Source organism: Enterobacter mori (genome assembly GCF_025244905.1).
GTDB lineage: Bacteria > Pseudomonadota > Gammaproteobacteria > Enterobacterales > Enterobacteriaceae > Enterobacter > Enterobacter mori_A.
On record NZ_CP104285.1, the window covers coordinates 3737755 to 3794149 of the forward strand.

Annotated in this window: 58 protein-coding genes and 1 tRNA gene (2 of these 59 running past the window's edge); 29 read left to right on the forward strand and 30 right to left on the reverse strand. The window is 53.3% G+C overall.

Going from position 1 to position 56395, the window contains the following annotated elements; translation table 11 throughout:
* Positions 1-573, reverse strand: partial view of a bifunctional acyl-ACP--phospholipid O-acyltransferase/long-chain-fatty-acid--ACP ligase gene (aas, locus tag N2K86_RS17575; protein ID WP_260659453.1) — the 5' portion only. It extends 1587 nt beyond the left edge of the window; 573 of the gene's 2160 nt are visible here — the first part of the coding sequence; it begins with the start codon at positions 571-573; its stop codon lies off the left edge, out of view.
* A gap of 624 nt (positions 574-1197) precedes the next feature.
* On the opposite strand from aas, the gene galR reads away from it, so the two are divergent.
* Positions 1198-2214, forward strand: coding sequence for an HTH-type transcriptional regulator GalR (galR, locus tag N2K86_RS17580; protein WP_260659454.1), 1017 nt, complete (start codon positions 1198-1200; stop codon positions 2212-2214).
* Here galR and N2K86_RS17585 read toward each other — a convergent pair.
* From N2K86_RS17585 to N2K86_RS17600, 4 genes are all read right to left on the reverse strand, one after another.
* The gene (locus N2K86_RS17585; protein ID WP_260659455.1) at positions 2175-2651 is read right to left on the reverse strand and encodes a GNAT family N-acetyltransferase; all 477 of its coding nucleotides are present in this window, start codon (positions 2649-2651) and stop codon (positions 2175-2177) included. The two genes, galR and N2K86_RS17585, sit on opposite strands and share 40 nt — an antisense overlap.
* Complete coding sequence (locus N2K86_RS17590) at positions 2648-3421, reverse strand: GntR family transcriptional regulator (protein ID WP_010435154.1); 774 nt, start codon at positions 3419-3421, stop codon at positions 2648-2650. Before N2K86_RS17590 ends, N2K86_RS17585 begins: the two co-directional genes overlap by 4 nt.
* Before the next feature lie 77 nt (positions 3422-3498).
* The gene (locus N2K86_RS17595) at positions 3499-4926 is read right to left on the reverse strand and encodes a glycoside hydrolase family 1 protein (protein ID WP_260659456.1); all 1428 of its coding nucleotides are present in this window, start codon (positions 4924-4926) and stop codon (positions 3499-3501) included.
* A gap of 7 nt (positions 4927-4933) precedes the next feature.
* Complete coding sequence (locus tag N2K86_RS17600; protein ID WP_260659457.1) at positions 4934-6259, reverse strand: PTS sugar transporter subunit IIC; 1326 nt, start codon at positions 6257-6259, stop codon at positions 4934-4936.
* Between the two features lie 300 nt (positions 6260-6559).
* On the opposite strand from N2K86_RS17600, the gene N2K86_RS17605 reads away from it, so the two are divergent.
* Positions 6560-7597: a LacI family DNA-binding transcriptional regulator gene (locus N2K86_RS17605; protein ID WP_260659458.1), complete on the forward strand. Its 1038-nt coding sequence runs from the start codon at positions 6560-6562 to the stop codon at positions 7595-7597.
* On the opposite strand, the gene lysA is transcribed toward N2K86_RS17605, so the two are convergent.
* Complete coding sequence (gene lysA, locus N2K86_RS17610; RefSeq protein ID WP_260659459.1) at positions 7567-8829, reverse strand: diaminopimelate decarboxylase; 1263 nt, start codon at positions 8827-8829, stop codon at positions 7567-7569. The genes N2K86_RS17605 and lysA overlap by 31 nt on opposite strands.
* A gap of 128 nt (positions 8830-8957) precedes the next feature.
* Here lysA and N2K86_RS17615 point away from each other — a divergent pair, with 128 nt between their 5' ends.
* Complete coding sequence (locus N2K86_RS17615) at positions 8958-9884, forward strand: LysR family transcriptional regulator (protein WP_260659460.1); 927 nt, start codon at positions 8958-8960, stop codon at positions 9882-9884.
* Here the strand turns inward: N2K86_RS17615 and N2K86_RS17620 are convergent.
* Positions 9879-10571 carry an aspartate/glutamate racemase gene (locus N2K86_RS17620; RefSeq protein ID WP_260659461.1) on the reverse strand — a complete coding sequence of 231 codons (693 nt, stop codon included), beginning with the start codon at positions 10569-10571 and terminating at the stop codon, positions 9879-9881. The two genes, N2K86_RS17615 and N2K86_RS17620, sit on opposite strands and share 6 nt — an antisense overlap.
* 137 nt (positions 10572-10708) lie before the next feature.
* On the opposite strand from N2K86_RS17620, the gene N2K86_RS17625 reads away from it, so the two are divergent.
* Positions 10709-11032, forward strand: coding sequence for a cupin domain-containing protein (locus tag N2K86_RS17625; RefSeq protein WP_260659462.1), 324 nt, complete (start codon positions 10709-10711; stop codon positions 11030-11032).
* Positions 11033-11069: 37 nt separating this feature from the next.
* Here N2K86_RS17625 and wzz(fepE) read toward each other — a convergent pair whose 3' ends face one another.
* Complete coding sequence (wzz(fepE), locus tag N2K86_RS17630; protein WP_260659463.1) at positions 11070-12212, reverse strand: LPS O-antigen length regulator Wzz(fepE); 1143 nt, start codon at positions 12210-12212, stop codon at positions 11070-11072.
* A 530-nt stretch (positions 12213-12742) separates the two neighbouring features.
* On the opposite strand from wzz(fepE), the gene N2K86_RS17635 reads away from it, so the two are divergent.
* The 4 genes from N2K86_RS17635 to N2K86_RS17650 are packed head-to-tail and all read left to right on the forward strand — an operon-like array spanning position 12743 to position 16968.
* Positions 12743-13633, forward strand: coding sequence for a carbohydrate ABC transporter permease (locus N2K86_RS17635; RefSeq protein ID WP_260659464.1), 891 nt, complete (start codon positions 12743-12745; stop codon positions 13631-13633).
* Entirely contained in the window at positions 13626-14528 is a 903-nt protein-coding gene (locus tag N2K86_RS17640; protein WP_148385079.1) for a carbohydrate ABC transporter permease, read from the forward strand. The genes N2K86_RS17635 and N2K86_RS17640 overlap by 8 nt, the downstream gene beginning before the upstream one ends.
* 12 nt (positions 14529-14540) lie before the next feature.
* Positions 14541-15668, forward strand: a complete 1128-nt coding sequence (locus N2K86_RS17645) for an ABC transporter ATP-binding protein (protein ID WP_260659465.1) — start codon at positions 14541-14543, stop codon at positions 15666-15668.
* 13 nt (positions 15669-15681) lie between these two features.
* Complete coding sequence (locus N2K86_RS17650) at positions 15682-16968, forward strand: ABC transporter substrate-binding protein (protein WP_260659466.1); 1287 nt, start codon at positions 15682-15684, stop codon at positions 16966-16968.
* A gap of 84 nt (positions 16969-17052) precedes the next feature.
* Here the strand turns inward: N2K86_RS17650 and araE are convergent, their stop codons facing one another.
* From araE to kduI, 3 genes are all read right to left on the reverse strand, one after another.
* Positions 17053-18468 (reverse strand): arabinose-proton symporter AraE, encoded by a 1416-nt coding sequence (gene araE, locus N2K86_RS17655; RefSeq protein ID WP_237844772.1) that lies wholly within the window; start codon positions 18466-18468, stop codon positions 17053-17055.
* A 315-nt stretch (positions 18469-18783) separates the two neighbouring features.
* The gene (kduD, locus tag N2K86_RS17660) at positions 18784-19545 is read right to left on the reverse strand and encodes a 2-dehydro-3-deoxy-D-gluconate 5-dehydrogenase KduD (protein ID WP_042717044.1); all 762 of its coding nucleotides are present in this window, start codon (positions 19543-19545) and stop codon (positions 18784-18786) included.
* A gap of 63 nt (positions 19546-19608) precedes the next feature.
* Positions 19609-20445: a 5-dehydro-4-deoxy-D-glucuronate isomerase gene (gene kduI, locus N2K86_RS17665; protein ID WP_260659467.1), complete on the reverse strand. Its 837-nt coding sequence runs from the start codon at positions 20443-20445 to the stop codon at positions 19609-19611.
* A 297-nt stretch (positions 20446-20742) separates the two neighbouring features.
* On the opposite strand from kduI, the gene N2K86_RS17670 reads away from it, so the two are divergent.
* Positions 20743-21918, forward strand: a complete 1176-nt coding sequence (locus N2K86_RS17670; RefSeq protein WP_260659468.1) for an oligogalacturonate lyase family protein — start codon at positions 20743-20745, stop codon at positions 21916-21918.
* A gap of 143 nt (positions 21919-22061) precedes the next feature.
* Here N2K86_RS17670 and N2K86_RS17675 read toward each other — a convergent pair whose 3' ends face one another.
* The 3 genes from N2K86_RS17675 to N2K86_RS17685 form a co-directional block, all read right to left on the reverse strand.
* Positions 22062-22745, reverse strand: coding sequence for an oligogalacturonate-specific porin KdgM family protein (locus N2K86_RS17675; RefSeq protein ID WP_260659469.1), 684 nt, complete (start codon positions 22743-22745; stop codon positions 22062-22064).
* Between the two features lie 317 nt (positions 22746-23062).
* The gene (locus tag N2K86_RS17680; protein WP_260659470.1) at positions 23063-24241 is read right to left on the reverse strand and encodes an acetyl-CoA C-acetyltransferase; all 1179 of its coding nucleotides are present in this window, start codon (positions 24239-24241) and stop codon (positions 23063-23065) included.
* 93 nt (positions 24242-24334) lie between these two features.
* Positions 24335-25201, reverse strand: a complete 867-nt coding sequence (locus N2K86_RS17685; protein ID WP_260659471.1) for a LysR family transcriptional regulator — start codon at positions 25199-25201, stop codon at positions 24335-24337.
* A gap of 101 nt (positions 25202-25302) precedes the next feature.
* Between N2K86_RS17685 and N2K86_RS17690 the strand changes: the two genes are divergently transcribed.
* The 3 genes from N2K86_RS17690 (at position 25303) to N2K86_RS17700 (ending at position 27881) form a co-directional block, all read left to right on the forward strand.
* On the forward strand, positions 25303-25764 hold the full coding sequence (locus tag N2K86_RS17690; protein ID WP_260659472.1) for a multidrug/biocide efflux PACE transporter: 462 nt from the start codon (positions 25303-25305) through the stop codon (positions 25762-25764).
* Between the two features lie 119 nt (positions 25765-25883).
* On the forward strand, positions 25884-27113 hold the full coding sequence (locus tag N2K86_RS17695) for an amino acid permease (RefSeq protein ID WP_260659473.1): 1230 nt from the start codon (positions 25884-25886) through the stop codon (positions 27111-27113).
* Between the two features lie 264 nt (positions 27114-27377).
* Positions 27378-27881 carry a DUF4760 domain-containing protein gene (locus tag N2K86_RS17700; RefSeq protein WP_260659474.1) on the forward strand — a complete coding sequence of 168 codons (504 nt, stop codon included), beginning with the start codon at positions 27378-27380 and terminating at the stop codon, positions 27879-27881.
* 65 nt (positions 27882-27946) lie between these two features.
* Here the strand turns inward: N2K86_RS17700 and N2K86_RS17705 are convergent, their stop codons facing one another.
* From N2K86_RS17705 to N2K86_RS17730, 6 genes are all read right to left on the reverse strand, one after another.
* Positions 27947-28219 carry a GNAT family N-acetyltransferase gene (locus N2K86_RS17705; protein ID WP_010435212.1) on the reverse strand — a complete coding sequence of 91 codons (273 nt, stop codon included), beginning with the start codon at positions 28217-28219 and terminating at the stop codon, positions 27947-27949.
* A 10-nt stretch (positions 28220-28229) separates the two neighbouring features.
* Positions 28230-28460: a 4Fe-4S mono-cluster protein YjdI gene (gene yjdI / locus N2K86_RS17710; protein ID WP_010435213.1), complete on the reverse strand. Its 231-nt coding sequence runs from the start codon at positions 28458-28460 to the stop codon at positions 28230-28232.
* A 62-nt stretch (positions 28461-28522) separates the two neighbouring features.
* Complete coding sequence (locus tag N2K86_RS17715; RefSeq protein ID WP_260659475.1) at positions 28523-29191, reverse strand: methionine ABC transporter permease; 669 nt, start codon at positions 29189-29191, stop codon at positions 28523-28525.
* A complete protein-coding gene (locus tag N2K86_RS17720) occupies positions 29179-29967 on the reverse strand; it encodes a methionine ABC transporter ATP-binding protein (protein ID WP_126544945.1) in 789 nt (262 codons plus the stop codon). The genes N2K86_RS17715 and N2K86_RS17720 overlap by 13 nt, the downstream gene beginning before the upstream one ends.
* Positions 29960-30763 (reverse strand): MetQ/NlpA family ABC transporter substrate-binding protein, encoded by an 804-nt coding sequence (locus N2K86_RS17725; RefSeq protein ID WP_371317575.1) that lies wholly within the window; start codon positions 30761-30763, stop codon positions 29960-29962. The genes N2K86_RS17720 and N2K86_RS17725 overlap by 8 nt, the downstream gene beginning before the upstream one ends.
* Before the next feature lie 24 nt (positions 30764-30787).
* A complete protein-coding gene (locus N2K86_RS17730; RefSeq protein ID WP_260659477.1) occupies positions 30788-31816 on the reverse strand; it encodes an isopenicillin N synthase family dioxygenase in 1029 nt (342 codons plus the stop codon).
* A gap of 560 nt (positions 31817-32376) precedes the next feature.
* On the opposite strand from N2K86_RS17730, the gene N2K86_RS17735 reads away from it, so the two are divergent.
* From N2K86_RS17735 to N2K86_RS17760, 6 genes are all read left to right on the forward strand, one after another.
* Complete coding sequence (locus N2K86_RS17735) at positions 32377-32562, forward strand: general stress protein (protein ID WP_004136767.1); 186 nt, start codon at positions 32377-32379, stop codon at positions 32560-32562.
* A gap of 91 nt (positions 32563-32653) precedes the next feature.
* Complete coding sequence (locus N2K86_RS17740; RefSeq protein ID WP_260659479.1) at positions 32654-33151, forward strand: YciE/YciF ferroxidase family protein; 498 nt, start codon at positions 32654-32656, stop codon at positions 33149-33151.
* A gap of 59 nt (positions 33152-33210) precedes the next feature.
* Positions 33211-33717, forward strand: a complete 507-nt coding sequence (locus N2K86_RS17745) for a ferritin-like domain-containing protein (RefSeq protein WP_010435238.1) — start codon at positions 33211-33213, stop codon at positions 33715-33717.
* Between the two features lie 156 nt (positions 33718-33873).
* Positions 33874-35277, forward strand: coding sequence for a cytochrome ubiquinol oxidase subunit I (locus N2K86_RS17750; RefSeq protein WP_260659480.1), 1404 nt, complete (start codon positions 33874-33876; stop codon positions 35275-35277).
* Positions 35277-36287: a cytochrome d ubiquinol oxidase subunit II gene (cydB, locus tag N2K86_RS17755; RefSeq protein WP_260659481.1), complete on the forward strand. Its 1011-nt coding sequence runs from the start codon at positions 35277-35279 to the stop codon at positions 36285-36287. Before N2K86_RS17750 ends, cydB begins: the two co-directional genes overlap by 1 nt.
* Before the next feature lie 8 nt (positions 36288-36295).
* A complete protein-coding gene (locus tag N2K86_RS17760; protein WP_260659482.1) occupies positions 36296-37921 on the forward strand; it encodes an alpha-amylase family protein in 1626 nt (541 codons plus the stop codon).
* On the opposite strand, the gene N2K86_RS17765 is transcribed toward N2K86_RS17760, so the two are convergent.
* The 4 genes from N2K86_RS17765 to N2K86_RS17780 are packed head-to-tail and all read right to left on the reverse strand — an operon-like array spanning position 37922 to position 40405.
* Positions 37922-38908 carry an SDR family oxidoreductase gene (locus N2K86_RS17765; protein WP_260659483.1) on the reverse strand — a complete coding sequence of 329 codons (987 nt, stop codon included), beginning with the start codon at positions 38906-38908 and terminating at the stop codon, positions 37922-37924.
* Between the two features lie 13 nt (positions 38909-38921).
* Positions 38922-39434 (reverse strand): 2-oxo-tetronate isomerase, encoded by a 513-nt coding sequence (locus N2K86_RS17770; RefSeq protein WP_126544952.1) that lies wholly within the window; start codon positions 39432-39434, stop codon positions 38922-38924.
* Between the two features lie 11 nt (positions 39435-39445).
* Positions 39446-39892 carry a DUF421 domain-containing protein gene (locus tag N2K86_RS17775; protein WP_010435249.1) on the reverse strand — a complete coding sequence of 149 codons (447 nt, stop codon included), beginning with the start codon at positions 39890-39892 and terminating at the stop codon, positions 39446-39448.
* Between the two features lie 9 nt (positions 39893-39901).
* Complete coding sequence (locus N2K86_RS17780; protein ID WP_260661715.1) at positions 39902-40405, reverse strand: hypothetical protein; 504 nt, start codon at positions 40403-40405, stop codon at positions 39902-39904.
* Positions 40406-40544: 139 nt separating this feature from the next.
* On the opposite strand from N2K86_RS17780, the gene N2K86_RS17785 reads away from it, so the two are divergent.
* Both N2K86_RS17785 and N2K86_RS17790 read left to right on the forward strand, forming a co-directional pair.
* Complete coding sequence (locus tag N2K86_RS17785; RefSeq protein WP_172701766.1) at positions 40545-40934, forward strand: YdeI family stress tolerance OB fold protein; 390 nt, start codon at positions 40545-40547, stop codon at positions 40932-40934.
* Positions 40935-41001: 67 nt separating this feature from the next.
* Complete coding sequence (locus N2K86_RS17790) at positions 41002-41886, forward strand: SDR family oxidoreductase (RefSeq protein WP_260659484.1); 885 nt, start codon at positions 41002-41004, stop codon at positions 41884-41886.
* Positions 41887-41920: 34 nt separating this feature from the next.
* On the opposite strand, the gene N2K86_RS17795 is transcribed toward N2K86_RS17790, so the two are convergent.
* Positions 41921-43903 carry an alkyl/aryl-sulfatase gene (locus N2K86_RS17795; RefSeq protein WP_260659485.1) on the reverse strand — a complete coding sequence of 661 codons (1983 nt, stop codon included), beginning with the start codon at positions 43901-43903 and terminating at the stop codon, positions 41921-41923.
* 171 nt (positions 43904-44074) lie between these two features.
* Here N2K86_RS17795 and N2K86_RS17800 point away from each other — a divergent pair, with 171 nt between their 5' ends.
* The gene (locus tag N2K86_RS17800) at positions 44075-44473 is read left to right on the forward strand and encodes a hypothetical protein (protein ID WP_260659486.1); all 399 of its coding nucleotides are present in this window, start codon (positions 44075-44077) and stop codon (positions 44471-44473) included.
* A 60-nt stretch (positions 44474-44533) separates the two neighbouring features.
* On the opposite strand, the gene N2K86_RS17805 is transcribed toward N2K86_RS17800, so the two are convergent.
* From N2K86_RS17805 to N2K86_RS17815, 3 genes are all read right to left on the reverse strand, one after another.
* Complete coding sequence (locus N2K86_RS17805) at positions 44534-45148, reverse strand: outer membrane beta-barrel protein (RefSeq protein WP_260659487.1); 615 nt, start codon at positions 45146-45148, stop codon at positions 44534-44536.
* A 100-nt stretch (positions 45149-45248) separates the two neighbouring features.
* Positions 45249-45878: a helix-turn-helix domain-containing protein gene (locus N2K86_RS17810; RefSeq protein WP_260659488.1), complete on the reverse strand. Its 630-nt coding sequence runs from the start codon at positions 45876-45878 to the stop codon at positions 45249-45251.
* Between the two features lie 63 nt (positions 45879-45941).
* Positions 45942-47117 carry an OmpP1/FadL family transporter gene (locus N2K86_RS17815; protein WP_260659489.1) on the reverse strand — a complete coding sequence of 392 codons (1176 nt, stop codon included), beginning with the start codon at positions 47115-47117 and terminating at the stop codon, positions 45942-45944.
* A 549-nt stretch (positions 47118-47666) separates the two neighbouring features.
* Between N2K86_RS17815 and N2K86_RS17820 the strand changes: the two genes are divergently transcribed.
* The 8 genes from N2K86_RS17820 to N2K86_RS17855 are packed head-to-tail and all read left to right on the forward strand — an operon-like array spanning position 47667 to position 55910.
* Positions 47667-48227, forward strand: a complete 561-nt coding sequence (locus N2K86_RS17820; protein ID WP_438837752.1) for a fimbrial protein — start codon at positions 47667-47669, stop codon at positions 48225-48227.
* Positions 48228-48265: 38 nt separating this feature from the next.
* Complete coding sequence (locus N2K86_RS17825; RefSeq protein ID WP_260659490.1) at positions 48266-48973, forward strand: fimbrial biogenesis chaperone; 708 nt, start codon at positions 48266-48268, stop codon at positions 48971-48973.
* 33 nt (positions 48974-49006) lie between these two features.
* On the forward strand, positions 49007-51511 hold the full coding sequence (locus tag N2K86_RS17830) for a fimbria/pilus outer membrane usher protein (RefSeq protein WP_260659491.1): 2505 nt from the start codon (positions 49007-49009) through the stop codon (positions 51509-51511).
* Positions 51512-51535: 24 nt separating this feature from the next.
* Complete coding sequence (locus N2K86_RS17835) at positions 51536-52708, forward strand: fimbrial protein (protein ID WP_260659492.1); 1173 nt, start codon at positions 51536-51538, stop codon at positions 52706-52708.
* 55 nt (positions 52709-52763) lie between these two features.
* Complete coding sequence (locus tag N2K86_RS17840) at positions 52764-53951, forward strand: HD-GYP domain-containing protein (RefSeq protein WP_260659493.1); 1188 nt, start codon at positions 52764-52766, stop codon at positions 53949-53951.
* 17 nt (positions 53952-53968) lie between these two features.
* Positions 53969-54745, forward strand: a complete 777-nt coding sequence (locus N2K86_RS17845; RefSeq protein ID WP_260659494.1) for a winged helix-turn-helix domain-containing protein — start codon at positions 53969-53971, stop codon at positions 54743-54745.
* Positions 54742-55221, forward strand: a complete 480-nt coding sequence (locus tag N2K86_RS17850) for a hypothetical protein (protein ID WP_260659495.1) — start codon at positions 54742-54744, stop codon at positions 55219-55221. The genes N2K86_RS17845 and N2K86_RS17850 overlap by 4 nt, the downstream gene beginning before the upstream one ends.
* A 23-nt stretch (positions 55222-55244) precedes the next feature.
* Positions 55245-55910, forward strand: a complete 666-nt coding sequence (locus tag N2K86_RS17855) for a Crp/Fnr family transcriptional regulator (RefSeq protein ID WP_260659496.1) — start codon at positions 55245-55247, stop codon at positions 55908-55910.
* 14 nt (positions 55911-55924) lie between these two features.
* Here N2K86_RS17855 and N2K86_RS17860 read toward each other — a convergent pair.
* Together N2K86_RS17860 and actS are read right to left on the reverse strand one after the other, a co-directional pair.
* Positions 55925-55998, reverse strand: a tRNA-Gly gene (locus N2K86_RS17860).
* Positions 55999-56078: 80 nt separating this feature from the next.
* Positions 56079-56395, reverse strand: partial view of an amidase activator ActS gene (actS, locus tag N2K86_RS17865; RefSeq protein WP_260659497.1) — the end only. It continues 427 nt past the right edge of the window; 317 of the gene's 744 nt are visible here — the last part of the coding sequence; its start codon lies off the right edge, out of view — the gene reads right to left on this strand; the stop codon is at positions 56079-56081.

The following is a 56395-nucleotide window of genomic DNA, read 5'->3' on the forward strand; positions in this document are numbered from 1 at the left end:
CTGATGCAGCATTTCACCGGCGATTTTACGACGATCGCGCGCGCGCGGCGCTTCCGGCATAGGGAGCGTTGTGGGTGGCAGAATATGCAGGGTAATTTTGGGGAACAGGCGCTGCTTCACCAACCCCTTCAGGCGGCTGAAATGGGTCAGTTCTGCGCCATCAATGCGCAGCGGCACCACGGTGGCCTGTGACTTCGCCGCGACAAAACCGGCTCCGTCATAAATTTTCATCAGCGAGCCGGTCACGGAAATTCGCCCTTCGGGGAAAATGACCACCGGACGCCCCTGCTCAACCAGACGTACCAGATGTTTGATCATCATCGGTTTTGTTGGGTCGAGCGGAACAAAATCAATCAGCGGCGCCAGCCAGCGCATGTACCATTTTTGGCTGATGGAGCTGTAGACCGCGAAGACTGGCCGCACGGGTAAAAACAGCGCCAGCAATATGCCATCAAGAAAAGAAACGTGGTTCGGCGTGATAAGAACGCGTTCGCCATAAAGTGCCTGAGCTTCGCCCGTGACGCGGAGACGGAAGAGAATACGGAACAGTGTGCGGAAGAACCCAAAAAGCATTTCAACTCCCTTTGCCAGCCAGTATTAAGGGTTGATAGTAAATGGTGGCAGATTACACGAGAAGTGGGGAGGGAGCGACAGCAAAAACGGAGGCGAAAAAAAACCTGCGCATCCGCGCAGGTTGGTGCAAGAGATGAGTACGAAACCGTACTAAGAATTCTCACCAATCAATACCTCTGGGATCTTGATTGTGGCCGTTCACCCGGCGCTTCGCCAGTGAGAAAACGCAAGGGAATGAGCCTAAGTGCAACCAGGTGTGTATATTCTCTTTTGCTGTTACAGGTTGAACTTACAGGCAAAAAAAAACCTGCGTATAAACGCAGGTTGGTGTAAATCGTGTTAATCAACCGGAGTTGATTCCACCTATCAATACCTCTGGGATCTCGACTCTATCAACCCCGACATTGCCCTCGCTACCGGACAATCGCAACAGCCTGAGGCAAAGTGTAACTAAAGGTTCTAATTGACATTATTTTGACATGTCTGCCCGTGTAACGATTACACTATCAGGGGTGTGCTACGTCACGTTTGGCGAGGGTGCTGCCCCGCTCCCCTTGAATGCGTGCCGCTTTTCCGTAACACTAGTTAGTGTGTAAACGCTTACCCCTAATAAGAAGGTAATAAATGGCGACAATTAAGGATGTGGCTCGTCTGGCTGGTGTTTCCGTCGCGACCGTCTCCCGCGTGATCAATAACTCACCTAAAGCCAGTGACGCATCACGCCAGGCCGTGCAGGACGCCATGGAAAACCTGAATTATCACCCCAACGCCAATGCGCGCGCCCTTGCGCAGCAATCTACCGAAACCATCGGGCTGGTTGTGGGAGATGTTTCCGATCCATTTTTTGGGGCGATGGTAAAAGCGGTTGAGCAGGTTTCTTACCAGACGGGTAATTTTCTGCTGATCGGCAACGGCTATCATAATGAACTTAAAGAGCGCCAGGCTATTGAACAGCTGATCCGTCACCGCTGTGCCGCCCTGGTGGTTCACGCGAAAATGATCCCCGATGCCGAACTTATTCATCTGATGAAGCAGATGCCCGGCATGGTGATCATCAACCGCATCATTCCCGGCTTCGAAAAGCGCTGCGTGGCGCTGGACGACCGCTACGGCGCCTGGCTTGCCACGCGACACCTGATTCAACAAGGTCATACCCGCATTGGCTACCTGTGCTCAAATCACCCTATTTCCGACGCGGAAGATCGTTTGCAGGGATATTACGACGCGCTGCGTGAAAACGGTTTGCCGTGTAACGACCGGCTGGTGGCGTATGGTGAACCCGATGAAAGCGGTGGCGAGCAGGCCATGACGGAACTGTTAGGTCGCGGACGGAATTTCACGGCGGTGGCCAGCTATAACGACTCGATGGCCGCAGGAGCAATGGGCGTGTTAAATGACAACGGCATTGAGGTTCCGGCAGAAATTTCGCTGATTGGCTTCGATGATGTGCTGGTCTCACGCTACGTGCGCCCGCGTCTGACGACAGTGCGTTACCCTATTATCACCATGGCGACGCAGGCCGCCGAGCTGGCGCTAGCGCTGGCTGAACAGCGCCAGCCGCCGGATATTACGCATTTGTTCAGCCCGACGCTGGTGCGCCGTCATTCCGTGGTGTCGCTTGCAGAAGCACAGAGCGAATAACGATAGAGGTGAACCTGCGTATTTGGGTATTCCAGCCCATCGCCAATGTACTGCCAGCCGTAGCGTTCGTAGAAGTCGCGGCAGGCAGACCACAGATGCAGTTCGGTGTATCCGGCCTGCGCGGCATACGCAATAACATGCTGCTGAAGCTTCCCCGCGAGTCCTTTTCCTCGCGCCGCCTCATCCACGTACAGCGCCGCCAGCCAGGGATAAAGATCCTGACGCGTGATGAGATCGCAACGCCATAATCCGACAGTGCCCAGAAGCTGTTCATCCTCAACGGCAATAAACGTTAGCGGCAGCGCGCCGGGCGTCTGGCTGTGATCGATAACGCTCTGGAAAAACGCACGCGGCAGCCCGTCGCCGAAGGCCCGCCAAATCCAGTCGATTACCGGGTCCGCAAACTGCGGCGCGGCGTACAGCGGCAGGATCGTCATACCAGTTTCCCCTGAAACAGGGGAACAGATTCAAACAGATAACCGTCGAAATCCGGCGCATCTTCATCCGACAGCTCCAGCAGACTTTTTTTCACGTTTTCAAGATGCTGGAACATGGCCTGCCACGCGCCCATGACGTCGCGACGGCGCAGGGCTGCAAGGATGGTCTGCCGGTCGCCCAGCCATTTAAGGCGATACGCGCGGCTGGCGATATGGACGTTAAACTGCTGCCACAGCGGGCTGCTGTCCATGTGATGCCAGATACTCTCGACGGTCGCCAGCAGCATCTGGTTTTGCGTCGCCCCCGCCAGAACCAGGTGAAACATCTTATTGTTGTCCTGGCTGCGATCGTCCGCGGCAATGGCCCGCTGCTCCTGCTCGATGATGCGGCGCAGGTTATCGATATCGGCTCGCGTCGCCATTTTGGCGGCAAAGGCGGCAATGTTGCTTTCGAGAAGCTGGCGCGCCTGCAGGATCTCAAACGGGCCAACGTCGCTATTGAGGAAGCGTTCTTCCTCGTTTTCATGTTCTTCAGGAATACGCATCACGTAGACGCCAGACCCCTGGCGAATATCCACCGTACCCTGTAGCTCAAGCATCAGCAGCGCCTCGCGCACAATAGTGCGGCTTACGCCGTAGGTCTCGGCAATGTTGCGCTCCGGCGGCAGGCGCGACCCCACGGGATAATGCCCCTGGATAATTTGCGCCCGTAAATCCTCGCCAATTTCCTGGTACTGTTTTTTTTCCGGCAGGATGACAGCCTTATCCACGTTTTCACCTGTGTTTTTCAGTTAAGCGCAGGCCGGGCGTCCTCCCGACCAGTTTGTGCGCTATTTTATCAGAATGCCTACTTCCATTCATCGTCAACGCTGAGCGTCAGCACGCGCTCATCGCGCAGCTGACGAAACCAGGCGGCCGATTTTTTCGCGCGGCGGGCGCGGTTGTTGTCCAGGTCAATTTCAATTAACCCATAGCGGTTTTTGAAGGCGTTCATCGGCGAGACGTTGTCGGTAAAGGCCCAGAGCATATAGCCATGGCAGTTCGCCCCCTCCTCGCGCGCCAGCAGCGCGTGGTAGAGGTGTTCACTGATAAAGTCGATGCGATAGGCGTCATTAATCATGCCGTCGCGGTTGCGGAACTGCGCTTCGTTTTCAACCCCCATACCGCTCTCCGCCACGAACCAGTCGATATTGCGGTACTCCTTTTTAATCCGCATCGCCATGTCATAGATAATGCGCGGATAAATCTCCCAGCCGCGGGATTTGTTCATCCGCCGCCCCGGCAGCTCGAACGGCTCGTAGTAATACGCCGGGTGGAACGGCGTCTCCGGATGCCAGGCGCGGGAAGGTGCTTTCACCCGGTGCGGGTAATAGAGGTTGATGCCCAGCTCGTCTACGGTGTTGTCGGCAATCAGCGCCAGCTCTTCCGCCGTGTAGTCCCATTCAACCTGATGCTGCTCGAGCAAGGTAAAGAGTTCCTGCGGGTAGCGGCCGTGAACCAGCGGATCGAGGAACACGCGGTTATAAAACAGATCGTAGATCTCCGCCGCCCGCACGTCATGCGGCGCGCGTGAGCGTGGATAGGTCACTTCCGGGTTGAGAATACAGCCTACGGAACCGGCATACCCCTTTTCCCGGAATAGCTTCACGATCTTCGCCGTCGCCAGCACCTTGTGGTGATTCCACTGCATCCACGTACCGGTGTTCTGCTCGTACGGCCAGCGCAGCGCGTCCAGGTAAACGCGGGTCTGCACCACAATAGGCTCGTTGAAGCTAAACCAGCGGGTAACGTTGCCGTGGTAGCGGTCAAACACCTTTTCCGCGTAGCGGACAAACAGTTCAACCACATGCTTCGACGCCCAGCCGCCGTATTTTTCAAGCAGCGCGCCCGGTAATTCGTAATGTTCCAGGCAGATCATCGGTTCGATGCCCTGACGATGCATCTCATCGAACAGCGCGTCGTAGTACGCGGCGTACTCTTCATCCACCGTTGCGTTTTCATAGTCGGTCAAAAAACGCGACCAGTTGATGGAGGTGCGATAGTGCGTCAGCCCCGCCTGCTTCATCAGGGCCACGTCCTCGCGAAAGCGATTAATAAAATCCGTCGCCACCGCGGGACCGTAGCCGTTATGCCAGACGTGACGATCGTTCTTGTACCAGAGATCGATCCACGAATCCTGACCCGGTTTTTTACCGCTCCAGCCCTCGGTTTGCCAGGCCGATGCCGCTGCGCCCAGAATGAAATCCTGCGGTATCGTAATCTGTTTTGTGCTCATCACGTCCTCATACGTTTTCGGTGGCTTGCTTCAACGCGGCCTGCTCCGCACGGCGTGAGGCAATTTTCACAAACGGCAGATAAATCAGTACCGCCGTCACAATGCAGATAAGCTGGGTGATCACCGCTCCCATCGAGCCAGCGGTAGAGAGCCAGGCGTTAATCAGCGGCGGCGTGGTCCACGGCACCATCACCACGGCTTTGCCGGCAAAACCGGTCACCGTCGCAAAGTAACCGATGGAGCCCGTCACCAGCGGGGTAATGATGAACGGAATGGCAAGGATTGGGTTGAGCATGATTGGCATACCGAAAATCACCGGCTCGTTGATGTTAAACAGGCCAGGTCCGATGGAAAGCTTGGCGATCTCCTTCATCTCTTTGCGTTTGGTGGCAATCATTACCGCGATCAGCAGACCGATAGTCAGCCCTGAGCCGCCAATGCTCATATACACATCCCAGAACGGCATGGTAATGATATTCGGCACCTCTTTGCCCTGCTCAAAGGCGCTCATGTTGACGGTGATCGCTCCCAGCAGCAGCGGCTCGCGGATCGGCTTGATCATCTGGTTGCCGTGGATACCGATCACCCAGAAAAGCTGGGCGACAAACATCAGCAGCAGAATACCCGGCAGGCTTTGCACCACGCGCTCCAGCGGCTGTTGCACCACCTGATAAACCGCGTCGTAGAGATACATGCCGGTCAGTTGATGGAACACGAAGCCAAAGGTGGCAATGGCAGTGGTGGTAATAATCGCCGGAATAAGGGCGGAAAACGACGCGGCCACGTTAGGCGGCACGGTGTCCGGCATTCTGATTTTCAGCCCCTTGCGGTTCTCCAGCCAGCAGTAAATCTCAACCGACAGAATGGCGATGAACATGCCGAGGAACAGGCTGCGGGTATCGGAGAACTGGCGCAGCAGCACGTCTTTCACCACGTGCATTTCGCCGTCCACCAGCATCTCTACGGTGGTCGGCGTGACGCAGATAAAGCAGATCACCGCCAGCAGGCCGGGGAACAGCGATTTAATGCCGTTAATGCGCCCCAGCTCAATACCAATCAGGAACACCGCGCCGATATTGAGAAAGTTCAGCGTGGCGTAATTGAGCGCGCTGGTAATCGGTTTTAGCGCAGCGAGAAATGACAAGGACTCAAAGCTCGCCAGTCCATTTTTCGGATCCAGCACCATGTTGGAAATAAGCACAGAAAATGCCCCAACGATGATGACCGGCATTAAGGTAATAAAGGCAGACTTGATCGCCATGATATAGCGATAGCTGTTGAATTTGGTGGCAAAACTGCCCAGAGCGTCGATCAGTTTTTCCTGTAATGCCATAGGGTAATACCTCAGTAAAAGGGCTTTTATTGAATAAGGTGTACAGCCGGATACTATTGGCATACCAAAAATAGCTTCCCCCCCCGATTTGTTCTGTGACTAAGCTCTCAACGCGACATCCGGTATTCCAGATTATGATTTATGACTGATTTGGCATACCACTTACAGCCGTTTGTCCTGACCTGAAGGATCGTTACCGAAAAGCGTGATCCTGGTGGGCGTTTTGCCCTTCCCGCGTCGCTTATGCGCCGGATGGTCTGTGTTAAACTGCATGCCATTACGTGGAAGCAGGAATTTCGAATGGCAACAATGCTGGATGTCTCACTGCGTGCGGGCGTGTCAAAGGCCACCGTCTCGCGCGTGCTGAACGGCACGGGTCAGGTTAAAGAGAGTACGCGTCAGCAGGTGTTCGCGGCGATGGAAGAACTGGGTTATCGCCCAAACTTTCTCGCGCGCTCGCTCGCCAACCAGACCAGCAACAGCATTGGTCTGGTGGTCTCCACCTTCGACGGATTTTACTTCGGCCGCCTGCTGCAGCAGGCCTCCCGACAGACCGAAACGCACGGTAAACAGCTGATCGTGACCGACGGTCACGATGCGCCGGAGCAGGAAGAACAGGCGGTACAGATGCTGGCAGATCGCCAGTGCGATGCCATCGTGCTGTACACCCGCTACATGAGCGAAAAGGCGATCATCAAGCTGATAAACAAAGTGCAAACCCCACTGGTGGTGATCAACCGGGAGGTCAGCCAGGCGGCGGATCGCTGCGTTTTCTTTGAACAGCAGGATGCAGCCTTCAAAGCCGTGGATTACCTCATAAGCCAGGGCCATCGGGAGATCGCCTGTATCACCGTCCCGATCCATACCCCAACCGGAAAAGCGCGTCTGATGGGCTACCGCAAGGCGCTCGAAAAGCACGGCATTCGGCTGGACGAGCGGCGGATTAAATATGGCGATGCGGGAATGACGCGCGGATATGAGCTGTGCAAAGAGTTGATTGGGGAAAAGGTACCGTTCAGCGCTCTGTTTGCCTGTAACGATGATATGGCGCTGGGCGCGTCCAAAGCATTACACCAGGCCGGGCTGAAGATCCCGCAGGATATTTCGCTGTTTGGGTTTGACGATGCGCCGAGTGCAAAATGGCTGGAGCCTGCGCTCTCATCGGTGTATTTGCCGATAGACAACATGATCGTCACGGCGATCGATCAGGCGATCCGGCTGGCAAAAAACCAGCCGGTCGAAGCGATCCCGCCGTTTACCGGCACGCTGGTGTTGCGCGACTCGGTTACAACGGGGCCGTATTTTACTCAGATGAGTTCTAACGCCAGCAGTTCCTGAATGGTCTGGCGGCGGCGAATCAGTCGCGCCACGCCATTATCAAACAGCACTTCCGGCAGCAGCGGGCGGCTGTTGTAGTTTGAGGACATCGACGCACCGTACGCCCCGGTGTCGTGCAGCACCAGATAATCACCCGGCTTCACTTCTGGCAGCGCGCGCGTTTCCACTTTGCCGCCCTCCTGCTGGGTAAACACGTCGCCGGATTCACACAGCGGGCCCGCCACGACGGTTTCAACACGCGGCGCGTTAATCAGATCTCGACCATCCGCAGCGAGCGCCGTGATGTGGTGATAGCTGCCGTACATGGAGGGACGCATCAAATCGTTAAAGCCTGCATCAATCAGCACAAAGTGACGGCTTCCCATCTCTTTCACGCTACGCACCTGCGCCACCAGCACGCCAGCCTCCGCCACCAGGAAACGCCCCGGTTCGATCTCCAGTTTTACCGGATGGCCCAGATGGGCAGCAATTTTGTCGCGCGCCGCACTCCACAGTCCGTAATAGTGATCGGTATCGATCGCCTCTTCCCCTTCACGGTAAGGGATGGACAACCCGCCGCCTGCGGAGATCGCCTCCAGATCCTGCCCAAAGTCGAGCACCTGGCGCACCATCGCACCGCACACCTGCTCAAGATGACCATAATCCACACCTGACCCGATGTGCATATGAATCCCCACCAGCTTCAGGTTATAACGCTGCAATACGTCCAGCGCGGCGGGCATATCGGCATACCAGATGCCATGCTTGCTGTTTTCGCCACCGGTATTGGTTTTTTGGCTATGACCGTGGCCAAAGCCCGGGTTCACGCGCAGCCAGACGCGGTGGCCGGGAGAGACCTGACCCAGCTGTTCCAGCATATCCACAGAGCCCGCGTTGACCGGGATCTGCAGTTCATGCACGCGCGCAAGCGTCGCCTCGTCGATCACGTCGGCGGTAAAGACGATCGCGTCGCCGTCGGCTTTCGGATCAAACCCGGCCGCCAGCGCGCGCTCTATTTCGCCCAGAGAAACGGAGTCAACTTTTACCCCCTGCTCGCGCATCAGGCGCAAAATATGAATATTCGAGCAGGCTTTCTGGGCAAAACGCACCACGTCGAACTGATGCAGCGCGGCGATCTTCTCGCGAACGATCTGCGCGTCGTAAACCCACACCGGGCAGCCGAATTCGGCAGGCAGGCGCAGCAGGTTATCGGCGTTTAAATCAGTATCAGTCTGGTTCAGCGGGCGTGGCATGGTTTCTCTCCGGGTCATTTCACCTGTTTTTTGTGATTACGCCACAAAATGAAGGGAATAAAAAATATCGTTTTATCCCGACTCTATGCAAAAATGATATGGAACCCTCACCCGCTTTCAGGTGCCCTATGCCCGCCGTTAACCTACGCCACATCGAGATTTTTCACGCCGTGATGACCGCAGGCAATCTCACGGAAGCCGCACAGATGCTGCACACCTCGCAGCCAACGGTCAGCCGCGAACTGGCGCGCTTTGAAAAGGTGCTGGGGCTGAAGCTGTTTGAACGCGCGCGCGGCAGGCTCCACCCGACGGTGCAGGGACTACGTCTGTTCGAAGAAGTCCAGCGCTCGTGGTACGGGCTGGACAGGATCGTCAGCGCGGCGGAGAGTTTGCGGGAGTTTCGCCAGGGCGAGCTGTCCATCGTCTGTCTGCCCGTCTTTTCCCAGTCGTTTCTGCCGACGCTGCTGCAGCCGTTTCTGGCCCGCTATCCTGAGGTCAATCTCACCATTGTTCCGCAGGAGTCACCGCTGCTTGAAGAGTGGCTTTCCGCCCAGCGTCACGATCTGGGCCTGACGGAAACGCTCGCCACACCCGCAGGCACCGAGCGCACAGAGTTGCTCTCGCTGGATGAAGTTTGCGTCTTGCCCGCCGGGCATCGCCTCGCCGGTAAAGCCGTGCTGACGCCTGCAGATTTTCACGGGGAAAACTACATCAGCCTGTCCCAGACCGACAGCTACCGTCAGCTGCTGGATTCACTGTTTGCCGAACATCAGGTGAAACGGCGGATGGTAGTGGAAACACACAGCGCGGCGTCAATATGCGCCATGGTGCGCGCGGGCGTGGGCGTAGCGGTCGTCAATCCCCTCACGGCGCTGGACTATGCCGGAAGCGGGATTGTCATTCGCCGGTTTAGCGTGTCCGTTCCCTTCACCGTGAGCCTGATTCGCCCACTGCATCGTCCGGCTTCGGCGCTGGTGGACGCTTTCAGCGGGCATTTGACTGAGCACGCGCGTCAGGTGGCGCTTCGCTTACCTGACCTACAAAACGCTCTATGACAGCATAAACTCGACGGCATCGGCGGCGTGAATGGCCGCGGTGTCGAACACCGGAATGGCGCTTCGCTCGGCCGGCACCAGCAAACCGATCTCCGTACAGCCGAAGATCACTCCTTCCGCTCCCCGCTGCGCGAGTCTCTCGATAACGCTGACGTAGTACGCGCGGGACGTTTCGCTGAAAGTGCCGAGACAAAGCTCGTCGAAGATAATCTGATTGATGCGCGCCCGGTCCGCGTCATCCGGGATCAGACTCTCAATGCCAAACTCGCTGTGCAATCGCCCGCGATAGAAATCCTGCTCCATCGTATAGCGCGTGCCCAGCAGCGCCACGCGCGACATCCCGGATGCACGAATCGCGCGTCCGGTCGCATCCGCGATATGCAGGAACGGCAGCGAACAGCGGTCTTCGATATGAGACGCCACTTTATGCATGGTGTTGGTACAGAGCAAAATGCCTTCCGCACCCGCACTCTCCAGCCCCAGCGCCGCCTGCGCCAGGATCTCCCCGGCTTTATCCCACTCGCCGCTCGACTGGCAGGCTTCGATTTCATGGAAATCAACGCTGTGCAGCAGCAGGCTGGCGGAATGTAGCCCGCCCAGACGCTGCTTCACGCCTTCATTAATCAGGCGGTAATAGGGGATGGTCGATTCCCAGCTCATCCCACCTAACAGGCCGATTGTTTTCATGTATCTCTCCTTATGTGTTTCTGCCAGTGAAGCAAACTTGTGATCCTGTTTCCACTTCTTTGTCGCGTCATTTCTTTTTATCGCAGGGTGAGATAAGTTAAATGAAACATTGTTTCATTACATAACGGAGCGGAGAGATGTTTATTTTCCACAAAGAGACCACGCTTGAGGATCTGGGCAATGGCGTGACGCGGCGTATTCTGGCGCACGATGGAAAGATGATGGCGGTGGAGGTCAATTTTGAGCAGGGTGCGGTTGGCCCGATGCACAATCACCCGCATGAACAGCTTACCTATGTGCTCTCCGGCGAATTCGAGTTTACGATAGGTGAAGAAAAGCAGATCGTGACGGCGGGCGATACGCTCTATAAAGCGCCGCACGTGATGCACGGCTGCGTTTGCCTGAAGCCCGGCACCCTGCTGGATACCTTTACGCCGGTGCGCGACGATTTCCTGAAGTAAAAAAAGGCGCTGAATCAGCGCCTTTTTACTGTCGACGTTATTCTGTTGCTGGCGTTACGGCCGTTATCGGCTCTGGCAGCGGATTACGCGAGAGCATTGCCTCACGCAACAGCACGCTGCCGCAGGCAAACAGCCCGCCCAGAATCCCTGCCAGCAGCACAATCAGGGCTTTGCCCGGACCGTCTTTTTTCACCGGCAGTGACGGTGAAAGCTGATACTTGAAGGGGTCAAGCTTCACGTCTTCCACGGACAGTTTTTGCAGCTGAGCCAGATAGTATTCACGGTTCTGGAAATCTGCATTCAGCTCGGCCACGTCCTTCAGATTCTTTTCAATCTGCAGCTTTTGCGCAATACCGTCAGCACCCAGCGCCACGGAGTAGTCAGGATCGTCTTTTACCGCCTGTCCGTTGCTGTAAACAGGCTTCTTGATGCCTGCCGCGTTCGCCACTTCCAGCGAATAGTTAAGGCGCTGCAGGTTGGTGTTGTGGATATTGGTCAGACGCACGCGATCCAGTTCCAGCTGCTGCTGTACCACTTTCGTTTTCAGCGAGATCTGGTTACGGATATTTTCCATCGTCTCCTGCTCAACAATGCGGGAGATATAGTTGATGTAACCTTCCAGAACCGTCTGCGCGTCTCCCGCCGTCGGGGCGGTAAAGCTTAGCGTCCATGAGATATACGGCGCTTTGTCTGCGTCTTTAACCTGCGTGTTATCTATCGCTTTCATTTTCTCAGCAATATTCACCACTGCGCGGTGCAGCTCCAGCGGATCCACCTCGGTGCCTTCCAGCTGAGACATCACGTACGGGGAGGTTTTCATATACTCTTCGAGCAGCGACTGCGACTGAAACTTTTTGATGAACAGGTTAAACACGTCCCCGCGGTTAACTTTCGCGTCAACATCCAGCACCTGCAGCGTCACCATCATCTGGCGCAGCGTGTTCCACTGCGTCTGCTCGGCCGGGGTGATCACGGCTTTACTCGTCCATTTTTGCGGGATTAAAAACGCAATGGCCAACCCTACCACGGCAAACGCCAGGACGATCGCCACAATACGTTTTTTGGCCGCCAGAAGTACGTCTAACAATCCCAGAAGATCTATCTCTTTGGTGCTTACCGCCGGAGTGGCATAACGGGGAAAATCGAGGTCCGTGTTTTTCTTGAAATCCATCGCTGACATAACCGTTCTTCTTTTAGGGGTGCAGTAAATTTCTGCCTGATTGGTTGCAGTGGTCGGATGATACAAGAAAGTAAGAATAATCTGAATGCCGGATTGTTCTATCTGTAGACCGACTATCAGATTTAGTAGGAAGTTTCTAAACGGTATTGTTCTTATTAATCATTCGGTTTCTTACCCACCTTTCCTTACTGCCGGGTGCGATTGTGTGAAATAGCGCAAAAATGCCACCCTCATCACCTTATTGAAACAGCGTTTCGACGCCGATCACATTTCCATCATTAAGCGAATGACGCAGAAATAAATAGCAATAATATAAAATAAAACGTTGTTTTAGTATTCAAGAACACCGGTTCGTAAGTTTTGAAACTCGTCCATAACGCATTAAGGCAACGTTAATAAAAGCCTTATAAAACATAATGTAAAGATCAACACATCACCTGACATATTCCCTCTCGCGCTAAGCAGGGCAAGCGCGAGAAGTTGTAACAAGCCAGATTCCGTTTTAACCATTGATCGCCAGGTAGGTATGTATGAATGAAAACAAGCTGCTGGGGTTAGCGTGGATATCTCCCTACATCATCGGGTTGATACTCTTTACCGCCTTCCCCTTTGTTTCATCGTTTTTCCTCAGTTTTACGGATTACGATTTAATGAGTCCGCCGGTGTTTAACGGCATTGAGAACTATCGCTACATGTTTACCGAAGACACGCTCTTCTGGACATCCATGGGCGTAACCTTTGCTTACGTATTTTTAACCATCCCGTTAAAGCTCGCGTTCGCATTAGGGATTGCGTTTGTTCTGAACTTTAAATTGCGCGGCATCGGCTTCTTCCGTACGGCCTACTATATTCCGTCCATCCTCGGCAGCTCCGTCGCCATCGCCGTTCTGTGGCGCGCGCTGTTTGCCATTGATGGCCTGCTAAACAGCTTTATCGGTGTATTTGGTTTCGACCCGGTGAACTGGCTCGGCGAGCCGTCGCTTGCGCTGATGTCCGTTACCCTGCTGCGCGTCTGGCAGTTCGGCTCTGCAATGGTCATCTTCCTGGCCGCGCTGCAAAACGTCCCACAATCGCAGTATGAAGCGGCGATGATCGATGGCGCATCCAAATGGCAAATGTTCACAAAAGTGACGGTGCCGCTGATTACGCCGGTGATCTTCTTCAACTTCATCATGCAGACCACCCAGGCGTTCCAGGAATTTACCGGACCGTACGTGATTACCGGCGGCGGGCCGACCTACTCGACCTATCTGTTCTCGCTCTACATCTACGACACCGCGTTCAAATACTTCGATATGGGCTATGGCGCGGCGCTGGCGTGGGTTCTGTTCCTGGTGGTCGCCGTCTTTGCCGGTATCGCCTTTAAGTCGTCGAAATACTGGGTGTTCTACTCCGCCGATAAAGGAGGCAAAAATGGCTGATATTCAGGAACTCTCCACGGCAAGAAGCGTTGCAGAGCGCGAAGTCGCCCGTACGCTGCGCAGAGAGAAAATCAACGCCAGTATTCGCTACACGATCCTGCTGATTGTCGGCCTGCTGATGCTCTACCCGCTGGTGTGGATGTTCTCGGCCTCGTTCAAACCGAACCACGAGATCTTCACCACCCTGAGCCTGTGGCCAGCGCACGCCACCTGGGACGGCTTTGTGAACGGCTGGAAAACCGGGACCGAATACAACTTCGGCCATTACATGCTCAACACCTTTAAGTATGTGATCCCGAAAGTGATCCTGACCATTATCTCGTCCACCATCGTGGCGTACGGCTTTGCCCGCTTCGAGATCCCGTGGAAGAAATTCTGGTTCGCCACGCTCATCACCACCATGCTGCTGCCCAGCACCGTGCTGCTGATCCCGCAGTACCTGATGTTCCGTGAAATGGGCATGCTCAACAGCTATATGCCGCTGTATCTGCCGCTGGCCTTCGCCACGCAGGGGTTCTTCGTCTTCATGCTGATCCAGTTCCTGCGCGGCGTGCCGCGTGACATGGAGGAAGCGGCGCAAATCGACGGCTGTAACTCCTTCCAGGTGCTGTGGTACGTGGTGGTGCCGATCCTGAAACCGGCCATTATCTCCGTTGCCCTGTTCCAGTTCATGTGGTCGATGAACGACTTTATCGGGCCGCTGATTTACGTCTACAGCGTGGACAAATACCCGATTGCACTGGCGCTGAAAATGTCCATCGACGTGACCGAAGGTGCGCCGTGGAACGAAATTCTGGCAATGGCGAGCATCTCCATTCTGCCATCCATCATTGTCTTCTTCCTGGCACAGCGCTACTTCGTACAGGGCGTCACCAGCAGCGGAATTAAAGGTTAAGAGGGAAATATCATGGCTGAAGTAATCTTCAACAAACTGGAAAAGGTCTACTCCAACGGCTTCAAAGCGGTACATGCTATCGACCTTTCTATCTCCGAAGGGGAATTTATGGTGATTGTCGGGCCGTCCGGCTGCGCCAAATCCACTACCCTGCGCATGCTGGCCGGGCTGGAAACCATCAGCGGCGGCGAAGTGCGGATCGGCAATAAGATTGTGAACAACCTCGCGCCGAAGGAGCGCGGGATTGCGATGGTGTTCCAGAACTACGCGCTCTATCCGCACATGACGGTGCGCGAGAACCTAGCCTTCGGCCTGAAGCTGAGCAAGCTGCCGAAAGATCAGATTGAGTCTCAGGTGAACGAAGCGGCGAAAATTCTGGAACTGGAGGAACTGCTCGACCGCCTGCCGCGCCAGCTTTCCGGCGGCCAGGCGCAGCGCGTGGCGGTAGGCCGCGCGATTGTGAAAAAGCCGGACGTGTTCCTGTTCGACGAGCCGTTATCCAACCTCGACGCCAAGCTGCGCGCCTCGATGCGAATCCGAATTTCTGACCTGCACAAGCAGCTGAAAGCCTCCGGTAAACCGGCCACCACCGTCTACGTCACCCACGACCAGACCGAAGCGATGACCATGGGCGACCGCATCTGCGTGATGAAGCTCGGCCACATCATGCAGGTGGACACGCCAGATAACCTCTACCACAAGCCGAAGAACATGTTCGTGGCGGGCTTTATCGGCGCGCCGGAGATGAACATTCGCAAAAGCCTGCTGGTGGAAAAAGCGGGGCAACTGCACATTGCCATCGGCAATGAAACCATGCCGCTAAACGCGGAAAAGCAGGAGAAAGTTTCCGCATACGCAGGTCAGGAGGTCTTCTACGGCGTGCGCCCGGAGTTCGTGTCCCTCTCTGACGAGCCGTTCCAGGACGGCGGCTGCAGCGGCGAGATGGTGCGCGTCGAGAACATGGGCCACGAATTCTTTGTGTACCTGAAAGTCGCGGACTACGAACTGACCGCCAGAATTCCTTCCGATGAAGCTAAGCCAATGATTGATAAAGGCCTTCACCGCAAGGTGTACTTCACGTTTGATATGAACAAGTGTCATATTTTTGACGCAAAAACTGAACAGAACCTCTCTCTCTGATGGAGTGATAAAAATGAAAAAAGTGCTTTTAAGCGCAGCAATCTCCGCGACTCTGGGCCTTACCGCTTTGCCATCGATGGCGCAAAATGTTGATTTACGCATGTCCTGGTGGGGCGGCAACGGTCGTCACCAGGTCACGCTGAAAGCCCTGGAGGAGTTCCACAAGCAGAACCCGGACATCAATGTGAAGGCTGAGTACACCGGCTGGGACGGTCATCTCTCCCGTCTGACCACCCAGATTGCGGGCGGTACCGAGCCGGACGTGATGCAGACCAACTGGAACTGGCTGCCGATCTTCTCCAAAACCGGCGACGGCTTTTACGATCTGAACAAAATGAAGGACGTGATCGACCTGACGCAGTTCGATCCGAAAGAGCTGCAGTCCACCACCGTTAACGGCAAGCTGAACGGCATTCCGATCTCCGTGACCGCGCGCGTGTTCTACTTCAACGACGAGACCTGGAAAAAAGCAGGCGTTGAATACCCGAAAACCTGGGACGAGCTGATGGCGGCGGGCAAGACGTTCGAGAGCAAGCTCGGCAAGCAATACTACCCGGTCGTGCTGGAGCATCAGGACACGCTGGCGCTGCTGAATTCCTACATGATCCAGAAGTACAACATCCCTGCGGTGGACGAGAAAACCAAAAAATTCAGCTACTCCAAAGAGCAGTGGGTGGAGTTCTTCCAGACCTACAAAAAGCTGGTGGATAGCCACGTGATGCCGGATACCAAATACTACGCGTCGTTTGGTAAGAGCAACATGTATGAGATGAAGCCGTGGATCCAGGGCGAATGGGGCGGCACCTACATGTGGAACTCGACCATCAACAAGTATTCCGACAACCTGAAGCCACCGGCGAAGCTGGAGCTGGGCAGCTACCCTATGCTGCCGGGTGCCACCGATGCGGGACTGTTCTTCAAACCGGCGCAGATGCTGTCGATTGGTAAATCCACCAAAAACCCGGAAGCGGCGGCGAAGCTGATTAACTTCCTGCTCAACAGCAAAGAAGGGGTTGATACGCTGGGTCTTGAGCGCGGCGTTCCGCTGAGCAAAGCGGCGGTGCAGTTCCTGACCGAGGACGGTACCATTAAAGAGAACGACCCGTCCGTTGCGGGCCTGCGCCTGGCGCAGTCGCTGCCAGCGAAGCTTACCGTGTCGCCTTACTTTGACGACCCGCAGATTGTGGCCCAGTTCGGGACGTCACTGCAGTATATCGATTACGGTCAGAAAACCGTGGAAGAGACGGCGGCTGACTTCCAGCGTCAGGCGGAGCGTATTTTGAGACGTGCGATGCGGTAAACACAAAGCCGGGTGGCGCTTACGCTTACCCGGCCTACAGGCTATCGTAGGCCCGGTAAGCGTAAGCGCCACCGGGCAATAAAATCACACGCCTATGTTTCTTAATTTCTCCCCTGCCATCAGCTTGCGTTCAATATGCTCCAGCGTCACGCCTTTGGTTTCAGGGATCAGCCAGAACGTTACGCCAATAAACGCCACGTTCAGCACCGTATAGAGCCAGAAGGTTCCCGCTGCGCCAATCGCATCCAGCAGCGTCAGGAAGGTCGCACCGATAATCATGTTCGACACCCAGTTGGTGGTGGTGGAACAGGTGATACCAAAATCACGGCACTTCAGCGGCTGAATTTCAGAGCACAGGATCCACACCACCGGTGCGGCGCTCATCGCATAACCGGCGATGCACATCATGGTCATGCCGACGGAGAGCCACGACAACCCGCTTGAGGCCGTGCCGTTATCAAACTGCATCAGGCAGTAGCCGAGGATCAGCGTACCGAGGGCCATCACGCTAAAGCCAATCTTCAGCGCCGGTTTACGTCCGGCTTTATCCACGGTGAATACCGCAATAAATGTCGCGAACATAAAGGTCAGCCCCACCACCAGCGTGGCAATCATCTGCTGTTCGGTCGTCGTGAACCCGGCCATTTTGAAGATGCGCGGCGCGTAATACATGATGATGTTCATCCCGGTGAACTGCTGCATCGCCTGGAGCAGCATGCCGAGGAACACCGCGCGGCGCACGTTGCGGTTGACCTTAAACAGCGCCCAGCCTCCCTGCTTCAGCTTCAGGCTTTCGCGGATTTCGTTCAGCTCTTCACGCGCTTTTTCCGAGGTATCGCGCAGCATGCGCAGCACCTCTTCCGCCTCCACGTGACGCCCCTTTTGCGCCAGCCAGCGCGGGCTGTTCGGCAGGAAAATCACCAGCACGATCAGCAGCAGCGCAGGCAGCGCCAGTACGCCAAGCATCGCGCGCCAGTTGCCGCTGTAGCTAAAGTACGTATCAGACAGGAACGCCAGCACGATGCCGAGCGTCACCATCAACTGGTACATGCTGATCATCTTCCCGCGCACGTTCTCGCTCGCCATTTCGGAGAGGTACAGCGGCGCGGTATAAGACGCAATCCCCACCGCCACGCCCAGCAGCACGCGGGAGAGCAGCAGTACCTCCACGTTCGTGGCAAACGCCGAGCCAATCGAACCCGCGACGAACAGGATCGCTCCGACCATCAGGCTGTATTTGCGCCCGAGGCGGAACGACAGCCAGCCGTTAAACAGCGCGCCGATAGCCGCGCCGAGCATCATGCTGCTCACCACCCACTCCTGCAGGCGGTTACTCAGCGTAAAGTGATCGGTAATAAACGGCAGCGCCCCGGCAATCACGCCGATATCCAGACCAAATAGCAAACCGGCCACGGCTGCCGCAATAGAGACGAACTGATTCATGCGTCGGGTATCGCGCAACGCGGCGGGCATCAGGGTAGAGTCATTTATAGATGTCATATTTTTCCTGCCTCAACAGCAAAATTCGTTAAGTGAAATTACGAGATAGTGAAGAAAAGTGTCAGGCGGGAATTCGTGAAGATATGGATTATTTCGCTATGGCATCGCGATCTGTGATGGACATTACAATTTCAACTAATGCTGAATAAGCACCGTTTTTTATTAATCACCTAATATTTAAGCAATAAAATTGTGATACGCGTCATTTATGCATTTCCAGTATGGATTTTTCATCTTATGCCATATGGATAATGGCAATTTTTATGCCAAAAAAAACCTCCGCCCGAGGGCAGAGGTTCTTCATTGCAGGCGGAATTAACGCGCCAGCCAGCCGCCGTCGACGGCCACGGTGTAGCCGTTGATATAGTCAGAAGCCGGGGATGCCAGGAACACAATCGGCCCCATCAGATCGCTCGGCAGACCCCAGCGCCCCGCAGGGATACGCTCCAGGATTGCCGCGCTGCGCTCTTCATCCGCGCGCAGCTGCTGGGTGTTGTTGGTGGCCATGTAGCCTGGCGCAATCGCGTTAACGTTGATGTTGTGCTGCGCCCACTCGTTGGCCAGCAGACGGGTAACGCCCATCACCGCACTTTTCGACGCGGTGTAAGACGGCACGCGGATACCGCCCTGGAAGGAGAGCATGGAGGCGATATTAATGATCTTGCCGCCTTTGCCCTGGGCGATAAAGTGCTTCGCCGCTGCCTGAGACATAAAGAACACGCTCTTAATGTTCAGGTTCATGACGTCGTCCCAGTCGCGTTCGCTGAAGTTGATCGCGTCTTCGCGACGGATCAAACCCGCGTTGTTCACCAGGATATCGATATGACCAAATTCCGCCACCGCGCGATCCAGCAGTTCAGGGATTGCGTCGATTTTACGCAGGTCGGCGGTCAGGCTCAGGAAACGGCGACCCAGCGCGGTGACGCGCTCGATGGTTTCAGTCGGCTCAACAATGTTGATACCGACGATGTCGCAGCCCGCTTCCGCCAGACCTAACGCCATACCCTGACCCAGCCCGGTGTCACAACCGGAAACCACAGCCACTTTACCCTGCAGAGAAAATGCATCCAGAATCATGTTTGTTCCTTAATCGTTCAGCGCCTGTCACCAACAGGCAGGTTTATGCTTCACTGCCTGCGACTAGCGCAGATCCTTAACAGCGACATGGTCCATGTCATCAAAGACCTGGTTTTCACCGACCATTCCCCAGATGAAGGTATAGGCTTTCGTCCCCACCCCTGAGTGAATGGACCAGCTTGGCGAAATCACCGCCTGCTCGTTGTGCATCACGATATGGCGAGTTTCCTGAGGCTGTCCCATCATGTGGAATACGCAGGCGTCTTCATCCATGTTGAAGTAGAAATAGACTTCCATGCGGCGCTCGTGGGTATGGCACGGCATGGTGTTCCACAGGTTGCCCGGCGCGAGTTCGGTCAGCCCCATGCTGAGCTGGCAGGTTTCCAGCACATCCGGAACGAAGTATTTATTGATAGTGCGGCGGTTACTGGTGAGATTATCGCCCAGCGTGACCGGCGCGACGTCCGCTGGCGTCACTTTTTTGGTTGGGTAGGTGGTATGCGCCGGGGCGCAGTTATAGTAGAACTTCGCTGGCTTAACGCCGTCAATGCTGGCGAAGACCACCTCCTTCGCCCCTTTTCCGACGTACAGCGCGTCGCGATGGCCAATTTCGTAACACTGGCCGTCGACGGTAACGGTGCCCGGTCCACCGATGTTGATCACGCCCAGTTCACGACGCTCGAGGAAATAGCTCACGCCCAGCTGTTTACCCACTTCGCCACCCACGGAGACGGTTTTCGCCACGGGCATAATCCCGCCCACAATGATGCGGTCGATGTGGCTGTAGACCATGGTGTACTTGTCGGCTTCAAATACCTGTTCCACCAAAAACTCATTACGCAATCCCTGCGTATCCAGCGCCTTAGCATGCGCACTGTGGATGCTTTGTCTGATGTCCACGTTGACCTCCAGAAATGATCGTGCCCGAGGGCAAAGATGATTAACGAAACGACGTTCCGTTTTCTTGATGAGCACATAGTATCCGCTGAGATTTGGCTTTTCAATTGCATTTAAAACAACGTTTCACTTTTTCTGCATCTTAATGCCGAAAATGATGTTTCGATCACGATAATGTCAGAACATCCCTATCTAGCCCGATGATTCTCACGAATTGCGCCACCAGTCACACATAATGAAACAATGTTTTGATAATTTAACACCCAGTTTTTAACTCAACCTCATCCAAAGGAGTGCATTATGGCTAAAGGTATGCGGGTCAAGCTGAACTACGAGGTCAGCCGCGATCCGGATACAGGCGTGGAAGTCACCCGCCTGACCCCCCCGGAAGTCACCTGTCATCGCAACTACTTTTACCAGAAGTGCTTCTTCAACGACGGCAGCCATCTGCTGTTTGCAGGGGCGTTCGACGGCCACTGGAACTACTACCTGCTGGATCTGAAGCACGCCGAAGCGGTACAACTGACGGAAGGCGCGGGGGATAACACGTTTGGTGGTTTCCTTTCGCCGGATGACACCGTCTTCTACTATGTGAAGAACGATCGCACCCTGCTGGAAGTAGATTTGCAGACGCTGGAAGAGCGCGAAGTGTATCGCGTCTCTGACGACTGGGTCGGTTACGGCACCTGGGTTGCCAACAGCGACTGCACCAAACTGGTGGGTATTGAGATCGCCAAAAGCGACTGGACGCCGCTGAACGACTGGAAGATTTTCCACGACTTCTTCCACAAGGGACCACACTGCCGCCTGCTGCGCGTGGATCTGAAAACGGGCGCAAGCGCCACCATTCATGAAGAGAAAAACTGGCTGGGCCACCCTATCTACCGCCCGTTCGACGACAACACGGTGGCCTTCTGCCACGAAGGCCCACACGACCTGGTCGACGCGCGTATGTGGCTGGTCAACGAAGACGGCAGCAACGTGCGTAAGGTGAAAACGCATGCAGAAGGCGAAAGCTGCACGCACGAATTCTGGGTGCCGAACGGATCTGCGCTGGTGTACGTCTCGTATCTGAAGGGTCAGCAGGGTCGCACCATTTCCCGTTTTAACCCCGAAACCGGCGTTAACGAGGCAGTGATGCAGATGCCCGCCTGCTCGCATCTGATGAGTAATTTTGACGGCACGCTGCTGGTGGGCGACGGTTCCGGTACGCCTGTCGACGTGAAGGATACAGGGGGTTACACCATCGATAACGACCCGTACCTGTATGCCTTCGACGTCGCGAAAAAAGCCTATTTCCGCATCGCGCGTCACGACACCTCCTGGGCAACGGTGGCAAACAGCCGCCAGGTCACCCACCCGCACCCATCCTTTACCCCGGATGACAAAGCGGTGCTGTACAGTTCCGATAAAGACGGCAAACCAGCGCTCTATATCGCGAAACTCCCCGAGCAACCTGAAATGTTGCATGCATGATTTGAGTTAGTGTTTCTGTAACTGGCCTTGCCCTCCGTTTCGGAGGGCTTTTTTTTGCCCGGTCGGGCCGATGGAATGGGGGAATGAGTAGGCCGGGTAAGCGCTAGCGCCACCCGGCATTTTTTAGCGAAGGAGTTGGATTATCAGAAGGAGTACGCCACGCCTAAACGGAAACGGGTCTGGCGCTCGTCGGTGTCTTTTACGCCCACGTTACCCACTTCAACATACGGCGCCCAGTTTTGATCCCATTTATAGGCCAGCTTGGCGTTATATTCGTTAGAATAATCTTTATTATTATTACGAATCATACCCTCGCTACTTTTCGCATAAACGTAATTCAGCTCGGTACGCCAGTCCCCCATGACCCAACCTACCCAGGCATCGCCACGGTTAACTTTGTCATCGTCTTTATTTGAGCTGGACGGATAACGGGTATATTCGTAACGGTAACGTGCCGCCACGTAAAAACCATTATCAAAGCTGTATTGCAGGTGCAGGTTCGGTTTATAAATGGTACGGCTGTCATTACTCTCAATGGTGAATGCAGGCGTCAGCGCAATATTGTCGGTTGCTTTCCATCGCCAGCTAATTTGGTCTTCATGACCGTTACCCACTACATCGGCAAACGGCCGATCGGCCTTGTCACCACCGGATTTCCATTTCGCTTCAACAGAGAAGCCTAAGCCGTTAGCAAAGCGATGCGAGACCGAAACGCGGTCTGCATTCGCCCCGTTATCAATATATTCATGGCGCAGATCGACGGTAACCGCCTGAGCCGCAAAAGACGCACCAATAAGAGAGGCAAGGACCAGAGATTTATTAAACATGAAAAACCCTCAAATAAAATAGCGTTTCGTTTTTATGGAACTGCAGTTTATTTTTTAATAAACGTTATTTTAGTGATCGGGATCGTAATTATTTGTTTCATTTTTTTTGGCAAAGATGGACGTGATGCCTGTCAACAAAAGGGGATTATTAACCTTAAATTTCAGGGGAGAGATCACAGTAAGACGTTAGCGGGGAGAATAATACAGCGCGTAATTATTCCACTCTGCCTTGAGATTGAACTGATAATCGTAAAAACATCACGCAATGTGTAAAAAAAACCTCCCGAGGGGGAGGTTTGCTTTTTGAAAGGGAAAGATCACCGCTCAATTGCCAGCGCCACCCCTTGCCCGCCGCCAATACAGAGCGTGGCAATGCCTTTACGGGCGTTACGCTTTTTCATTTCATGCACTAAGGAGACCAGTATACGGCATCCGGACGCGCCGATAGGGTGCCCCAGCGCAATAGCGCCACCGTTGACGTTGACCCGCAGCGGATCCCACTCCAGCATTTTGCCCACCGAGATCGCCTGCGCGGCAAAGGCTTCGTTGACTTCAATCAGATCCACATCGCTAAGCTGCCAGCCTGCGCGCTCCAGACAGCGCCGTGTCGCATAGACGGGGGCGATCCCCATCAACGCAGGATCCACTCCCACGCTGGCAAAGGCTTTAATACGTGCGAGCACGGGAAGATCCAGCTCCTGCGCTTTGCTTTCGCTCATCATCATCACGGCCGCTGCGCCATCGTTAATGGAGGAGGCATTCCCTGCGGTCACCGATCCCAGCGTTTCAAAGGCCGGGTTAAGCTTCGCCAGCCCTTCTGCGCTGGCATCGGTGCGCGGCTGCTCGTCGGTATCCACCATCACGGCTTCGCCGTTCTGACGCTGGGTGCTGACCGGGACGATCTCGTCACGAAACCGTCCGGAATCAATTGCGGCGCGGGCTTTTTGCTGCGAGCTGAGCGCGTAAGCGTCCTGAAGCTCACGGCTGATGCCATATTCACGCGCCAGGTTTTCCGCCGTGACGCCCATATGATAATCGTTGAACGCATCCCACAGGCCGTCATGCACCAGACTGTCGAGCAACTGGCTGTTTCCAAGCTGTGCGCCGGTACGGCTGTCGGTCAGAACGTGTGGCGCCCGACTCATGTTCTCCTGCCCACCAGCAATCACCACATCCGCCTCGCCGCACTGAATGGCCTGGGTGGCAAGATGCAGCGCTTTTAAGCCGGAACCACAGACGTCGTTGATGGTAATGGCGGAAACCGTGTTGGGCAGCCCGCCTTTCAGTGCCGCCTGACGGGCAGGGTTTTGCCCGGCTCCGGCGGTCAGCACCTGGCCGAGGATCACCTCATCGACTTCATGGGAGGCAATCCCGCTGCGTTCCACCAGCGCTTTTACCACCACGCTACCCAGATCGACAGCCGAGTGGCGCGCTAATGCCCCCTGAAAACAGCCGATAGCTGTACGCAACGCACCCACTATAACGACATCTTTCATCACGACCTCAGTGTTAAATGACCTGACGATAGTAGAGTATTGTTATCAACAATTATCGCGATTGTTTAAAATTAGTGAGTTAAATCACAAGGATCAGCGCGCATCCTGCAAATACTGTCGCAGCCAGCTTCCCGCGACGCCAGGGGGAGATCGTTTGTTCCAGAGCAGATCAATACCAATCGCGCGTGGCCAACCGGGGACATTGAGTTGCACCAGCGATTTCGCCGCCGCAAATTCCTCGACCAGCGCACAGGGCAGTACACACCAGCCAAATCCCTGAACCGCCATACTCAAGAGTAACAGGTAATTCGGTGCTGACCAGACCGGCCCCCGGGCAAGGGTGGCTTCGCGTTCGAGATAGGTGCTCAGGCGCAGCTCGCGCCAGCCCTGTAGCTCATCAGCCATGGTTTCGTGTTGCCCGGCAAGGGGGTGTTCAGCGCTGACGTAAATCGCCATCCGGGTCTGCAGGGGAAGCCGGGTCACGCCGATATCGGTAGGATAACTGCCGCGCGCTTCCGTCAGGCCAATTTGCGCCCTCTCCTTCTGCAGCAGATCGATGACATCTTCTTCTTCGCCAATTAGACATTCGAATTCCGTATGCGGAAAACGCTGGTCGAACTGTTTCATCAGGTTTTCAAGCACGTCCGGGTTGAGCGTATCGGAGAGCACAAACGTCAGGCGCGCCTCAGTCTGCGCGGTTAACGACACCGCCAGTTCGTCCAGCCGCGCGCTGGCGGCCAGGATCGACTGCACATAACCCAGCACCTGCTCACCCTGGACGGTTAACACCGGCTGGCGCGCCGAGCGGTCAAACAGATCAAACCCGAGATCGGCTTCCAGGTTGGCAATGGACGTGCTGATTGTGGACTGGCTTTTACGCAGGCGGCGGGCGGCGGCGGAAAAGGAGCCTGCGGCAACGGTCTCGACAAACGCGGTGAGGGCTTCAGGGGAATAGCGCATGAACTATCTACTTTATCGATGGATACCATCTTTAATATATCAGCTTTAGCGATAAAAATAGGCCACATCGACGCCTATCCTGGCGAATTAATGAGGTCACTATGCAACATCAAGATGCACTCCACCGTAAACTGCCGGAGCGGATCTTCCATGCCGTCTGCTTTGAAGGGATTGCCACGGCGATCCTCGCCCCAACCGCAGCCTGGCTTATGCAGCGCTCCGTGGTGGAAATGGGTGGGTTAACCATTATCCTGGCGACCACGGCGATGCTGTGGAACATTATCTATAACTTTGGCTTCGACCGGTTCTGGCCCGTTCAGCGGGTCAAACGCACGGCGAAAGTGCGCGCCCTGCACGCCCTGGGCTTCGAATGCGGGTTTATTGTGATTGGCGTGTCCATTGTCGCCGCCGTTCTCGGCGTGACGCTGCTTCAGGCATTCACGCTGGAAATAGGTTTCTTCCTGTTCTTCCTGCCGTACACCATGTTTTATAACTGGGCGTACGATACCCTGCGCGAAAAATTCCTTAAGCGTCGCCAGCAGCGACGCGCCATAGCTGGCTAAAAGCCCTCTGGCCGGACGCCCGTTCCGGCCAAACTCCGTCGAAGCAACTGCGCTCTTCACGCATAATTATGGTAAATTGCACGCCATTCTGATGGTTTGATAGTTGAAACGTTGCTCTAATGTCGAAAATTTGGTCAAAAGATGAGACTCTCTGGAGTTTCGCTCTCTATGGCACGGCCGTGGGCGCAGGAACGCTGTTCTTGCCCATTCAGCTGGGCTCCGCAGGCGCCATTGTCCTGTTTATTACCGCCCTCGTGGCCTACCCATTAACCTACTGGCCGCACAGAGCGCTGGCGCAGTTTATTCTGTCGTCAAAGACAAAAGGTAATGAAGGGATCACCGGTGCTGTTTCCCACTACTACGGCAGAAAGATTGGGAATCTGATCACCACGCTCTATTTCATCGCCTTTTTTGTGGTGGTGCAGATTTATGCCGTGGCTATCACCAACTCGTTAACCGAACAGCTGGCAAAACAGATGATCGTGGATACCGCCGTTCGCGTGCTGGTCAGTTTTGGCGTGGTGCTGGTACTGAATCTGATCTTCCTGATGGGACGGCACATCACCATCAAAGTGATGGGATTCCTGGTGTTTCCGCTGATCGCCTATTTTCTGTTTGTCTCGCTGTACCTGACGGGAAGCTGGCAGCCCTCGCTGCTCACCAGCCAGATGGCGTTCGATCAACATACGTTGCATCAGGTGTGGATCTCGATCCCGGTGATGGTTTTCGCCTTTAGCCATACCCCGATTATCTCGACGTTCGCGGTTGACCGTCGTGAGAAGTTCGGCGACGAGGCCATGGGTAAATGCAAGAAAATCATGAAGGTGGCGTATCTGATTATCTGCCTGAGCGTGCTGTTCTTCGTGTTTAGCTGCCTGCTCTCTATCCCGCCGTCGTATATTGTGTCGGCGAAAGAGCAAGGGGTCACGATCCTGTCAGCGCTGTCGATGATGCCCTCTTCGCCTGCATGGTTGGGCATTTCCGGGATTATTGTGGCGATTATCGCGATGTCGAAATCGTTCCTCGGCACCTATTTCGGGGTGATTGAAGGGGCGACGGAGATTGTCAAATCGTCGCTGAATCAGGTGGGGGTCAAAAAGAGCCGCGCCTTTAACCGCGCGATTTCAATTCTGGGCGTGTCGTTGATCACCTTCGCGGTCTGCTGCATCAATCCGAACGCCATTTCGATGATTTATGCCATTAGCGGCCCGCTTATCGCCATGATCCTGTTTATTATGCCGACGCTGTCGACGTACCTGATCCCGTCTTTGAAGCCGTATCGTTCCATCGGCAACCTGCTGACGCTGATCGTCGGCGTGCTGTGCGTGTCGGTGATGTTTGTAGGGTAAGCCCCTTTCCTGCCCGGCACTCTGCCGGGCACAACTTTCTGAATCTTGTTCGCATTTTGCCCTTCCAAAGCCCCTACTGTAATTGACTATATATTACCTTTGGGGTAATTTTTACCCCATATATGACTACAAATTGTAGTCATCAGACACACTATCTAAGGGGGTTAATATGACAAAAGCATATGACGAGTTTGACGGCTTTTAAGCTGAACTAACCTCTATGAGGCGGGGATTTTAGCCCCGCCTTTTTCATGGATGAAAGAAATGACATTAGACTCAAATACCCTTCAACTCATCAGCAACGTTCTTGTTTTTATCGGCGTAGTGGTTGCCGTTGGCACTATCATCTACAACGTCCAAACGGCGAAGAAAACACAGACTGCAAATTTTCTCTTTGAAAGCCGACAGGATCGTCAGTACACAGAATCTTTGCATGTTCTAAAAAAGGTACATCGCTCGGGTAAATCATTTCACTCTTATGTATTTCCGCCAGAGGGACACATCATCACCGATGATGAAATGGAAGAACGTCGAAAATTTCAATACATACTCAATTTCTATGAACGCGTTGCAGTCAGCATCCGTGAAGGCATCTACAACGAACGAATGATCAAACGAACATCTTTCACAACCGTGATTGAAACGTATGAAATCGCCGAGCCGTTAATCAAAGCCATCAGGGAGCACATCCATTCAGACACCACTTATCAAGAATTTGAGTGGCTGGTAAAACGCTGGAAAGCCAGTCCGTTAAAGAAAAATAAATAGAAAGCTGCCTGCAATGGCAGCTTTCAAAGAGTTCCTGATGAACGGAACCTTCTCACCATAGAAAATCACGCCCGAATATCGTCATATTCCCGCGTATTATCAAATTCATGTTTGGCAAACGGGCACAGCGGGATAATTTTACGATTTTCACCGCGCATCTTCTCCACCACTTTCGCCACCAGCTGCTTACCCACGCCCTGCCCTTTCAGGCTCTCGTCCACGTCGGTATGTTCAATGATGCTGAGGTGTTCACCGGTCGGAACAAAGACAATCTCCGCCACCTGGTTCCCGTCTGCATCATTAACGTAAAATTTGTTATGGCCTTCCAGAATATCCATGGTTCCTCGCTTATTTTTGGCGATACTTCAGCGCGCCGCTCGGGCAGGTATCAATCACGCGTATGACGGTCTCTACGTCCACCTCATCCGGCACGATCCACGGTTTACGTTTCAGGTTGAACAGCTTCGCGCTGCCGCGCACGCAGTTTCCTGAATGTTTGCAGATCCCGGTATTGAAGTAGACGTCGATCTTCTCACCGGTGTAGGCCCGGTATCCCGCTTCCAGTAGCTCTTTATCCACGACATAGCCTCTGTTGTTATTATGTTGGTGAATGGGTTATAGCACAGGAAAGCGGGAGGCGGTTAGCGTCGGTAAGCGAGCGATCGTACCAGTCTGTCGCCGAGTTTCTGGATAGTCTGCACCAGCAGCAATAATACGATGACCGTGCCAGCAATCAGCGTGTTATCGAAGCGTTGATAGCCATAGCGAATGGCCAGGTCTCCCAGCCCACCGCCGCCGACGACGCCCGCCATGGCGGAAAAACCGATTAACATCACAATGGTCAGCGTAATTCCCGCCACCAGCGCGGGCAGCGCTTCAGGCAAGAGAACCCGGCTGACAATATGCCAGTGGCTGCCCCCCATCGACTCCACCGCTTCAATGCGCCCGCGATCCACCTCATCCAGCGCGCTTTCAACAATACGTGCGAAAAAGGGAAAGGCGCCAAGCGTAATGGGTACTACGGCGGCGGTGCTGCCAAGCGTGGTACCGACAATCCACCGGGTGACCGGGATAAGGGCAATGAGCAAAATAACAAAGGGCAAGGCTCGACCAATATTAACGAGGCTATTGAGCACTATCGCCACCGCCCGGTTGGGTAACACACCGTCTTTACGCGTGATGAACAGCAGCACGCCAATGGGTAATCCAATGGCTACCGTAAAGAGCGTCGCCAGCGCCACCATGTAGAGGGTTTCCAGGGTGGCGTTAATCATTAAGTCCTGAAAGCGATCCCAGTTCACGCTACGCATCTCGCCCCCGTCTCTGACTCATATTTTGCCAGGAAAGCACGATCGGTTTCGCCATCCTGCAGCAGCATTTGACGCAGCCGCCCTTCCCGACGCGACATAATTTGCGAAAGCGACCCGCTCTCAATGAGCGCGCCCTGCTCCAGCAGGGCCGCTGCATGGCAGATCTGCTTCACGACCGTCATTTCGTGGGTGATCAGCACAATGGTGATGTTGAGCTGCTGTTGAATATCTGCCAGCAGATCGAGAATAGCGCGAGTCGTTTCCGGGTCTAGCGCACTGGTCGCTTCATCGCACAGCAGGTAGCGAGGCTGCACCGCCAGCGCACGGGCAATGCCCACCCGCTGCTTCTGACCACCTGAGAGCTGCGAGGGCCATGCGTGGCCAAAATTCCCCAACCCCACCAGTTCGAGCAGGGCGGCAACCCGCTGCTGGCGCAACGGGCGCGGGACGCCGGCAATCTCCAGCGGGAGATCAATATTGTCGTTGACGGTACGCGAGTGCAGCAGATTGAAGTGCTGGAAGATCATGCCCATCTGCTGACGCTGCTGGCGAAGCTGCGCCACGCCCAGCGTGGCGATGTCCTGACCGTCGATGAGTACGCGACCCGACGTCGGCTGTTCAAGGCGATTCAGACAGCGCAGCAGGGTGCTTTTTCCCGCCCCGCTGCGCCCTAGAATGCCAAAGATCGTCCCTTCTTCTATCGACAGGGAAATGTCCGTCAATGCCGGCGCGGTTGCGCCGGGATACTGTTTACTGATGTGTTCGAGTTTAATCATGCTGTGGCGCCGTAACGGGGATCACCGAGCCGTTGTATTTCTCGCGGATAAAGGCTGCCACCTTCGGGGAGGTTAAGTCTTTCGCGAGTTCGGCAATACGTGGGTCTTTCAGCAATTCAGGCGTGGTGACCAGCAGGTTGGCATAAGGGTTGTTGCTGGCGGATTCCAGCCCTAAAGCGTCTTTCGCCGGAACCAGCCCCGCCTCCAGGGCATAGTTGCCGTTGATCACCGCAGCGTCCACATCGTCTAACGCACGCGGAATTTGCGGCGATTCAATCTCCACAATTTTGATTTTCTTCGGGTTATCGCTGATGTCAGCAGGCGTAACCAGCGTCGAGGCCGCGTCGCCGCTGGCCTTCAGTTTCAGCACGCCTTTGCTCTGCAACAGCCACAATGAACGGCTGAGGTTAGTGGCGTTATTCGGCACAGCAATGCTTGCCCCTTCCGGTAATTCATCCAGTGATTTCACCTTACGGGAATAGATACCCAGGGGTTCAATATGAACTTCAGCAGCCACGCTGAAGGTTTTTCCCAGCGCCTTCTCCTGATCTTTCAGGTACGGCAGATGCTGGAAATAGTTGGCATCCACTTCGCCGGAAGCCAGTAACTCATTCGGGTTAATCCCGCCGCTGCTCATCTCGATAATTTTCAGATCGAGTTTAGGATCGATTTTTTTCACATACTCCAGGATTTCCGCATGGGGAATAGGATCGGCGGCGATGCGTAACGGTGCGGCGTGCAGCGTTTGTGAAACCAGTAAAGCGAGCCCAGCCAGCGTAAAGAATGCAGATTTCATCATCGTCTTATCTCTTATTGTTTATTAAAACTGTGGTTCGCTGTTGAGGTGATCCGCATAAAAACGGTTTGCCACATCAGGATGTGAACGCAGTCGGCCTTTCAAATAATTCCAGCCCACTTCGCGTAACAGGGGGTTGAGCGGATCGCTGGTTGGACCGTGTGCCAACCGTGCCAGGGAGTCGGGCAGTTGAAAGACCGGCACGACCGCATTCAGCTGGGCGCCAAGGAAGAAAGCGTATGACAAGCGCTCCCGGCCAGCCTGCGGGGAGACGACCCGGTGTACGGTGGCGCGCAGATAACCATTGGTTGCCAGTTCAAGCAGTTCGCCGATATTGACCACGAATGCGCCAGGCAGCGGCACCGCGTCCACCCATTCATTCGGCGAGACCTCAACCTGCAAACCGCCCAGCTCGTCCTGCAATAACAGCGTCAGGAAGCCCGAATCTTTATGCGCGCCAACACCCTGGCGGGATTCATTTTCACTGCGCCCCGGATAGCGGATCAGCTTGATGTGCTCGTTGGGATATTCGCCGTAAAGGTCATCGAAGGCGTTTCTCGGGAGGGACAGCGCTTCGGCAAAAGCCCGCAGAAGTTCAAGCGCCACGTCGGTCATTTTCTGCTGCCAGAGGGTGATCACGTCACGCATTTCCGGCAGCGCCTCGGGCCACTGATTGGGTCCCTGCATGCGTTGCCATACAGGGCCATTGCGGCTTTCGATGGCAGAGCGTTCAGCGCCGATATCAAATTGCTCACGGTAGTCCGGCTGGCCGCGGGTAATTTCCGAACCCGCGCGGTTATAGCCGCGAAAATGCGGTGAATTGGCCATCCTGACCTTCAGCTTTTCCTGCTCCGGCAGGGCAAAAAATTCACGCGAGACGCGCTGCACGTCATCCAGCAACGTCTGGGAAATACCATGCCCGGTAAGATAAAAGAACCCCACATCGCGGGCCGCTTTCCCCAGGTCTTCAAGAAAGGCTTTGCGCTGTTGAGGATCGCCCTGCAAGCGGGAGAGTTCAATAACAGGTAATGAGAGATTTTGCGCTGTGCTCATCGTTTTTTTCCAGCTTATGACAATGCGCTCACCTTGCCATTTCGCCACATAGTGCACTACGAAGATTTCTGTCTATCGATATCAAAAAGCCAGCAATGGGCTTGCAATAATAAGGGTGAAGTTTTATTTCACTGGTTATTTTATCAATGACCACTTTTATTTATTAACAACGCACACACCTACCCCCAAATTATTACCTCCATATATTTATCATCTTGAGACTATTCTCATTGCGCACGTTGCCGCTTCATTCTCTTACGCGCATTTTGTAAACTCATGTAATTCATTTTCGCGGCGGGTTTACGGTAAAAACACCCACATTATGCGGCAGGCACTGAGGATTCGAACCAGTAAGCAACGGATATCGTAACCTTTTATAAGCCACCGACCTGTAAAATAACGAAGCGGTATATTTCGCAACGGCAACCACTTCGTTCCAAAATAAAGCGAAACTGTAATTTGACTCTTCCAGCATAACGACTAAGGTTAATTTCTGAACGACAAATGATACGAAATAAAAATCGTATCTCCTGACATAAACGCAACAAGAGGGTTGATATATGGCAGAACATCGTGGTGGTTCCGGTAATTTCGCTGAAGACCGTGATAAAGCCTCTGAAGCTGGACGTAAAGGCGGCCAGCACAGCGGTGGTAATTTCAAAAACGATCCGCAACGCGCGTCTGAAGCAGGTAAGAAAGGGGGACAGAACAGTCACGGCGGGGGCCGTAAATCTGATAACTCCTGATCTTATTTAAGTCTCTTATAAATAAACCAGAGAGCATGCTGCGGGCCCGCAGGCTCGCAGTATCCTTTACTTATTTAACCGGAGCGTAAATATGAACATGAAAAGTATCGAAGACGTTTTTATTCATCTTTTGTCCGATACCTACAGCGCAGAGAAGCAGCTCACCCGAGCACTCAGTAAGCTTGCACGTGCTGCTTCCAGTGAGAAACTGAGCGCCGCGTTTACGGCTCACCTTGAGGAAACGCAGGGACAGATTGAGCGTATTGACCAGATTGTCGAGCAGGAATCTGGCATTAAATTAAAGCGCATGAAATGCGTGGCAATGGAAGGCCTGATTGAAGAAGCAAATGAAGTCATTGAGAGCACAGAGAAAAATGAAGTGCGCGATGCGGCATTAATCGCTGCTGCGCAAAAAGTCGAGCATTATGAAATAGCGAGCTACGGTACCCTGGCGACATTAGCAGAACAGCTTGGCTATAAAAAAGCCGTTAAACTTCTTGCCGAAACGCTGGAAGAAGAGAAAGAAACCGATCTTAAATTAACCGATCTGGCCGTTGGTAATATTAATCAAAAAGCCCAAAAAGGTTAACCCCGAAAATAAATGAGCATCAGCATTTAATTAAATAAAATAACTCACAGGAGTTTATTATGAATCATGTAGAACACTACCATGATTGGCTGCGCGATGCCCATGCCATGGAAAAGCAAGCCGAATCGATGCTGGAATCTATGGCCAGCCGTATTGAAAACTATCCCGATTTACGTGCCCGAATCGAACAACATATTAATGAGACAAAACGCCAAATCACATTGCTGGAAGAAATACTCGACCGCAATGATATTTCACGTTCGGTTTTAAAAGATTCAATGAGCAAAATGGCGGCCCTGGGTCAGTCCATTGGCGGCATGTTCCCCTCCGATGAGATCGTAAAAGGCTCAATCAGCGGCTACGTTTTCGAGCAGTTTGAGATTGCCTGTTATACCTCCCTGCTGGCAGCCGCCAAAAAAGCGGGTGATACCGCCTCGATACCCGCTATTGAGACCATCCTGGCGGAAGAGCGCGAAATGGCCGACTGGCTGATTCGCCATATCCCGCAAACGACGGAACAGTTCCTGCTGCGCTCTGACGCGGACGGCGTTGAAGCGAAAAAATAACGGGAGAGGGAGAGTCTATGTTCCGACATGTAAAACAGCCGCCGCTCGAGGAGTACAACAAGTACTACAATATGTCTGAAGGTGGAATCGGTTTTGCCAGGTAGCCTGACGCTACCTGGCAATTCTCGTTAGCGCTCCGTTTCAGAGGTACGGCCCATGTTCGAACTCGATGCGTTTCATCTGGCCAGAATACAATTCGCCTTTACCGTCTCGTTTCACATCCTTTTTCCCGCCATCACTATCGGGCTTGCCAGCTATCTGGTGGTGCTCGAGGGCATGTGGCTGCGCACCAAAAATGACGTCTGGCGCTCGCTGTACCATTTCTGGCTTAAGATTTTTGCCGTCAACTTTGGCATGGGCGTGGTGTCCGGGCTGGTGATGGCTTACCAGTTCGGTACTAACTGGAGCGGCTTTTCCCAGTTCGCAGGCAGTATCACCGGCCCGCTACTCACCTATGAGGTGCTCACCGCCTTCTTCCTCGAAGCCGGTTTTTTGGGCGTGATGCTGTTCGGCTGGAACAAGGTCGGCCCTGGCCTGCACTTCTTCGCGACCTGCATGGTGGCGCTGGGGACATTAATGTCCACCTTCTGGATCCTCGCCTCCAATAGCTGGATGCACACTCCGCAGGGCTTCAGTATTCAGAACGGCCAGGTGATCCCTGAGGACTGGCTGGCAATTATCTTTAACCCCTCCTTCCCGTATCGGCTGATCCACATGTCTATCGCCGCCTTCCTGAGCAGCGCGCTGTTCGTGGGCGCGTCGGGCGCGTGGCACCTGCTGCGCGGCAACGACACGCCCGCCGTGCGTAAAATGTTCTCCATGGCGATGTGGATGGCGCTGCTGGTCGCCCCCATCCAGGCGGTGGTCGGCGATATGCACGGCCTTAACACGCTGGAGCACCAGCCCGCCAAAATTGCGGCCATCGAAGGGCACTGGGAGAATCCGCCGGGTCAAGCCACGCCGCTGCTGCTGTTTGGCGTGCCGGACATGGAGGAAGAGCGCACCAAATACGGGCTGGAGATCCCCGCGCTTGGCAGCCTGATCCTGACCCACAGCCTGGATAAGCAGGTTCCCGCCCTGAAGGACTTCCCGAAAGAAGATCGCCCGAACTCCCTGATTGTCTTCTGGTCGTTCCGCGTGATGGTCGGGATGGGGCTGCTGATGATTGCGCTCGGCGCGCTCAGCGTCTGGCTGCGCTATCGACACCGGCTCTACCACTCGCGCCCGTTCCACTGGTTTGCCCTCTGCATGGGGCCCGCCGGGCTGCTCGCACTGCTGGCCGGCTGGGTGACCACCGAAGTGGGCCGCCAGCCGTGGGTGGTCTATGGCTACCTGCGCACCATCGACGCGGTGTCGCTGCACAGCACGCTGCAGATGAGCATCAGCCTGTTGGCCTTTATCGTGGTCTACTGCTCGGTATTTGGCGTGGGCTATGTCTATCTCGTTCGGCTAATTAAGAAAGGGCCGCAGCCTGTCGGCACGCTAACGTCCAACACCTCGGGCACCCCTGCTCGTCCGCTGTCTGCCGCTGAATCGGTCCCCGAAGAGGAGAGAAGCTAATGGGCGTTGATATCTCGATTATCTGGTTTGCGATCATCGTCTTCGCCACGCTGATGTACATCATCATGGACGGCTTCGATCTCGGGATTGGGATGCTCTTTACCTTTGTGGGTGATGCCAAAGAACGTGACGTGATGGTAAACAGCGTGGCCCCGGTCTGGGACGGAAATGAAACCTGGCTGGTGCTGGGCGGTGCCGGGCTGTTTGGTGCGTTTCCGCTGGCCTATGCGGTGATCGTTGATGCGCTGACCATTCCGCTTACCGCCATGCTGATTGGCCTCATCTTTCGCGGCGTGGCGTTCGAATTTCGCTTCAAGGCGACGCCGTCGCACCGCAAATTCTGGGACTACTCCTTTGTGGGCGGATCCTTGCTCGCCACGTTTAGTCAGGGGATCGTCGTCGGGGCGATGATCAACGGTTTCGACGTGGAAGGCCGACGTTTTGTCGGCTCATCGCTGGACTGGCTGACGCCGTTCAACCTGTTCTGCGGACTGGGGCTGATAGTCGCTTATACCCTGCTGGCGACGACCTGGCTTATCATGAAAAGCGAGGGCACGCTGCAAAACCGTATGCGTGAACTGACCCGCCACGTGCTGCTGGCGCTGGTTGGGGTTATCGCGGTGGTCAGCATCTGGACACCCGTTGGCTGGCAATATGTGGCCGACCGCTGGTTCACCCTGCCGAATTTCTTCTGGTTCCTGCCGGTTCCCCTTCTGGTGGCGGTATTCAGCCTGTGGATCTGGCGGCTAACCCGTAATCCAGACAGCCACGCCCGCCCGTTCCTGCTCACGCTGGGACTCATCTTCCTCGGGTTTAGCGGGCTGGGCATCAGCCTGTGGCCGCACATCATTCCACCGCATATTACCCTGTGGGAGGCCGCCGCGCCGCCTGCCAGCCAGCTGTTTATGCTGGTCGGGACGCTGCTGATTATTCCGGTGATTCTGGTGTACACCGCCTGGAGCTACTACGTCTTCCGGGGCAAAGTATCTGATACGGAAGGCTATCACTGAGGGACGTTATGGCAGGCTGGCATACACGAGCGATTATCTACCAGATTGATACCGCCCTGTTTTACGATCTGAACGGCGATGGCTGCGGGGACATCGCCGGAATTGGGGCAAAGCTGCGCTACATTCGCCGGATGGGGGCAACGGTTATCTGGATCACCCCGTTTTATCTGACGCCGTTTCTCGATGAAGGCTACGACGTTAGCGACCACCTGCAGGTCGATCCACGCTTTGGAAAACTGAAGGATATCATCGCGTTTATCGAGCAGGCCCGCGAGCTGGGTATGCAGGTGATTATCGAACTGCTGATCCAGCACACCTCGGACGCGCATCCCTGGTTTCAACAGGCCCGGCGTAACCCGCACTCCCCTTTTCGCGACTATTACCTGTGGTCCGATAACGACGATGACGACACGCCGCCCATGTTTCCCGGCGTGGAGAAAAGCATCTGGTCATGGGACGAGGAAGCCGGACAATACTATCGGCATATGTTCTATCGCCATGAGCCGGATCTGAATTTGGCCTCGCCTGCGGTTCTCAAAGAGATCGACAACATCATCCTCTTCTGGCTCAAGCTTGGCGTATCGGGCTTTCGCCTGGATGCGGCGTCTCATCTGACAAAGCAGGCCGGGCGTGGGGATGAGAAAAAGGGGCTGTGGATCCTCAAGCATATGCGTCAACTGATTGAGCAACACAATCCGGATGCGATCCTGCTTGGCGAGGTGGACGTCGAGGTCGAGGAATATAAAGACTACTTTGGTGATAACGACCGCCTGAATCTGGTACTGAACTTCTGGCTCAACAAGTATTTTTACGTCAGCCTGGCCGAGAAAAGCGCCCGCCCGCTGCGCAAAGCGGTGAAGAAAATGATCGTGCCGCCGGATTCCTGCTGTTTCGCCAACTGGCTGCGTAATCATGACGAGCTGGATCTGGAGGGGATCGGCAAAAAAGAGAAGCAGACCGTTCTCGATACCTTTGCCCCGGATGACGACATGAACGTGTATCAGCGCGGTATTCGCCGGCGTCTGGCACCGATGCTGAATGGCAGTCAAAAACGGCTGGCGTTCTGCCACGCGGTGCTGTTCTCTCTGCCGGGCGTACCGGTGATGCGCTACGGGGATGAAATCGGCATGGGTGACGATCTGGCGCTGGAAGAGCGCTACGCCGTCCGCACCCCCATGCAGTGGGCGGGCTCGCAGGGCGGCGGCTTTTCGGATGCCGACCCCGACACCTTTATCGCCCCTATAATCGATCGCGGTCCTTTTCGCTATCAAAAAATCAACGTGGCGGATTCCCTTCTGCACCGCAACTCGCTTCTGCATCGCATCATTGATATTGCCAATACGCGTTCAGAGTTCCCGGAAATTGGTGTGGCACCGTTTCGACTCATCAACATCGACAACGATGCCGTCCTGGGGCTCTATTATGAAACCGACGAGCGCAGTATTCTGACCTTCGTGAACTTCAGCGACAAGGCGGTTCAGTTCACGGCAAAAGGGATCCGGCACGCCACCTGGACCGCCTGTCTGGCAGACAAACGCTACGAGGATGCGCTACTGCCCGGTAAAACGGTGGAGCTCAATATCGGCGGATACGGCTACCGCTGGTTCTGGACCAACCGCACCGCGCTGCGCTGACTATTTTTTCCGGGTCGCCAGCAGGCGAGCCATGACCAGCCCCGCGACCGCGAGCGAACCGAGCAACACTTTCCCCGGCATGCCGGAGGAGAAGGTCGTGGCACGATCCTTCGCTTCGGCAGAAAAGCGTCCATGTATTTTGTGCAGATCGTTGACCGGTTGATCCAGATAGTCCCGGCGGTCTTCGGCGTTCAGCTTATCGGTCATCTGCCCTTCCCACGCCTTTTTTACCATCAGCCTGTCAAGAAAACCGGGGAAGAGAAACTGCCCGACAATCGACTGAATGGTACTGCTGCCCACCCAGAGTTCACGCACCGGTTTCTGCGCGACCTTAAAAATGGCGCTGGCCGCCACTTCGGGCTGGAATACGGGCGGCACGGGGCGCATCGCCCAGGCAAATTTGTTTCTCGCCCAGTCAAACTGCGGCGTATTGAGACCCGGCATCTGCACCATCGACAGGTGAACCCGGCTATTTTCGTGCATCAGTTCGGTACGCACCGCGTCGGTAAACCCGCGGATCGCCGCTTTTGCGCCGCAGTAGGCAGACTGCAGCGGGATGGAGCGGTAGGCCAGCGCGGAGCCAACCTGAACGATCGTCCCGCGATCGCGGGGCACCATCAGTTCCAGCGCGGCGCGGGTGCCGTTCACGTAGCCCAGATAGGTGACCTCCGTGACGCGGCGAAATTCATCGGGCGTCATTGTGCGAAACGGTGCCAGCACGGCCCCCATCGCGTTGTTAACCCACACATCGATAGCACCCAGGCGGTACTCAATATCGTTGGCGGCATCGACGACGGCCTGGCTGTCCGCCACGTCGGCCTGCACGGCATACGCATTGACCCCAAAACGGCGTAGCTCCTCTTGCGTGGAGTGCAGGCTCTCTTCCTCGCGGGCAATAATACCCACATCGTAACCCGCTTTCGCAAAGTGCAGCGCCGTTGCTTTCCCCACGCCCGCCGTACCGCCGGTAATGACAATCACAGCCATACAACCTCCGCCATTATTTCAAGCCTGATAGTTTCTCGATCAGTTCAGATAAGGCATAACGGACCGCTTTTTCCACCACATCCTGACATTCACCGGAAAAGTGTACGGTGCTCGTTTCTGTACGCTCGCCTAAATTCCAGGCGAAGCAGACGGTTCCGGCTGCCGTACCGTCATCCCCGCCTTCTGGCCCCGCATATCCGCTGATGGCGATACTGATATCGGCCTGCGCAATGTCGCGAATTTTTGCTGCCATTTCGGTGACCGTTTGTTCACTGACGGCGGTGAAGCGCGCGAGGGTTTCTCGGCGAACGCCCAGGATCCTCTCTTTCGCCTCATCGCTGAACACCACCATCCCGACATCATAGAATTCTGCCGTGTTCTCCTCGGCGCAGAGCGCAACCGCCAGATTGCCGCCCGTGCAGGATTCGGCCGTGGTCAAACGCAGCCCTAAATCCGTAAGTTTTGTCGCCAGCTTTTTCGTTAACTCCCCGACGGTTTCATTTTTATCATGCTCCAGATTATGCATACCGGTGCCTCTTAATTTTCAAAAGGAATGATTGAAATATGACCATTCCTTTCCAGAATAGCGTATTTAATTTCTTTCAACTCCGTCACGCCGTTATTTTGACGCGCTGAAACCAGAATATCGTCGCAAGAAACATCGACTTTTTTAAGCTTATCCATGAGTGGAATACCGTTTTCCACTAATATAACCGGCGTGCCATCCAGAATATTCTCAACGGGAGAAAAATACTTTTTCATTAAGCCAAATATAATGTCTACCACCACCAGCGTGGTGATCGTAATCATCGCACCGGTGACCGAAAAATCTTGTCCCAACAGCGCCTGCTGCGTTGCTTCACTGATGATGAGCAGCAGGATCAGGTCGAAACTGGTCATTTGCAGCAGCGCGCGCCGTCCAGCCACTTTGAATACCACGACCAGAAAAAGATAAATGGCCAGGGCTCGAAAGACCATATCCATATTCGCCTCCTAAGGGTAAATGAACTGCCAGAAGCGAATTTCTGGCTCGTTGTTTACACGAATTGCATTTGCCCACTTCCCCGCCTTCGCCGGCGTCAGAAATAGCCTGACGGTAAATTTTTCATTCTGTTTGAGGTTGTTATAAACGAAAAACAGCGTATCTCCCCGGCTGTACATGCTGTCAGGCTGCGGCCAGATGCTGCCCGGTTCATAGACATCACCGTTCTCGCTCGCCATGCTGATAACGTATTCCCCCTGGGTTTTTACCGGGAACGCGATCTGCAGCGGAAACTCTGTTTCCCGGCGTCCAAAACGCTCATAGTTGAGGGTGAGCGTTTTTGCCGAATTTATTTTCTCAGTATCACTGACCGCTCCGCTCGAAAACAGACCGGCAATCGCCGCGATAATAATAGCCAGCAACAGGATAAAACCGACCTGCCGAAATGCATACTCGAACGTCAGCAAACGATAACTTTCATTTATCCCGGGCAGCTTTTCATTTTTACGATTCATCGTCGCCACCACCGCTCCGCTTATTTGTCGAAATTTATGATTTCTATAAGCAAATGCTTTTAGGACTTATCACATTTGCCACATAAAGGAATAGCAACAATACTTAATAAGTCAAGACAGCCAAAATGAAGGATATCGGATGAAATTATCAGTCATTTCAGCCTTATTAATATTACTGGTTCCCGCCGCCTGGGCAGATAATAACGGCGGGTTACAAAAAGGCGAAGCGCCACCCCCGCCTCATGCGCTGGACGACGGTTATCGGGGTACTGATGACGCGCGGATTATGACCATTACTCAGGCAAAAGGAATGCATGACGGCGCAACCATCTCACTGCGCGGAAACCTGATTGACGGAAGCGGCGACAAATATGTTTTCCAGGATAAAACGGGAAAAATAGACGTCATTATCCCTAAAGCGGTGTTTGACGACAGAACCGTCAAACCCGATCAGATGATCAGTATTAATGGCTCACTGGATAAGAAATCATCACCTCCTGTCGTACGCGTCGATCATCTGCAGAAATAAATTCAGCGAAGCGTTAACGCTGTCACTATCCATCAAATCTCACCCCTTGGCCTGTAAGGAGTCAGCTATGAGTGATACCACACAACGTACGAACGCTTACCCAAAACCGCCTTTCCCGGAGCAACCGCAAACGCCGCCGGGTCTGGCGTCCAAAATGCAGCCCGTGCCCGATCACGGGGAAAAGAGCTATAAAGGGCATGGCCGACTGGCCGGTAAGAAGGCGCTGATCACCGGCGGCGATTCGGGGATTGGCCGCGCCGTGGCGATTGCCTATGCCCGCGAAGGTGCCGATGTCGCCATCAACTATCTGCCCGAAGAGGAGCAGGATGCCGCTGAGGTGATTGCGCTGATTGAAGCCGAGGGACGGAAAGCCGTCGCGCTTCCCGGCGACGTGCGTGACGAGACCTTTTGCCAGAACCTGGTGGAAGAGGCGGTAGCAAAACTTGGCGGGCTGGATATTCTGGTCAATAACGCCGGTCGCCAGCAGTATCGCGAGACGCTGGAAGAACTCACCACCGAGGATTTTGACGCCACGTTTAAAACCAACGTCTATGCGCCCTTCTGGATCACCAAAGCGGCGCTGCGTCACCTGAAAGCACCTGCGTCGATCATCAATACCTCCTCCGTACAGGCGGTACAGCCGAGCGCCATACTGCTTGATTACGCGCAGACGAAAGCCTGTCTGGCAGTGTTTACCAAGGCTTTAGCGAAACAGTTGGGACCTAAAGGGATACGTGTCAATGCCGTTGCGCCGGGCCCCTACTGGACGGTCCTTCAGTCCAGCGGCGGGCAGCCGATGGAGAAAGTGAAACACTTTGGCGAGAGTTCCCCGCTGGGACGTCCGGGCCAGCCCGTTGAAATCGCGCCGCTGTACGTGACGTTAGCCTCTGACGAATGTTCGTTTACCTCCGGGCAAGTGTGGTGCTCGGACGGGGGCGATGGGACTATCTAAAATAAAAAGGCTGCGCAAGCAGCCTTTTTTTCGTCTACGGGGTGACGATATTGAACCAGAAGTCAAAGCTATCCATATAGCTCAGCAACTCATCAAGCTTCGCCTGATTGCCCGTCACCGTCACATCCCCCTGCTCCTGCGCCTGTTTCAGCGTGGTCTCTTTGAGGATGATTTTGTTCAGCGTATCGCGGCTGAGTATGATTGAGGCATCCGCCCCTTTTGCGACCGTATTCGCGCTGTGATTCAGCACGCCGTTCTCAAGCTCCAGCTTGTACTGACCGCCATCTTTACCCAGGTCAACGTTGAAGACCCCTTTTGCATTCGCCGCTCTCATGCCATTGATGTGCACCCCGAGGAAGTCAAAGAACATCTCCGGGGACATGGCGCGAACCGTATCCGGGCTGGCGGTATTCGGCGTCGGCAATTTCTGTACGCCGTTACGAAGTTCCTGCGCCCCGGTCAGATAGAAGTTGCGCCACGGGCCCGACTCCGCCTGATACCCCAACTGTTCGAGCGCGTCCGCTTCCAGATCGCGCGCCGCTTTGTTTGATGGATCGGCAAACACAACCTTGCTTACAACCTGCGCGACCCAGCGGTAGTCACCCTGCGCATAATCGGCTTTGGCTTTTTCAAGGATGGCGCTGGCACCGCCCATATAGTGGACATATTTTTTCGCGGCATCGACGGGCGGGAGTTCGTCGAGCGTTGCCGGATTACCGTTGAACCAGCCGAGGTAAAACACATAGGTCGCTTTCACGTCATGGCTTACCGAGCCGTAATAGCCGCGGCCCGACCAGGATTTAGCTAATCCGTCCGGCAGCGCAAAATTGGCCGCGATTTCATCACGCGTCAGCCCTTTGTTCGCCAGTCTCAACGTCTGGTCATTGATATACCGGTACATATCGCGCTGGTTTTTCATCAGCTTTACCACGTTGTCGTTGCCCCACGTTGGCCAGTGGTGCTGCGCCATGATGATTTCAGCCTTATCACCCCAACGCTCAATGGCGCTGTTAATGTATTTCGACCAGGCCAGCGGGTCGCGGATCTTCGCCCCGCGTAATGAGTAAGTGTTATGCAGCGTGTGGGTCACATCTTCCGCCGCTTCAATCATCTTCTTCTCTTCGACGTACCACAGCATTTCAGACGGGGCTTCTGACCCCGGCGCCATCATAAAGTCATACGTCAGACCGTCGATAACCTCTTTCTGACCATCTTCGGTGATGTAATGGGTCGGCTCGATCAGCGTCACCGTCCCGGCAGACGTGGTCGTCCCGAGACCCGCGCCAACCTGGCCTTTTGCGTCAGGTTTCAGCAGGTTGCCGTACATGTAGCTGGCCCGGCGGCTCATCGCATTCCCGGCCATGATGTTCTCGGAGACCGCTTCTTTCATAAAGCCCGCCGGGGCATAGACTTTCACTTTGCCTGATTTCACATCGGCTTCGTCAACCACGCCGCGCACGCCGCCATAGTGGTCAACGTGGCTATGTGTATAAATCACCGCCACCACCGGACGTTTTCCGCGGTTTTTATAATAGAGATCCATCCCCACCTTAGCGGTTTCGGCAGAGACCAGCGGATCGATAACCGTGATCCCTTCTTTGCCTTCCATGATCGTCATGTTTGACAGGTCGAGGTTACGGATCTGGTAAACGCCGTCCGTTACTTCGAACAGGCCGCTGATGTTAATCAGCTGCGCCTGACGCCACAGGCTTGGGTTTACCGTATCTGGCGCTTTTTGCCCCTCTTTGATAAAAGCGTATTGCTGCGGGTTCCAGATAACATTGCCCTTTTCACCCTTAATGACATCCTTTGGCAGCGGAGCAATAAAGCCTTTATGGGCATTGCTGAAATCGGTTTTATCAAAAAACGGCAGTTGGCCATACAGCGCATCATTATTTGCTTTCGTATGGGCAGTAGCTTCTTTTGCCGTTGACTGCGCCATGGCAGGAGCAGCCAACAGCGATGTGGATAACAGGCCAGCAACGGTCATTGCGTTAACGAGAGTTTTGAGTTTCATAAATCCCCTACACGTCATAATTACGTTCGGATATGCGTTAAGCCAATAAGGTTACCAGTCCATTATTTATTCCCCCATTCAAATAACGTTTAAAAATAAACAAACTTAACCTGTTGTCGTCATTGCCGGGCAGGATAATGCTCACTCCCTTTATTCACACCAGGATAACCAATGAAGATAATGCCACTTTTTTTCGTTATATTTAGCCTGAGCAGCTTAACCGCTTGCCGCTCTGCCCCACCCGATAAAGTCGAACAGATTAACCATTTGCAGGTTCCTTTAATTTTACCCGGCGAGAAACCACCCGCGGTACCAACGTCACATATTGCGGCGCTCTACCAGGAGAATAAACACCAAATTGATTCATTAACACGCAGCCTCAAATCACAGTATCTTCAGGATGCCTCGGCAAACGATATTTTTAAAGAAGACAGTCCAGTACAACCCGTCTACGCCTCCCTCACAAAGCTGGAACAGTTAGCTATGATAAACCAGCAATACCTGAAAGATAAAAATGAAGCAGGCCTGAGAAAGATTAATCTTGTCCTTAAACCCTTAATAACGGGTTAAACGATAAAAAGCCCGACTACAGAGTAGCCGGGCTTTTTATCATCGAGAAGAACATAGGGATTAATCGTGTTGACCAAAGCGATAGGTCAACCCAGCGGTAACGGAGCTAATATCGCTGCTGACGCCAATCTGGTTAGCATTACCCACGTTGCTGACCCACTGGTACTCCATGCGACCAGCCCAGTTTTTATTGAATGCGTATTCCGTACCGACTGCCGCAAGCGGGCGTATACCGGTCTCAAAACGATTGTGACCACTTACATCAGATTCAGCACGGTAGCCCATCGCACCCGCACGGCCATAGATATCCCAATTGTTCGTCACGGCATAGCTGGCTTTTAAAGACATCTGCAGGCCTTGGGCTTTCATTTGTCCACCCGCGCTATGCTGGCCTTTTATCTGCATATTTCCCAGATAATCATAGCCGCCTTCAACCGCAAGCCATGGCGTAATTTGGTAACCCGTATAGATACCGCCGCCGACATTATCGTGGTCGATATCGAAATGGTTAGAGCTATTATTGCTTTCGCGTGCTTTAGAGCCTGTATTGGTGTCAAAATAATGTGACCAGCCAAATTTCGCCCCACTATACCAGGTGCCTGCATCTGCGGCGGCAAAAGCGGTCGTGGCGGTACATGCATTTACCAGAATTAAAGCTATTAATGTCTTTTTCATACGTATCCTGTTTGCTTCGTCAAAATTCATTTCGGTGAGCAAACAGTAAACAAAAACGAGAATGTCGTTAATTCGTTTTTAGTTTAATTTTAAACTTACATTAAAACGACTCCGGTAAATTTCTGATTTCAAGAAGATACCCACCTCTTTTGAACGAGATATATTCACCTTGCTTAAGGGCCGATAATACGTTGAGAATACTGCTGCGCGACAAAAGCGTGCGGTCCTGGATATATTCGAGGATCGTCGTACACATTCGTGCTTCCTCAGGTAATAAAATCATCTCCTGAAGATGGTTGCGAATAACGGAATAAGTCCGTTGCTGCAGGACCTGGGCATCCCGATAAATTAAATAGGCAGTATGATACGAGAGAAGTGTAGCCACCTCTTCCCATACCCCCTGCTCGCGGAAACGTTCCGCCGCACGTTCGGCATCCACTCGTAAAATAGTCGACTCGGTTTCCACTCGCAGAATATGCCCCTGCGTCGGCTGGATCATTTCTGCAATACCGAAGAGATGGGGTTCGTAAACAGTGACCAGCAGCAGGCCGTCGGAAGCGCGCAGCAGGGACAATCCGCCCTCTAAAAAGAGATACATTTGCTGCCGACCTTTATGTTTCCACGTCACGCGCTTGCGCGGCACAGCTTTCATTTTCTCCGCTATCGGCTCAAGGATCGCGGTCAGTCGTTCAATCGATTGTTCAGGACGAACAGGCGGTAAAATATGCATGGCACAACCTTATAACATCGGGTAACAGCCAGTATAGACCATATAATTTAAGCAGTTACCGAACTAAAACTGATAGCTATAGTTTACGCTGGCAAACCAAAGATGGGGGTTATCATAGCTTCCCGCAAAGACAGCGGGTGATTTCACATGCGATGACTGCATGTGAAGATACTCGACGGCAACACCAATATTGCTGGCTGGCGTAATCTGATACTGCGCGCCTGTACCGAACCGCCATTCGTCGCCGGTCGGTAAGGTCATCGCCACATCACTCTGGCTGTGGTACGGCGAGCTATCAAAGGCTACGCCGGCATTCAACCGCCACTGTCCTGTTGGGCGATACTGCACGCCGAGCGCACCATGCCAGGTATCTTTCATGCGGCTGACGTTGTTAAGCGTCTGTCCGCTCACCGTGATTTGTGGCGCACCGAACTGGCTCCAGTCCTGCCAGCCGAGATCGCCCATCACCGACCATTGCGGGTTAACATCGTGCACAACGCTGAGCATAATTTGCTGCGGCGCATTCACCTGTGCCGTCACCGGGCGCTCGTATGCGCCACCCGGTAAGCGTGCTTTGCCGTCGATACTATAGTGATAGTCCGTCTTGCTGTTCCATGTGATACCGGCTCGCGTCTGTTCGGTCAGCTGCATCAACAGCCCCAGGCGATAGCTCATCGCCCAGTCATGGTCATGCTGCTGGCGGTCGTCGTCATTCACACTGCGGGTCAATGAAAAATAGCCGTAGTTGACGTTGGCGGAAGCCCCGATTGAGAGACGATCGTTAAGTTTGTACGCCATGGACGGACTGAGCGTCATCGCCACCATAGTGCTCTTTTTGATCAGCCGGTCGCCCGCCCAGTTACCGTAATCGATCCCCAGGCCATAATTGCCGTAAAGCCCAATACCGGCATAAAGATCGTCGTTCATTTTCTGGCTATAGAAGGCGCTGGCATTGGGAACGGTTTTCATCACATCGCCGGGGCTTCTCTGCGCATCGTTATTCAGCTGGTAGTCGATGGAGCCGTCCATCACCTGTAGCCCACCGGTGATCATATGGTCAGGTAATCGCGTCATGCCCGCCGGGTTGGTCATTATTGTGGAGGCATCCTGCGCGCGCGCTGCCTGCCCTGCGCCCGCAAGTGCGGTATCTTCGGTGCCTGCTTCATAAAAATAGAGCGCACTGGCGTGGGCGCAGGAGGCGGCCAATAAGCCAGTGCAGAGGAGTATGTTGGTTTTCATCTGCGAACCTGGTGAATAAAGAATTTGCCGACAGGTATAACAATCGAAATAGTTTCAGTAAAAAGAAAGGGTGTTTATTTTTAAATATTCCGGAACGGGTACGGCATGGATTAAGCACATCATTACGTCAGTTAAGGCCGCGACGCAGGTGCTTACTTCAGGAAAATAGACCCGTCGAGGCAAAAAAATATGTTTCACTAATGTTAATTACATTACCAATAAATATTGAATTGTTTAATGACATGTTTAATTCGCCCATTTTCATTACCGCAGATCCCGTCAAATGACGATTTTGAAGAAAATTATAGATAGCCATTCCTCTCTTCCTGTACTTCCACCAGCAAGCAATATCAGAACATAAATCTATACCAACCTTAAAAACTGGATATTTAAGTTTAAAAATACAATTTAAACGGTATTTACGTTTACCAAATCCACTCAAGATGGTTTTATATTCCAACCCAAAGGCAAGGCGTGACACGTTGTTCTACAACCCATCACGCCATCGCAGGGACACAAAAATGATTATGAAAAACGGGATATAAGAGCATGTTCAATAAAACAGTAATCGCGGCCGCTATCATGTTTTCGGGCGCTGCAATGGCAGCGGAAAGCACCGGTGTTGCGGGTGGCACAATCACTTTCAATGGTTCCGTATCCGATACAACCTGTGATGTGACAACCAATAATGGTTCCGATTTTACGGTGAACCTGGCGCCTATTTCACTGACCGATATGGGTACCAGCACCGGCGTTGTCAGCGCCAATAATAAAGACTTCACCATGAGTCTGAAAAACTGCACCGCGGCCGACACCGCCACCAAAACCCTGAAAATTACCTTCTCCAGCAGCAACCTGTCTGATGACGGTAAATACCTGAAGAACTACAGCGAAAGCGGCGCTGAAGGTGTCGGCATAACCCTGACCAAGGATGGCACCACCGCCGTTCCGTTCGACACCGCGTTCAATACCGGCCTGACCTCTGATGATGTATCCGGCACCGACGGCGTTACGCTGACGATGCATGCGAACTACTACAACTTCGGCGGTTCAGCTGTCACCACGGGTAAAGTGGTTACCGACGCAACTTACTCTTTTAGCTACGATTAATCTCCCAGCCGGGGAGAAATCCCCGGTTTTTAATGACCATGAAAAAATTAACCCTATTTCTCCTTAGCGTACTTTCTTCACACGCGGCACTTGCCAGCGTTGTGATTAATCAGACACGCGTGATTTATCCTGGCGAAGCAAAATTCGTTTCAGTGCAGTTAGTGAATGAAAGCGACAAAACCCATCTGGTGCAGTCCTGGCTGGATGAAGGTGACGCGTCTGCGGCCCCGGAAACCATTAAAGCCCCGTTTTCGGTGATGCCGCCTGTCGTCAAAATGGATAGCCACGGTGGGCAAACGCTGAAAATCACTGCAACAAATACCCGCTCCCTGCCCCCTGACAGGGAAAGCGTATTCTGGTTAAACGTTCTGGACGTCCCACCTGCGCCTGAAGGCAGCAACGACAATTATCTGCAGGTGGCGATTCGCAATCGTATCAAGCTGTTTTATCGCCCTGCGTCGTTACAAGAACTCGATAATAAAGCCATTGAAAAGGTCTCTATTTCCACCTCAGGGGGTCACACCTGCCTTAAAAATAGCTCGCCTTACTATTTAACCATTCCGCAGGTTGTAACCTGGCAGGGGGGGAAATTAAAGCAGAACCGAAATGATAATTTGCTGAGCGATACCGCCTTTATTCCGCCTTACGGTTGCGCACTGGTTTCCAACACCATCCAGTCCGGTGCACAGTACCGTATTACCTGGCTTGATGATTACGGTGCCAAAAGATTCAGCACCCTTCACTGATTATTTATATGGTTAACGCCTGGTTCAATTCTGATGAAGAACAGCTCCCTGTTTAGAAAAAGTCTGTTAGTTCACTCCGTCAGCCTCGCCCTGTGTTCCTTTGGGGCGGCTGGAGAGACATTTAATAGCAGCCTGCTGGTCGGTAATTCAGCAGATATGGACTGGAGCAATACAAAACTGGTTATGACGCCAGGTGCGTACGATCTCGACGTTTATGTTAACAACGTCTGGCGGGGAAAATTCGTCATGACGATCGCCAATGATGGTAAAGGGAGCCTGCTGGTTCAGAAAGACGACGTCCCGCTGCTCGGTATTCTGGAGCTCGACGAGTTCATTACGGATAAATCAAGCGGCCAGATAAACATCAATACCCTGCTTCATGGCGGAAAAAGTAAACTGGCAGCAGGTGAACTGCGTCTGGATTTAGAAGTTCCGCAAGCCTTTGTCGTCACCGAAAAACAAAACTGGGTCTCCCCACAGAAATGGGATCAGGGGATTAATGGGGTATATACCAACTACAACCTCAACTATTACAATTTTTATGGCCTGAGCGATGGATATACCAACAGCGATAACATCTATTTATCGCTGAACAGCGGGCTGAATATCTCTGGCTGGCATTTGCTCGATAACTCCACGTGGATGCGTTACAGCAATATTGGTAAAGGGTATTGGGTTAATACCACACGCTACCTTGAAAGACCTGTTGTCGCCATTGGCGCATTAATGCGCGTCGGACGTACTTATACCACGTCCGATTATTTTGACACGATTCGTTTTCGTGGCCTGACACTGAATAAAAGCCGTCAGATGTTACCCGACAGCGAACGCGTGTATATGCCGGTTATCAACGGGATTGCCACCAGCACTGCCGTTGTGAGCGTTTACCAGGATGGGCACATCATCCACCAGATTACCGTGCCTGCTGGCCCCTTTTCGATTCGCGATTTAATGCCAACCGGTTCGCGCGGAGATCTCTCTGTTGAAGTGAAAAACAATGGCGGGAGCATTGAGCGTTTTGCTGTGCCCTTTTCCTCTATTCCGGACATGCTGCGTCCAGGCACCAGCGACTATCAGTTCAACGCGGGTGAAGTGGATATGCGTGGCATTAATGACCACAGCCAATTTGCCCAGTTCAGCTACTCTCGCGGTATTAATAACTATGTGACGGCAACCGCCGGGAGTATCTGGAGCGCGGACTATTTCTCTTTTCTGCTGGGAGGCGCTCTTTCCGTTCCCTATGCGGGCTCGTTATCGGCGTCGCTTGAACAATCGCAATATCACCTGCCAGGAGACAGCCGACGCAGGGGGGAAAAATATGCGCTCTCATGGAGTAAATCCTTCCCGACGCAAACCAACCTGACGCTGGCATCTTATTACTATCGCACGCAGGATTACGCATCGTTCAACGATTATGTTTTGGCGAAATCCAATATTCAGGATTACGGCGGCACCGGCACATCAACCATTAACAGCAAACAGGCGTTTAGCGCCAATATCAACCAACCGCTGGCTGACGGTTTTGGTCGACTTTCTCTGACGGCGTACTGGCGCGATTACTGGCGCGGACAAAAGACCAGCCGCCAGTATAATCTGACCTGGAGTAACGCCTATAACAGCGTGAATTACGCTGTTTCGCTGCGACGCTCTGAAGTCACTCAGTCGTACTATGACTATGAAACAGATTACGCAGGCGATGTGGTGACGTCACTGCGTACGCGTGGCAAAACGGAGAATAACCTCTATTTCTCCGTCAACATTCCGATCTCACTCTTTGGCAGCGCGGGAAGCCTTGCCTCTCATGCAACTGTCCAGCAGGGTAAATACTCATCCTCCGATGTCAGCCTGAGCGGCAGCGCCAAGGATGTGGATTACAGCCTCATGCTGGCGCATGACAGTGACGGTAATTCTCGCTCCGCCGATCTCTACACCAGCTGGAAAAACGGTTTCACGAGCCTGAACAGTGGGCTAACGCTTTCGCGCGAGTATCGCCAGGCCAGCCTGGGTGCCAGCGGCAATATTCTTGCGTGGCGTGGTGGCGTCATCACCTCACCGAATAATGGGCGAAACTTCGTTATTCTGGAGGCGCCGGGTGTCGACAATGCCGTAATCAATGGGGATCCCTCTACGCGCACAAACCACAACGGTATTGCCCTGATCGCCAGCGCAACCCCTTACCGGCAGAATAACTTCCATCTGGAACAGGATGGTTCAAAAAGCAGTGATGTCGATTTACAGGGGAATTTACTCAATATTGCTCCGTATGAAGGCAGCATTACTTATCTGAAATACAAAACCGACACGCGCAAGGTTTACACCTTTGATGTGCGGGACAGTAACGGCAACTCGCTTCCCTTCGGTGCATTAGTGTCTGATTCCCGTCAGCAGGAACTGGGTTATGTCGCCCAGGGAAGCCAAATTTTCATGAAGTCCGAAACCATCCCAGAGGCTATCCGCATCAATACCAGCAAAGGCAAAGTGAAAAAAACCTGCGTCATTACGCAACCGGCAGAACATATCGTCAATATCTGTCGGTAACCGATAACGAGTATGAAATCGATCATGAGCAAATCTTTATTTTTCATCATTGCCGTATTCAGCCTGATAACGATCCCTGGTTTTTCGGCGCTGGCGGCACCACAAGCTCGAGGCGTGACAGGGGATACCTGCCGTAATAGCGGTATTATATTTAAAAGCGTGGCGGAGGCGGATAAATCGCTTAATTTGTCCTCGGCCTTTATCACCTCAACGGTAGTAGAAAAGACATTTACCACCAGCTGGTCGGGGAGTATGACCTGTACCTATGGCAACGTGGGTATCGGAGGATTATTGCAGGATCATCTTTACTACTTTACCGGGTTTAATAACAGCCCCGTTTATTTGAATTTTAACAGTGCTGATGGCGAAAGCAGTTACTGGATTAAAGTCACCGCTGAAATTACCGGTAGTACCAAAGTCACGGTGAGCGGGATTGTGGGTATTCACTCACTGTCCTACCAGACGCAATATACATTGCGAGCGGAGTTACTGTCGTCGCCGCCTGTCGGGGTCTCCGCCTATACCAAAACCACCACCAACGGCGCGCTTAGCGTGATTCCTGCAGTGATGAGCGGTACCGGGTCAGGGGGTGATTCTCCCCTGCTCTCCAGTAAAACCTATGCTTCCCGGGCATGGAGCAACATGATGTCAGAAACCGCGCGCAAAAGCTGGGATACCGATTATTTTTTGGCATACGAGAAAATGACTATTCAATTCGAGCCGAAAGAAACCACCTGCAATATGACGCATGACATGACGGTTAAACTCCCCCCTGCACCGCTGAAAGAACTTAAGACCTACGGCAGGAAGAATGGGGCCGATTTCACCATTCCCATCAAATGCGGAAACCTCGCCGGCGTAAAAACATCAACGCGGAATATTAAGGCCTGGCTGTCCAGTAATGATTTGATCAGCTCGGACAGTAGTTCACAAACAATGGTAAATGATGAAACCACGGCGGGCGGGGTCGGTATCGCTATTCGAAGCCGTACTTTTATGGGTGATTTTGAAGAGGTAAAACTTTCCAGCAGTACCAGTATGGAAAATGCCACGCAAATTCTTGACATTGTGAAGGATGATGACATTCAGGAAACACAATTTATTCTCCTGCATGCTTATTATAAAGTTTATGATCCCTCAGCCTTGTCGACCGGCACGGTGGTCGCAACTGCACAGATCATGTTCGGCTATGACTAATTATCTCACTTACACAATGACATTAATTTATTTTTAAAATCAGCCAAAAAACGCTATGAAAATATCTGTTCAAACCGTGCTTAATTTATTGCATAACATTATTCATCCGGTTTCTGCCGATCTGGTTAACCACCTGCAACGCACGGCGCTCATCATCTGGTATTTAAGCCACCGTGTTGGGCTGGATAAAACGGGGCTCAGCAATGCCTTTCTGGCCGGAATGCTGCACGACATTGGCACGCTAAATAAAGATCGTACGCGCCTTACCCCCGGCAGTGAGGGGTTTCTGGATGGGCATGAACAGCTGGCGGGTTCAATGACCGCGGGGATCCGTTTCCTGCAACCCGTCACGCCCATCCTTGAAAATCATCATACCGAATGGTCTGCAACGGCTAAGGACAATCTTCCTCTGGTACATTATCTGGTACATATGGCGGATTCCTTTGAGCTTTATCTGCGCGGGATTGACGGTGATTTTATTACCCAACGCGAGAGGATCATTTCGGAATTCTTTGCCCATTCAACACCCTGGCCCGCCCCTCTGGAGCAGGCGCTGCGGGAATCAGGGCATCAGGATGGCTTTTGGTTTCGGCTTGGCAACCCTTCGCTTTCCCAGGTGTTGAACGCCATCAGCCCGTTGCACGATCACATGCTGGATCATCATGATTTTCTCGAGGTGTGTCAGCTCATCTCAAAAATCGTCGATAAGTACAGCAGCTTCACCCGTACCCATAGCGCCAGCGTAGCGCATGTCGCTGCGCGTCTGGCCGAACTTTATGGCTATGATATCGATATGCAAGAAAAGATCTGTATTGCAGGCTACTTGCATGATATTGGGAAACTTTTTACGCCACTCGACGTTCTGGAAAAGCACGGCAAACTCGAAAGCTGGGAATATGCCATCATGAAGCAGCACAGCTATAAAACGCTGGTGATGCTCCATCCCATTACCGAGCTGGGCGATATCGTGAGCTGGGCCGCCAATCATCACGAGCGACTGGACGGCAGTGGATACCCTTTCAGGCTGGGTGCCGCTTCACTTGATATTCCCTCGCGCATACTTGCGGTGGCAGATGTTTTTACTGCCATGACGGAAAATCGTCCCTACAGACAGGGGATGCAGAGTGCTGAGGCGCTGACCATTTTGCGAGAAGAAGTGGCCAATTACCGACTGGACAGGGACATCGTGGCATTGCTGGACCATAATATTGACAGTGTGAAACCGCTTGTCGCGATGTGTTAACGTTCTAAGAACAGATAATGAAATATTTGATTGCCAGCAAAGTCATTTACGATACGGAAAGCGGGGAGCTGACCCTTCCTGGTGCTGAGCTACCTGAGGCTCAAAAATTGACGAATACGGCTAACCGTATCCTGTCGCTGCTTATTGCTTCCCCGGGAGAGGTACTTGAGCGTCACTATCTGCTGGAACAGGTATGGGAGTCAGCCGGGCATACCGGCTCAAGTTCCTCACTTAACCAGTACATTAGTATTTTACGCAAAACGTTAACCTCACTGACTGACATCGAAGAGTCGATAATTGTTGTGCCTAAAGTGGGCTTCTACTTCTCAGCCGATATTGACGTTCAGCCTCTGGATCAACCCTATGCCCCCCCGTCGAAGGAGGATGCCTTCCCGGCGAAGAAAACACGTTCGATGCCGCTCAAATACAGTGGCGCGGCCTTGCTAATTCTGGCGCTGGTTGTCGCTAATGTGTGGATCTGGAACCAACCCAAAATCAATGAACGTTATTCCCGTGTAACAGAAATAGGCACGCTGGAAAAGTGTACTATTACGACCTACGAACATCTTTCAACCGATGAGCGTAAGCGGGTACATGAGGTATTACTCACGGCACAGCCTGAGCTCAATGAAAAATGTCTAAAACATACGGCACAGGTGATGGTTAACATTCAACCCAGCGTATTTTATGGTAGCAGTGGGCGTATGTTTTACTCTTTTTGCCCTGTAGATCCCGAGAATAAAACACTCGCATATTGTGAAAATCATTACGCATTTAACTGGAAGATGAAATGAAGATTGCACTGACGCTATCTGCAACTGTCCTCATCCTGACAGGTACGCTTATCTGGGGAATTAATCATCGCACCTCGACGTATTTAGAAGATCGATGCTTCGCCAATTTTACCTATACCGACAACACAGACGATAATGCGTTTAATTTCAAAGGAAATATTTTCTTTGAGTTCTCAAAAAATAAAACCGGACAATTTAATCTCTCCGGAAACGTATCCTATCTGGGAAAAAACTATACCTTCTCACGCTATGTACGTTTTGCTTATAGTCATCTAAAAAACAACGCCTACAGAATAAAAATTCTTTCGCACGAAACGATGGCGCACGACAATGTGCCTGCTGCGATCTCACCGCTTGCCATTAAGATAATGTTTCTTACCGGCGAATACTCTATGTACCTGCATAAGCAGGACAATAGTTTTATTACAATTGGGAACTCACTTTCACCGCTGATGAATTGCGTTATACAGTCCTGATATTTTGGTAAGAATCCGCTGTTATGAAGAAAAATAATTGCGTCAGTTGTGCAAAATGTGGTTTTGCGGGCGTTTGCCAGTCGTATCTTTTCGACCGTCAAGAACCTCTGTTCATTAAAGACCTCGCACGTAAAAAACACATTGCTAAGAATGAATTTATTTATCAACAGGGTACTGCTGTAAAAGCGCTGTATGCTCTGAGACGTGGGGTGGCGAAAATTTATGATTCTCAGCAAACGCTCCAGGGCATTGTTTTTCCAGGTCAGATTATGGGGGCAGAGGAACTCTTCAGTCCGTGTTATCAATACAGCGTACAGGCGGCCACAGAGGTAGAAGTTTGTGAGTTACAAAACGCTCATTTCTATCACCTGAGTCAGATAACCAGTAACTTCACCCATTTTATTATTGCTATTCTCTCTCGCTCCGCGAGGGAGAAACAGCAATTTATCAGCGTGCTGGTGAACAATGATGGAGTGCAGAAAGTCAGTGGTTTTATTCAGCTGATGGTGAACATCAACAAGGAATATGGCTTTGAGCACACTATTCTGGAACTGCCTCTAAGCAAAAAAGAGCTGGCACAACTGCTCGGTATTTCTCAGTCAACGCTGTCCCGTGCATTCGAGACGCTGGAGGCGCAGCGTAAAGTGATGATCACTAAAAAAGAGATTGTCGTACTCGAATGTCTGTAAGAGAAAACAGGGACTGGAGCGGGCGAAGGGAATCGAACCCTCGTATAGAGCTTGGGAAGCTCTCGTTCTACCATTGAACTACGCCCGCGTTGAGGTGCGTAAAGCATTATAGACCTTACGCATCTCCATACAAGCCTCCCCCTCACTAAGTGGCGATAAAATAATCACTTAGCACTTCGGTTTGCTGCCCTGAGCCGGGAGATAGCGCTGCGGATCGATGGCCGTCGCCTTGTAGCGGATCTGGAAATGCAGCTTCACCGAGTCCGTCCCGGTATTGCCCATGGTGGCTATCTTCTGCCCCGCCTTCACGTTCTGTCCGTTATTGACCAGCATCGTGTCATTATGCGCATAAGCGGTGATGTAATCTTCGCCGTGCTTAATCATGATCAGATTTCCGTATCCGCGCAGCTGGTTGCCGACGTAGACCACCTTCCCGGCGCCGGAAGCATACACCGGTGTGCCGCGCGCAGCAGCAATATCAATGC

Coding starts and splice junctions, on each gene's coding strand:
- galR (WP_260659454.1), top strand. CDS start 1,198: ATGGCGACAATTAAGGATGTGGCTCGTCTGGCTGGTGTTTCCGTCGCG.
- N2K86_RS17585 (WP_260659455.1), bottom strand. CDS start 2,651: ATGACGATCCTGCCGCTGTACGCCGCGCCGCAGTTTGCGGACCCGGTA.
- N2K86_RS17595 (WP_260659456.1), bottom strand. CDS start 4,926: ATGAGCACAAAACAGATTACGATACCGCAGGATTTCATTCTGGGCGCA.
- N2K86_RS17600 (WP_260659457.1), bottom strand. CDS start 6,259: ATGGCATTACAGGAAAAACTGATCGACGCTCTGGGCAGTTTTGCCACC.
- N2K86_RS17605 (WP_260659458.1), top strand. CDS start 6,560: ATGGCAACAATGCTGGATGTCTCACTGCGTGCGGGCGTGTCAAAGGCC.
- lysA (WP_260659459.1), bottom strand. CDS start 8,829: ATGCCACGCCCGCTGAACCAGACTGATACTGATTTAAACGCCGATAAC.
- N2K86_RS17615 (WP_260659460.1), top strand. CDS start 8,958: ATGCCCGCCGTTAACCTACGCCACATCGAGATTTTTCACGCCGTGATG.
- N2K86_RS17620 (WP_260659461.1), bottom strand. CDS start 10,571: ATGAAAACAATCGGCCTGTTAGGTGGGATGAGCTGGGAATCGACCATC.
- N2K86_RS17625 (WP_260659462.1), top strand. CDS start 10,709: ATGTTTATTTTCCACAAAGAGACCACGCTTGAGGATCTGGGCAATGGC.
- N2K86_RS17635 (WP_260659464.1), top strand. CDS start 12,743: ATGAATGAAAACAAGCTGCTGGGGTTAGCGTGGATATCTCCCTACATC.
- N2K86_RS17640 (WP_148385079.1), top strand. CDS start 13,626: ATGGCTGATATTCAGGAACTCTCCACGGCAAGAAGCGTTGCAGAGCGC.
- N2K86_RS17645 (WP_260659465.1), top strand. CDS start 14,541: ATGGCTGAAGTAATCTTCAACAAACTGGAAAAGGTCTACTCCAACGGC.
- N2K86_RS17650 (WP_260659466.1), top strand. CDS start 15,682: ATGAAAAAAGTGCTTTTAAGCGCAGCAATCTCCGCGACTCTGGGCCTT.
- araE (WP_237844772.1), bottom strand. CDS start 18,468: ATGACATCTATAAATGACTCTACCCTGATGCCCGCCGCGTTGCGCGAT.
- kduD (WP_042717044.1), bottom strand. CDS start 19,545: ATGATTCTGGATGCATTTTCTCTGCAGGGTAAAGTGGCTGTGGTTTCC.
- N2K86_RS17670 (WP_260659468.1), top strand. CDS start 20,743: ATGGCTAAAGGTATGCGGGTCAAGCTGAACTACGAGGTCAGCCGCGAT.
- N2K86_RS17675 (WP_260659469.1), bottom strand. CDS start 22,745: ATGTTTAATAAATCTCTGGTCCTTGCCTCTCTTATTGGTGCGTCTTTT.
- N2K86_RS17680 (WP_260659470.1), bottom strand. CDS start 24,241: ATGAAAGATGTCGTTATAGTGGGTGCGTTGCGTACAGCTATCGGCTGT.
- N2K86_RS17685 (WP_260659471.1), bottom strand. CDS start 25,201: ATGCGCTATTCCCCTGAAGCCCTCACCGCGTTTGTCGAGACCGTTGCC.
- N2K86_RS17690 (WP_260659472.1), top strand. CDS start 25,303: ATGCAACATCAAGATGCACTCCACCGTAAACTGCCGGAGCGGATCTTC.
- N2K86_RS17695 (WP_260659473.1), top strand. CDS start 25,884: ATGTCGAAAATTTGGTCAAAAGATGAGACTCTCTGGAGTTTCGCTCTC.
- N2K86_RS17700 (WP_260659474.1), top strand. CDS start 27,378: ATGACATTAGACTCAAATACCCTTCAACTCATCAGCAACGTTCTTGTT.
- N2K86_RS17705 (WP_010435212.1), bottom strand. CDS start 28,219: ATGGATATTCTGGAAGGCCATAACAAATTTTACGTTAATGATGCAGAC.
- N2K86_RS17715 (WP_260659475.1), bottom strand. CDS start 29,191: ATGCGTAGCGTGAACTGGGATCGCTTTCAGGACTTAATGATTAACGCC.
- N2K86_RS17720 (WP_126544945.1), bottom strand. CDS start 29,967: ATGATTAAACTCGAACACATCAGTAAACAGTATCCCGGCGCAACCGCG.
- N2K86_RS17725 (WP_371317575.1), bottom strand. CDS start 30,763: ATGAAATCTGCATTCTTTACGCTGGCTGGGCTCGCTTTACTGGTTTCA.
- N2K86_RS17730 (WP_260659477.1), bottom strand. CDS start 31,816: ATGAGCACAGCGCAAAATCTCTCATTACCTGTTATTGAACTCTCCCGC.
- N2K86_RS17735 (WP_004136767.1), top strand. CDS start 32,377: ATGGCAGAACATCGTGGTGGTTCCGGTAATTTCGCTGAAGACCGTGAT.
- N2K86_RS17740 (WP_260659479.1), top strand. CDS start 32,654: ATGAACATGAAAAGTATCGAAGACGTTTTTATTCATCTTTTGTCCGAT.
- N2K86_RS17745 (WP_010435238.1), top strand. CDS start 33,211: ATGAATCATGTAGAACACTACCATGATTGGCTGCGCGATGCCCATGCC.
- N2K86_RS17750 (WP_260659480.1), top strand. CDS start 33,874: ATGTTCGAACTCGATGCGTTTCATCTGGCCAGAATACAATTCGCCTTT.
- cydB (WP_260659481.1), top strand. CDS start 35,277: ATGGGCGTTGATATCTCGATTATCTGGTTTGCGATCATCGTCTTCGCC.
- N2K86_RS17760 (WP_260659482.1), top strand. CDS start 36,296: ATGGCAGGCTGGCATACACGAGCGATTATCTACCAGATTGATACCGCC.
- N2K86_RS17765 (WP_260659483.1), bottom strand. CDS start 38,908: ATGGCTGTGATTGTCATTACCGGCGGTACGGCGGGCGTGGGGAAAGCA.
- N2K86_RS17770 (WP_126544952.1), bottom strand. CDS start 39,434: ATGCATAATCTGGAGCATGATAAAAATGAAACCGTCGGGGAGTTAACG.
- N2K86_RS17775 (WP_010435249.1), bottom strand. CDS start 39,892: ATGGATATGGTCTTTCGAGCCCTGGCCATTTATCTTTTTCTGGTCGTG.
- N2K86_RS17780 (WP_260661715.1), bottom strand. CDS start 40,405: ATGAATCGTAAAAATGAAAAGCTGCCCGGGATAAATGAAAGTTATCGT.
- N2K86_RS17785 (WP_172701766.1), top strand. CDS start 40,545: ATGAAATTATCAGTCATTTCAGCCTTATTAATATTACTGGTTCCCGCC.
- N2K86_RS17790 (WP_260659484.1), top strand. CDS start 41,002: ATGAGTGATACCACACAACGTACGAACGCTTACCCAAAACCGCCTTTC.
- N2K86_RS17795 (WP_260659485.1), bottom strand. CDS start 43,903: ATGAAACTCAAAACTCTCGTTAACGCAATGACCGTTGCTGGCCTGTTA.
- N2K86_RS17800 (WP_260659486.1), top strand. CDS start 44,075: ATGAAGATAATGCCACTTTTTTTCGTTATATTTAGCCTGAGCAGCTTA.
- N2K86_RS17805 (WP_260659487.1), bottom strand. CDS start 45,148: ATGAAAAAGACATTAATAGCTTTAATTCTGGTAAATGCATGTACCGCC.
- N2K86_RS17810 (WP_260659488.1), bottom strand. CDS start 45,878: ATGCATATTTTACCGCCTGTTCGTCCTGAACAATCGATTGAACGACTG.
- N2K86_RS17815 (WP_260659489.1), bottom strand. CDS start 47,117: ATGAAAACCAACATACTCCTCTGCACTGGCTTATTGGCCGCCTCCTGC.
- N2K86_RS17820 (WP_438837752.1), top strand. CDS start 47,667: ATGTTCAATAAAACAGTAATCGCGGCCGCTATCATGTTTTCGGGCGCT.
- N2K86_RS17825 (WP_260659490.1), top strand. CDS start 48,266: ATGAAAAAATTAACCCTATTTCTCCTTAGCGTACTTTCTTCACACGCG.
- N2K86_RS17830 (WP_260659491.1), top strand. CDS start 49,007: ATGAAGAACAGCTCCCTGTTTAGAAAAAGTCTGTTAGTTCACTCCGTC.
- N2K86_RS17835 (WP_260659492.1), top strand. CDS start 51,536: ATGAGCAAATCTTTATTTTTCATCATTGCCGTATTCAGCCTGATAACG.
- N2K86_RS17840 (WP_260659493.1), top strand. CDS start 52,764: ATGAAAATATCTGTTCAAACCGTGCTTAATTTATTGCATAACATTATT.
- N2K86_RS17845 (WP_260659494.1), top strand. CDS start 53,969: ATGAAATATTTGATTGCCAGCAAAGTCATTTACGATACGGAAAGCGGG.
- N2K86_RS17850 (WP_260659495.1), top strand. CDS start 54,742: ATGAAGATTGCACTGACGCTATCTGCAACTGTCCTCATCCTGACAGGT.
- N2K86_RS17855 (WP_260659496.1), top strand. CDS start 55,245: ATGAAGAAAAATAATTGCGTCAGTTGTGCAAAATGTGGTTTTGCGGGC.